The sequence below is a fragment of the Zavarzinia sp. genome, from assembly GCF_041650655.1.
In the GTDB taxonomy this organism is placed as follows: domain Bacteria; phylum Pseudomonadota; class Alphaproteobacteria; order Zavarziniales; family Zavarziniaceae; genus Zavarzinia.
Genome location: NZ_JBAZKR010000029.1, coordinates 1 through 45,656 on the forward strand (window position 1 = coordinate 1; position 45,656 = coordinate 45,656).

Annotated in this window: 47 protein-coding genes and 4 tRNA genes; 22 read left to right on the plus strand and 29 right to left on the minus strand. The window is 67.6% G+C overall.

Going from position 1 to position 45,656, the window contains the following annotated elements:
• Positions 1-655: citrate/2-methylcitrate synthase (locus WC493_RS08595; protein ID WP_373064577.1), on the minus strand; the 655-nt coding region annotated here is incomplete at its 3' end.
• A 75-nt stretch (positions 656-730) separates the two neighbouring features.
• On the opposite strand from WC493_RS08595, the gene WC493_RS08600 reads away from it, so the two are divergent.
• Together WC493_RS08600 and WC493_RS08605 are read left to right on the plus strand one after the other, a co-directional pair.
• Complete coding sequence (locus WC493_RS08600) at positions 731-2,071, plus strand: CoA transferase (protein ID WP_373064579.1); 1,341 nt, start codon at positions 731-733, stop codon at positions 2,069-2,071.
• Positions 2,072-2,145: 74 nt separating this feature from the next.
• Positions 2,146-2,619, plus strand: a complete 474-nt coding sequence (locus tag WC493_RS08605; protein WP_373064581.1) for a DUF4188 domain-containing protein — start codon at positions 2,146-2,148, stop codon at positions 2,617-2,619.
• Between the two features lie 15 nt (positions 2,620-2,634).
• On the opposite strand, the gene trxC is transcribed toward WC493_RS08605, so the two are convergent.
• From trxC to WC493_RS08635, 6 genes are all read right to left on the minus strand, one after another.
• Positions 2,635-3,093, minus strand: coding sequence for a thioredoxin TrxC (gene trxC / locus WC493_RS08610; RefSeq protein ID WP_373064583.1), 459 nt, complete (start codon positions 3,091-3,093; stop codon positions 2,635-2,637).
• Between the two features lie 132 nt (positions 3,094-3,225).
• Positions 3,226-4,125: an acyl-CoA thioesterase gene (locus tag WC493_RS08615; protein ID WP_373064585.1), complete on the minus strand. Its 900-nt coding sequence runs from the start codon at positions 4,123-4,125 to the stop codon at positions 3,226-3,228.
• Positions 4,122-4,775 (minus strand): HAD family hydrolase, encoded by a 654-nt coding sequence (locus WC493_RS08620; RefSeq protein ID WP_373064587.1) that lies wholly within the window; start codon positions 4,773-4,775, stop codon positions 4,122-4,124. The genes WC493_RS08615 and WC493_RS08620 overlap by 4 nt, the downstream gene beginning before the upstream one ends.
• A gap of 29 nt (positions 4,776-4,804) precedes the next feature.
• Positions 4,805-5,923, minus strand: coding sequence for an acyl-CoA dehydrogenase family protein (locus tag WC493_RS08625; RefSeq protein ID WP_373064589.1), 1,119 nt, complete (start codon positions 5,921-5,923; stop codon positions 4,805-4,807).
• 272 nt (positions 5,924-6,195) lie between these two features.
• Positions 6,196-6,690, minus strand: coding sequence for a DUF4411 family protein (locus tag WC493_RS08630; RefSeq protein ID WP_373064591.1), 495 nt, complete (start codon positions 6,688-6,690; stop codon positions 6,196-6,198).
• Positions 6,691-6,700: 10 nt separating this feature from the next.
• On the minus strand, positions 6,701-7,855 hold the full coding sequence (locus tag WC493_RS08635; protein WP_373064593.1) for an ImmA/IrrE family metallo-endopeptidase: 1,155 nt from the start codon (positions 7,853-7,855) through the stop codon (positions 6,701-6,703).
• A 323-nt stretch (positions 7,856-8,178) separates the two neighbouring features.
• Here WC493_RS08635 and WC493_RS08640 point away from each other — a divergent pair, with 323 nt between their 5' ends.
• Positions 8,179-8,790 (plus strand): hypothetical protein, encoded by a 612-nt coding sequence (locus tag WC493_RS08640; RefSeq protein ID WP_373064595.1) that lies wholly within the window; start codon positions 8,179-8,181, stop codon positions 8,788-8,790.
• 56 nt (positions 8,791-8,846) lie between these two features.
• Positions 8,847-9,491, plus strand: coding sequence for a hypothetical protein (locus WC493_RS08645; protein WP_373064597.1), 645 nt, complete (start codon positions 8,847-8,849; stop codon positions 9,489-9,491).
• 3 nt (positions 9,492-9,494) lie between these two features.
• On the opposite strand, the gene WC493_RS08650 is transcribed toward WC493_RS08645, so the two are convergent.
• The 7 genes from WC493_RS08650 to WC493_RS08680 form a co-directional block, all read right to left on the minus strand.
• The gene (locus WC493_RS08650; protein ID WP_373064599.1) at positions 9,495-9,866 is read right to left on the minus strand and encodes a hypothetical protein; all 372 of its coding nucleotides are present in this window, start codon (positions 9,864-9,866) and stop codon (positions 9,495-9,497) included.
• A gap of 8 nt (positions 9,867-9,874) precedes the next feature.
• Complete coding sequence (locus WC493_RS08655) at positions 9,875-10,414, minus strand: spore coat U domain-containing protein (RefSeq protein ID WP_373064601.1); 540 nt, start codon at positions 10,412-10,414, stop codon at positions 9,875-9,877.
• Positions 10,411-12,807, minus strand: a complete 2,397-nt coding sequence (locus tag WC493_RS08660; RefSeq protein WP_373064603.1) for a fimbria/pilus outer membrane usher protein — start codon at positions 12,805-12,807, stop codon at positions 10,411-10,413. The genes WC493_RS08655 and WC493_RS08660 overlap by 4 nt, the downstream gene beginning before the upstream one ends.
• A complete protein-coding gene (locus WC493_RS08665) occupies positions 12,770-13,477 on the minus strand; it encodes a molecular chaperone (protein ID WP_373064605.1) in 708 nt (235 codons plus the stop codon). The genes WC493_RS08660 and WC493_RS08665 overlap by 38 nt, the downstream gene beginning before the upstream one ends.
• A gap of 55 nt (positions 13,478-13,532) precedes the next feature.
• Complete coding sequence (locus WC493_RS08670) at positions 13,533-14,042, minus strand: spore coat U domain-containing protein (RefSeq protein WP_373064607.1); 510 nt, start codon at positions 14,040-14,042, stop codon at positions 13,533-13,535.
• A 95-nt stretch (positions 14,043-14,137) separates the two neighbouring features.
• Positions 14,138-14,635, minus strand: a complete 498-nt coding sequence (locus tag WC493_RS08675) for a spore coat U domain-containing protein (protein WP_373064609.1) — start codon at positions 14,633-14,635, stop codon at positions 14,138-14,140.
• A gap of 18 nt (positions 14,636-14,653) precedes the next feature.
• Positions 14,654-15,490, minus strand: coding sequence for a crotonase/enoyl-CoA hydratase family protein (locus WC493_RS08680; protein WP_373064611.1), 837 nt, complete (start codon positions 15,488-15,490; stop codon positions 14,654-14,656).
• Positions 15,491-15,645: 155 nt separating this feature from the next.
• Between WC493_RS08680 and WC493_RS08685 the strand changes: the two genes are divergently transcribed.
• Genes WC493_RS08685 through WC493_RS08700 form a run of 4 tightly spaced genes read left to right on the plus strand, consistent with a single transcriptional unit; the run spans position 15,646 to position 19,951 of the window.
• A complete protein-coding gene (locus WC493_RS08685) occupies positions 15,646-16,776 on the plus strand; it encodes a succinylglutamate desuccinylase/aspartoacylase family protein (RefSeq protein WP_373064613.1) in 1,131 nt (376 codons plus the stop codon).
• Between the two features lie 13 nt (positions 16,777-16,789).
• Positions 16,790-17,644, plus strand: coding sequence for a MaoC/PaaZ C-terminal domain-containing protein (locus WC493_RS08690; RefSeq protein WP_373064615.1), 855 nt, complete (start codon positions 16,790-16,792; stop codon positions 17,642-17,644).
• Positions 17,645-17,648: 4 nt separating this feature from the next.
• The gene (locus WC493_RS08695; protein WP_373064617.1) at positions 17,649-18,437 is read left to right on the plus strand and encodes an NUDIX domain-containing protein; all 789 of its coding nucleotides are present in this window, start codon (positions 17,649-17,651) and stop codon (positions 18,435-18,437) included.
• A 23-nt stretch (positions 18,438-18,460) separates the two neighbouring features.
• On the plus strand, positions 18,461-19,951 hold the full coding sequence (locus WC493_RS08700) for an acetyl-CoA acetyltransferase (RefSeq protein ID WP_373064619.1): 1,491 nt from the start codon (positions 18,461-18,463) through the stop codon (positions 19,949-19,951).
• A 174-nt stretch (positions 19,952-20,125) separates the two neighbouring features.
• On the opposite strand, the gene WC493_RS08705 is transcribed toward WC493_RS08700, so the two are convergent.
• Positions 20,126-22,567, minus strand: coding sequence for an FAD-dependent oxidoreductase (locus tag WC493_RS08705; protein WP_373064621.1), 2,442 nt, complete (start codon positions 22,565-22,567; stop codon positions 20,126-20,128).
• Positions 22,564-23,448, minus strand: coding sequence for a choline kinase family protein (locus WC493_RS08710; protein ID WP_373064623.1), 885 nt, complete (start codon positions 23,446-23,448; stop codon positions 22,564-22,566). Before WC493_RS08710 ends, WC493_RS08705 begins: the two co-directional genes overlap by 4 nt.
• Before the next feature lie 441 nt (positions 23,449-23,889).
• Here WC493_RS08710 and leuA point away from each other — a divergent pair, with 441 nt between their 5' ends.
• Positions 23,890-25,611, plus strand: coding sequence for a 2-isopropylmalate synthase (gene leuA, locus WC493_RS08715; RefSeq protein ID WP_373064625.1), 1,722 nt, complete (start codon positions 23,890-23,892; stop codon positions 25,609-25,611).
• Between the two features lie 155 nt (positions 25,612-25,766).
• On the opposite strand, the gene WC493_RS08720 is transcribed toward leuA, so the two are convergent.
• Entirely contained in the window at positions 25,767-26,165 is a 399-nt protein-coding gene (locus WC493_RS08720; protein WP_373064627.1) for a rhodanese-like domain-containing protein, read from the minus strand.
• An 83-nt stretch (positions 26,166-26,248) separates the two neighbouring features.
• On the opposite strand from WC493_RS08720, the gene ftrA reads away from it, so the two are divergent.
• Positions 26,249-27,238: a transcriptional regulator FtrA gene (ftrA, locus tag WC493_RS08725; protein WP_373064629.1), complete on the plus strand. Its 990-nt coding sequence runs from the start codon at positions 26,249-26,251 to the stop codon at positions 27,236-27,238.
• 123 nt (positions 27,239-27,361) lie between these two features.
• Positions 27,362-27,691: a hypothetical protein gene (locus WC493_RS08730; RefSeq protein WP_373064631.1), complete on the plus strand. Its 330-nt coding sequence runs from the start codon at positions 27,362-27,364 to the stop codon at positions 27,689-27,691.
• An 18-nt stretch (positions 27,692-27,709) separates the two neighbouring features.
• Here the strand turns inward: WC493_RS08730 and WC493_RS08735 are convergent, their stop codons facing one another.
• From WC493_RS08735 to WC493_RS08790, 12 genes are all read right to left on the minus strand, one after another.
• Positions 27,710-28,480, minus strand: a complete 771-nt coding sequence (locus WC493_RS08735) for a hypothetical protein (RefSeq protein ID WP_373064633.1) — start codon at positions 28,478-28,480, stop codon at positions 27,710-27,712.
• Positions 28,481-28,521: 41 nt separating this feature from the next.
• On the minus strand, positions 28,522-28,938 hold the full coding sequence (locus tag WC493_RS08740; protein WP_373064635.1) for a DUF350 domain-containing protein: 417 nt from the start codon (positions 28,936-28,938) through the stop codon (positions 28,522-28,524).
• A 26-nt stretch (positions 28,939-28,964) separates the two neighbouring features.
• On the minus strand, positions 28,965-30,596 hold the full coding sequence (locus tag WC493_RS08745) for a DUF2491 family protein (protein ID WP_373064637.1): 1,632 nt from the start codon (positions 30,594-30,596) through the stop codon (positions 28,965-28,967).
• A gap of 28 nt (positions 30,597-30,624) precedes the next feature.
• Complete coding sequence (locus WC493_RS08750; RefSeq protein ID WP_373064639.1) at positions 30,625-31,035, minus strand: DUF4332 domain-containing protein; 411 nt, start codon at positions 31,033-31,035, stop codon at positions 30,625-30,627.
• Between the two features lie 128 nt (positions 31,036-31,163).
• Complete coding sequence (locus tag WC493_RS08755; protein ID WP_373064641.1) at positions 31,164-31,757, minus strand: TMEM175 family protein; 594 nt, start codon at positions 31,755-31,757, stop codon at positions 31,164-31,166.
• Positions 31,758-31,815: 58 nt separating this feature from the next.
• Positions 31,816-31,890 (minus strand) — tRNA-Thr (locus WC493_RS08760).
• A 29-nt stretch (positions 31,891-31,919) separates the two neighbouring features.
• Positions 31,920-32,849 carry an oxidoreductase gene (locus tag WC493_RS08765; RefSeq protein WP_373064643.1) on the minus strand — a complete coding sequence of 310 codons (930 nt, stop codon included), beginning with the start codon at positions 32,847-32,849 and terminating at the stop codon, positions 31,920-31,922.
• Positions 32,850-32,880: 31 nt separating this feature from the next.
• Positions 32,881-33,783, minus strand: coding sequence for a 23S rRNA (guanosine(2251)-2'-O)-methyltransferase RlmB (gene rlmB / locus WC493_RS08770; protein WP_373064645.1), 903 nt, complete (start codon positions 33,781-33,783; stop codon positions 32,881-32,883).
• Positions 33,784-33,810: 27 nt separating this feature from the next.
• Positions 33,811-34,959 carry an ABC transporter permease gene (locus WC493_RS08775; protein WP_373064647.1) on the minus strand — a complete coding sequence of 383 codons (1,149 nt, stop codon included), beginning with the start codon at positions 34,957-34,959 and terminating at the stop codon, positions 33,811-33,813.
• Positions 34,956-35,873, minus strand: a complete 918-nt coding sequence (locus WC493_RS08780) for an ABC transporter ATP-binding protein (protein WP_373064649.1) — start codon at positions 35,871-35,873, stop codon at positions 34,956-34,958. Before WC493_RS08780 ends, WC493_RS08775 begins: the two co-directional genes overlap by 4 nt.
• Positions 35,870-36,820, minus strand: a complete 951-nt coding sequence (locus tag WC493_RS08785; RefSeq protein WP_373064651.1) for an HlyD family secretion protein — start codon at positions 36,818-36,820, stop codon at positions 35,870-35,872. The genes WC493_RS08780 and WC493_RS08785 overlap by 4 nt, the downstream gene beginning before the upstream one ends.
• The gene (locus tag WC493_RS08790) at positions 36,817-37,476 is read right to left on the minus strand and encodes a TetR/AcrR family transcriptional regulator (protein WP_373064653.1); all 660 of its coding nucleotides are present in this window, start codon (positions 37,474-37,476) and stop codon (positions 36,817-36,819) included. Before WC493_RS08790 ends, WC493_RS08785 begins: the two co-directional genes overlap by 4 nt.
• Before the next feature lie 293 nt (positions 37,477-37,769).
• Here WC493_RS08790 and WC493_RS08795 point away from each other — a divergent pair.
• The 11 genes from WC493_RS08795 to rpoB form a co-directional block, all read left to right on the plus strand.
• Positions 37,770-37,855, plus strand: a tRNA-Tyr gene (locus tag WC493_RS08795).
• A gap of 82 nt (positions 37,856-37,937) precedes the next feature.
• Positions 37,938-38,011, plus strand: a tRNA-Gly gene (locus tag WC493_RS08800).
• A 94-nt stretch (positions 38,012-38,105) separates the two neighbouring features.
• A complete protein-coding gene (gene tuf, locus WC493_RS08805) occupies positions 38,106-39,296 on the plus strand; it encodes an elongation factor Tu (protein WP_373064655.1) in 1,191 nt (396 codons plus the stop codon).
• A 21-nt stretch (positions 39,297-39,317) separates the two neighbouring features.
• Positions 39,318-39,393: transfer RNA gene (locus tag WC493_RS08810), tRNA-Trp, on the plus strand.
• A gap of 142 nt (positions 39,394-39,535) precedes the next feature.
• On the plus strand, positions 39,536-39,733 hold the full coding sequence (gene secE / locus WC493_RS08815) for a preprotein translocase subunit SecE (protein WP_373064657.1): 198 nt from the start codon (positions 39,536-39,538) through the stop codon (positions 39,731-39,733).
• 3 nt (positions 39,734-39,736) lie between these two features.
• Positions 39,737-40,267: a transcription termination/antitermination protein NusG gene (gene nusG / locus WC493_RS08820; protein WP_373064659.1), complete on the plus strand. Its 531-nt coding sequence runs from the start codon at positions 39,737-39,739 to the stop codon at positions 40,265-40,267.
• A gap of 169 nt (positions 40,268-40,436) precedes the next feature.
• Positions 40,437-40,865, plus strand: a complete 429-nt coding sequence (gene rplK, locus WC493_RS08825; protein ID WP_373064661.1) for a 50S ribosomal protein L11 — start codon at positions 40,437-40,439, stop codon at positions 40,863-40,865.
• Positions 40,866-40,869: 4 nt separating this feature from the next.
• Positions 40,870-41,562 carry a 50S ribosomal protein L1 gene (gene rplA, locus WC493_RS08830; RefSeq protein WP_373064663.1) on the plus strand — a complete coding sequence of 231 codons (693 nt, stop codon included), beginning with the start codon at positions 40,870-40,872 and terminating at the stop codon, positions 41,560-41,562.
• A 323-nt stretch (positions 41,563-41,885) separates the two neighbouring features.
• Complete coding sequence (gene rplJ / locus WC493_RS08835) at positions 41,886-42,410, plus strand: 50S ribosomal protein L10 (RefSeq protein ID WP_373064665.1); 525 nt, start codon at positions 41,886-41,888, stop codon at positions 42,408-42,410.
• A 45-nt stretch (positions 42,411-42,455) separates the two neighbouring features.
• On the plus strand, positions 42,456-42,833 hold the full coding sequence (rplL, locus tag WC493_RS08840) for a 50S ribosomal protein L7/L12 (protein ID WP_373064667.1): 378 nt from the start codon (positions 42,456-42,458) through the stop codon (positions 42,831-42,833).
• Between the two features lie 157 nt (positions 42,834-42,990).
• A partial coding sequence (gene rpoB, locus WC493_RS08845; RefSeq protein ID WP_373064669.1) for a DNA-directed RNA polymerase subunit beta occupies positions 42,991-45,656 on the plus strand: 2,666 nt, incomplete at its 3' end.

Consider the following 45,656-nt stretch of genomic DNA (forward strand, 5'->3'; position numbering starts at 1 on the left):
AGGCCGCCACTCTTGTGGCGAAGGTCGAGGCATTCAACTCGTGATCGGCCATCAGGACGAGGGCAAGGCGCAGCCGCTCGGCGGCCGCCTCGCCGCAGCCCCAACCCCGGGCCAGGCGATGGTGAATGGCGTCCACGCCCGGGCCGGCGCCGCAGAAGCCGGCGATGGCACCGACCAGCGTCTCGCCGTCGCGGAACAGGGCGTCGCCACCTCGGCCCAGCAGCGGCTCGCCCGTCGCGGCCAGATCGGCGACGGTGGTGAAGACATCGCCCGCCGGCGTGGCGCTTTCGGGGAAGCGGATCGGGCGAGGGGCCGACCAGAGGAGCTGCGCGACCTCTACCAGCGTGGCGCTGCGCGCGAGTTCGACCGCGTCGTGACCGCGATAGATCAATCGGCCCCGCTGCACGGTGGAAATCCCGGTCGGCAGGGCGGGCTCGCCCCAGGCCAAGGCGCTGGCCGCGATCGCCGCCGGCTTGCGGCCGCGGGCCCGTCGCCCGGCCAGGCCCGCGATGTCTTCGGCGTGGTAGAGACTGCGGCGTGAATCCGCCGGGTCCGGCTCCATCCGCACCTGGCCGCGGCTGACATAGGCATAGAGCGTCTGCGGCTTCACCCGCAGCAGCGCCAAGGCTTCGTCCCGGTCCAGCCATGTCTTCATATTGATCATATCTATCAAGATTGATCGGCTTTGGGCAGGGGGCTTAAGCAGGTGGGGCGACCGAGGAGACACGCCATGCCCGATCAGACCGCCCCCGCCCTGTTGCAGGAGATCGCCGCCGCCCTGGCGCTGCCGCCGGGTGCCGGGGCACGGGCCGTCTTCGCGGGCGACCAGCATCTGGCTTCCTGCTTCCCGGTCACCGAACTGGCGGCGGCATCGATCGCCGCGGCCGGCCTCGCCCTGTCGGATCTGGCGGGGCTCGGTCCGGTCACGGTCGATCGGCGCCTCGCCTCCTTCTGGTTCGGCTTCTCGCTCCGGCCGGAGGGCTGGGCCCTGCCGTCGCCCTGGGACCCGATCGCCGGCGACTACGAAACCCGGGATGGCTGGATCAAGCTGCACACCAATGCCCGGCATCACCGGGCCGTGGCCCTTGCCGTGCTCCGCTGCGGCGATGGCCGCGCCGCCGTGGCCGAAGCGGTACGGCAGTGGGCGGGCGACGAGCTCGAAGCCGCGGTGGTCGCGGCCGGGGGGTGCGCCGCCCGCCTGCGCAGCAGGGCAGAATGGGCCGCGCATCCCCAGGGCCGGGCGGTGGCGGCGGAACCGCTGATCCTGTGGGACGGGGAGGGGGCCGGTACCACCTGGCGCCCGGCCGGGCCACGGCCCCTGTCCGGGCTTCGGGTGCTGGACCTGACCCGCGTGCTGGCCGGGCCGGTCGCGACCCGTTTCCTGGCCGGCTACGGCGCCGAGGTGCTGCGCCTCGACCCGCCGGGCTGGGACGAGCCCGGGGTGGTGCCGGAGGTCACGGCGGGCAAGCGCTGCGCCCGCCTGGACCTGAAGACGGCGGCGGGGCGCACCGTCTTCAAGCGGTTGCTGGCGGGGGCGGACGTGCTCATCCACGGCTACCGCGCCGATGCCCTGGCGGCGCTCGGCTTCGGGGCTTCGGTCCGGCGGGCGATAGGGCCCGGCCTGGTCGATGTCTCGCTCGACGCCTATGGCCACCAGGGGCCTTGGGCTTGCCGCCGCGGCTTCGACAGCCTGGTGCAATTCTCGACCGGCATCGCCGCGGCGGGGATGGAATGGCGGCGTGCGTCGAAGCCCGTTTCGCTGCCGGTCCAGGCCCTCGACCACGCGACCGGCTATCTGATCGCGGCGGCGGCGCTGCGGGCCTTGCGCCTGGGCGGCGGCCGCGCCCGCTTGTCGCTGGCCCGGACGGCCAAGCTCCTGGCCGACCAGGCCGGCACGCCGAGCGAAGACAATCTGACCCCCGAGAGCGCCGAGGACCTGGCGCCGGGCATCGAGGCCACGGCCTGGGGGCCGGCCCGCCGGCTGCGCCCGCCCCTCACGGTCGAGGGGGCGGCGCTGGGCTTTACGTTGCCGGCCGCCGCCCTCGGCCAGCATCCGCCAGCCTGGGGCTGAGCACCCGTGCCTGTTGCACCGGGCCGGCCGTCGTGGCGACTATCGTCCGTCCTGTCGGGACGGGGGGAACGATAATGGCCGTGATCGAAGCACAGCCGATGACGGTGCGCATGGAAGGCGATTTCGTCGTCTTCCTGATCGGCATGCGCATCAACCGCTTTCGCAGCCTGCGCCGCTGGTGGCCGGTGTTCACGGCGATGCCGCGCATGATCAAGGAGCTGGAGGCCGATCCTTCGCTCGGCCTGCTCCACGCCCGCTTCCACCCGGGCATCCGCAATTTCGTGCTGGTGCAATATTGGCGAAGCCTGGAGCATTTGCAGCGCTTCGCCCATGCCCGCGAGCACGAGCACCAGACGGCCTGGAACGCCTTCTATAAGGCCGGCGGCAACGACGGCGCGGTCGGCATCTGGCACGAGACCTATGTCGTCAGGGCCGGGGATTACGAGTGTATCTATGCCGGGATGCCGGCCTATGGCCTCGGCCTCGCCGGCACGCGGGTGCCGGCGGAAGGCAGGCTGCGCTCGGCCAAGGGCCGGCTCGGCGCCTGAGGGGGGCGTCGGGGATCAGGCGGCGTGGGCGAGCTGCTGGCGCGCCCAGGCGACGATCTGGTCAGCGGTGATGGCGCCCGAATGCTGGGCGATCCGCTTGCCGCCGGCGAACAGCAGCAGGGTCGGGATGCTGCGGATGCCGAGACGGCCGGACAGTTCCGGCTCGGCGTCGCTGTTCAGTTTCAGCAGGCGGAAATCCGGTTCCAGGCGCGCGGCGGCGCTGGCGAAGGCCGGCCCCATGACCCGGCACGGCCCGCACCAGGGCGCCCAGACATCGACCAGCACGGGGGCCGAGCCGCGCGTCACATGGCGCTCGAAACCGGCGGCATCCACTTCGGCCGGGTGGCCGTCGAACAGGGCGCCCTTGCACTGGCCGCAGCGGCCCTCGCTCGCCGGCTTGTCGGCCGGCAGGCGGTTCACGGCGGCGCAATGGGGGCAGACGGTGAAACTGCCGCCGGGTTTTTGACCGGACATCGCTCTTCTCCTTCGGCACGCCGCTGGGGCGGCCCTTTCCGGAGATATGGTGTGGCCCCCCCGTTTCGGCTAGACGGGTGTCTGCGGGAGGGGAAGGGCGCTATGGCGAGCGGTCACCGGGCGGCGCGCCGTTCAGGCCGTGGGGCCGGGCCAGGCCACGGTGCGGCCGTCGAACAGCTTCAGGATCTCGTCCGGTACGGCGATCGCCTTGCGGGCCTTCATGTCGAAATAGACGGCGACGATTTCGACCGTGGCGACCGCCTCGCCGCTCGCCTCGTCCAGCATCCAGTGGAAGAAGCGCAGGGTCCGGCCGACCGTGCCCGAGGCGCCGGAGCGCAGCACGACGACGTCGCCCGCCTCGACCGGGGCCGCCCAGCGGATCTTGTAGTCGAGGGCCGCCGAGCCGATGTGGCGGGCGCGGAGCGCCTCGGACGACAGGCTGTCGGCCGCGATCAGGTGGCCGACAGCCTCCGACAGGCGGCCGATGAAGGCCTTCCGCCCGAGGAAGCCGCCGGGGCGAAGCTCGTCTGCACCGGCCGCGGAAATCCCGGTCTCGACCAGGCCGAGGGTCTTGGCCCGCTCCAGGCTGACGCCGTCGGCCGGTGCCGGCAGTTCCGGCAGGGCGGGGGCGCCGACCGCTTCGGGGTCGAGCAGCAGGGCTTCGCCCGCGGCCAGCACGGCGGGCGGCAGGTGGCCCACGGTGGCATCGACCGTGGCCGCGACATCGCCGCTCGGGGCGTGATGCATGACGTGGCGAAGGCGAAGTGCTGCACCGGCATGGTCGACCCCGATCACCGCACTCTGCACCCAGAGGGCGGCGCCGACGCGGGCTTCCTTGCGGAAGGTGATCTGGTCGGTCAGCGCGCGCCGCGGGTGCGCCACCACGTCGAGCCCCAGGCGGCGCAGCAGCACGGTTTCCGCGGCATCGAACTTGGCGCCGTAGAACTGCACGTTCATGTGACCCATCTGGTCGCATTCCCAGGCGTCGGTGCCGCCGCGCCAGGTGACGGCGAATTCGGGTGTGATGGTCATGGTTCCAGTCCGAACAGGCCGGGCAGGTCGGCCATATGGGAAAAGGTCTCGGCCCCGGTGGCGACCAGCAGGGCGGCGTCGATCTCGCGCGTGAAGCCGAGGGCGCGCATGCCGGCGGCGACCGCGGCAGTGGCGCCGGGCACGCTGTCCTCGACCACGGCGCAAAGCGCCGGATCATGGCCCATGCGCGCCGCGGCATGGAGGAAGAGGTCGGGTGCCGGCTTGCCCCGCGCCACTTCGACGGCGGAGAACACCCGCCCGTCGAACAGGGGCGCGAGGCCGGTGAGGCCGAGCGTCAGCGCCATCTTGTCCGGCGTGCCGGAGGAGGCGACGCAGGTTTCGATGCCGGCCGCCTGGATCGCCTCGACCGCGGCGCGGACCCCGGGTACGGGGCCGAGGCCGGCGCGGAATTCGGCATAGGTCTCGGCCTGCAGATCGGCGAGCCAGGCGGGCGGCAGGGCGCGGCCGAGCGCCTCCTCGATCAGGGCGACGACCGATTTCATCGAGAGGCCGACGAAGCGCCGCCGGCTCTCCCCCTCGTCGATGGCGAGGCCCTGGGCGCGCGCCGCCCGGGCCAGCGTGCGGTTGGCGATGGCTTCGGAATCGACCAATACGCCGTCGCAGTCGAAGATCACCAGGGAAGGTCGCAACAAGTCACCCGTAACGTCTCACGCGGGGATCACAGCCCCAGTTGGCGCGCGGCGAGGTCGCGCATGATTTCTTCCGAGCCGCCGCCGATCGCATTGACGCGGACTTCGCGGTAGATCCGCTCGGTCTTCACGCCGCGCATGTAACCGGCACCGCCCAGGATCTGCATCGCCTCGCGGGCGCAGAATTCCATGGTGGTGGTGGCCTGGTTCTTCAGCATGCAGATTTCGGCGATCGGCGCATCCCCTTGTTCGACGCGCCAGGCCAGATTTTCCAGCATGGCCTGGGTCGCGGTGATGCGTTGCGCCATATCGACGATCTTGTGGCGGATCACCTGGTGGTCGGCCAGGCGCTTGCCGAAAGTCACGCGCTGGCGCGCCCAGGCGATCGCCTCCTCGAGGGCGACGCGGGCGAAGGCGTTGGCGCCGGCCGCCAGCGCGATGCGCTCGCCGTTGAAATTGCGCACGATGCCCAGGAAGCCCGCATTCTCCGGCCCGATCAGGTTTTCGGCCGGCACCTTCACGTCGGCGAAATGGATCGCCGCGGTATCCGACATCCACCAGCCCATTTTCTTCAGGGGCGTGCGGGTGACGCCCTCGCTCGCCATTTCGATCAGCAGGAGGGAGAGGCCGCCGAAGCCCTTGCCCCCGGTGCGCACGGCGGTGGTCAGGTAATCGGCCCGCATGCCGGAGGTGATGAAGACCTTCTCGCCGTTGACCACATAATGCTCGCCCTCGCGCCGCGCCGTGGTCTTCAGGTTGGCGACGTCCGAACCGCCGGAGGGTTCGGTGATGCCGAGGGCCGAAATCTTCTCGCCCGCGAGAATGCCGGGCAGCACCCGGGCCTTCATCTCGTCGGAACCCAGCGCCGCGATCGGCGGCGCGCCGATGCCATGGCTCATCAGGCTGGCGATCAAGCCGCCGGAACCGGCCCGGGCCAATTCCTCGGTCGCCACGATCATATGGAACAGGTCGGTTCCCTCGATGCCGCCGTATTCTTCCGGAAAGCCGAGGCGCAGCAAGCCGATCTCCGACGCCTTGCCATAGAGTTCGCGCGGAAACGCCCCCGCCTCGTCCCATTCATCGACGAAAGGCGCCACCTCGGCCTCGACCCATTGCCGCAACGTGGCCCGAAACGCCCGATGCGCCACCCGTTAATAGGGGCTCGGCACCGGCCGCAACAAGGCATCGAACAAGGGCATATCGGTCATCGCCTCTCCTCCCGCCGGCTTGGCCGACGATTTGTCATTTTGAGGCAGGGTGCATGGAATGGGAGGCGGGGGCAAGGGGAGAGGGAATAACTAGCGTGCACGGCACATCTACGGGAGGGGCTGTCTGAGTCCCAGCTTCCTGTCACATTTGCGTTCGTTCATTTTTCTACGAGTTGCAGTAGATCCAGCGCTGTTATGCCCACATAAATGCGTCAACGGTGCCAATTTGTCGTAAAATCCAAAACTTCGATCATTTCGTAAAGTGAGCAGCACGGTACGCCGAAATCGCGACAGACGTCGGGCACTTTGCGGTTGGCCCCTCGCTTGCCGGGTTTCGAGACCTCAAAGGTAACGACAGTCCGCTCGCCCGGCACAGCTCGTCCGTACGCAATGAGGAACGGGTCGCGTCCGACCTGTTCGACGCCATTCTCGTCAAGGACCCCGTAGCCCGTGAGTGTCGTATCGGCAATCAGAGCTGGATCAAGTTCCTCATTTAATATTAGTGCGGCTCGACTCTCGGCAGAGCATAGCCAATCAACAAGCTCACCGCGGCCAACGACAATTTCTTCAAATTGCTCCAGCGGTATTTTGACATTCCCGATCGTCCCCTGGTGCTGCAACCACTCCCAAAAGACGGGGAAACGGCGCAGTGGGTAGGCCTTGCGGTCTCCGGTGATCAACGTGTCGGCGTCCAGGAGGTACAACAATCCAGAGCCTCTAAGCTGCGCGTTCAGTCATGCGGCTGACCGCGGTCGCCTTAACGCCAAGGACCTTACTTGCCTTTGTGGTTGAGAGTGCCCCTTCGGCAAGCATTCGGTTGACAAGCCGAAGGAGCCCCTGACCAACACGGTGCCGACGCACTACATAGTAATCTGGGGCGCCACCGCTTGTCGCACGTCGAGCAAACTCCAGACGGTCTGCATCAAAGCGAGTAGCGAGGTTCTGATAGAGCGCTATCGATATGAACCCGGCACGCAATAGGTTATAAGCCACCATTTTGCGGCTGACCTTCCGCACACTGGCGAACGTCCCAATTTCGTCGACAAGTGCGTCGACATGCGCTGTACGGGGGATCGTCCGAAGTTCGTCTCGGTCGAGTAAGAGTCGCCCGGCGGCGTCATCGCATAGCCGTTCGATTGTTTGGTCGCTGTCGTAGCCGCTGATCCCGCTCTCGCCCATCAGGATATGCCCGAACTCGTGGAGCAAGGTGAAGGGCCAAGCAGACCGGGAGTCTGTCTCGTTGATTACAATGAAAGGAGCTATCGGATCCGCGATCGCCATTCCTCGGAACACGCCCGGGCTCAGATTAGACGTGTGATGTCCAAGATTGCCTACCAAAAGGACAAAAACGCCTACTGCCTCGACTGCATCTCGCAGCACTTTAAAGGCATCGTCGATTGACCGTGCCCGCCGATAAGAGGTGCGATCAAACGCGAGTACGCCTTGCATCGCGGCCACGAGTGCGTTGACCCCTTGATCGGGTTGCACCGAAGCGACGAATGAGAGTGGTTCGGCTTCGTCCGCATCCTCTAGAGCGCCGCGAACCAATGCTTGGCGTGTTTTGACGTCGCGGATAAGCGCTTCAATGATCGCCTCGGAGCCGGTCTCTTGATCTCCTAAAGTCCGAAAATCGTGTGTGCGTGGCGCCGGCGGTGGGGGCGCCGACAGATAAAAGGCCAGAAGCGGGCGCCTGTAACGTTCAGACATTTTGAGCAATTGTGGACGGCTGGGGCTCCGCTCCCCGGCCTCCATCTCTGCCAGCCGCGCAGATGCGTGCTCTCCGCTGAGGCCAATAGCGCGTGCCGCATCCTCAAGCGTGAAGCCTGCGCTCTCGCGCGCCCATATCAAAATCTTGGGGTTGACCTTAGGCATAGACCTGCACGTACATCCCTAGGCGCTCACCTGGAGCATTCCTCATTTTTGCAGAAGATCATGGCGTTGTCATGTGAGCATGCCGCAGATGACGATCGCGGCGCGGCTAGAGTTGGCGGTCGCTCCTGCGAATTTGCGAGGGATCCTAATGCGTGCGAATAGCCCCTGCGCGGCTGCACCTGCGGTTTCATTTGGATTGAACCATGTGGTCTGGATTGGACCGCTCGTTTCCGATAGGTGCTCCAACCTAGCGTGACCACCGTCACCGCACCTCCGCCGCCTTCCATGCCATCCTCCCGCCAGAATTCGACGTGAGGATGAAGATGCGTTTCTTGGTGAGTCTGATGGCTGCGGTGCTGGCGCTGGGTGTTTCCGGTCTGGGGTCCGTTTCGCCGGCGCTGGCGCGGGAGATGTTGGCGCCGCGGGTGGACTATGTCGCGTCCTACCGGCTCGATCCGGACGGGGAGACCATGCGGATGGCGCATCATGGCGGCAAGATCCGGATGGAGACCACGGCGGAGGGGCAGACGGCGGTGATCTTGATGGATCCGGCGGCGCAGCAGATCCTGATGCTGCTCCAGGGCATGGCGATGCGGATGGACATGCGGCGGCCGATGCCGGGCGGGGCGTCGTTCAAGGATGGTGCGGCGGGGCTCGCCACCGATGTCGCGGTCGAGCCGCAGCCGCTCGGCACCAAGGTGATCGCCGGGCTCACCTGCACCGTCTACGAGGCGGTCTGTGAATCGTCCAGCGGGGCGCCGGTGCATTCCCGCGTGTGCCTGACCGAGGATCGCGTGCTGCTCGAATCGGTGTCGCAGGACCGCGGCAAGCCCTTCGTGCTGACCGCCACCGCGGTCGAGATCGGGCCGCAGGACCCGGCCCTCTTCGCTCTGCCGCCGGGTGTCCAGGTGATGGACATGCCGTCGATGCCGTGACTTTGTCTTCACTGGCCGGCCGTGGCAGGGTCGGCCGCAAATCAGGAGGAAATGACATGGCTCGCGCCGCTTCGATCGCCCTCGCCCTTGCCGGGCTCTGGAGCCTGCCGGCGGCGGCGGACCAGATGCCCCTGCCCAGGGTCGATTACGCCATCACCTACCAGATGCAGCCGGGCGGCCATGTCATGGACATGGCCCATCACGCCGGTTGGACCCGGGTCGACATGCACGAGCAGGGCCAGGCCATGACCGGCATCATGGACCTGCACAGCGACCGCATGATCATGCTGATGGAAACCCCGATGCCCATGGCCTTCGAGGTCGACATGAGCCAGCCCATGCCCGGCCTGCCCGGGGCGCCCGGCGCCGGCATGAGCCCGCAGCAGATGATGACGGAGGCCGACGTGAAGCTGACCGCGATCGGCGCCAAGACGGTGGCCGGGGTCGGCTGCACGCTCTATGACGCGGTCGGCACCATCGGCAAGGATTCGGCCCGTTCCAAGGTCTGCCTCACGGCCGACAACGTGATGCTCTATTCGGAGACGGTCGAACAGGGCGAAACCTATGTCCTGACCGCGACCAAGGTTTCCTTCGCGGCGCAGGACCCGGCCCGCTTCAAGGTGCCGCCGGGTGTCCGGGTGATCCCGATGCAGCAGATGCTCCAGGGCATGGGCGGCCTGCCCGGCATGCCCGTGCAATAGGGTTCAGAATTCGATTTCGACCACCCGGGCGGCCGCATTGGCGGCCATCCGCACGGTCCGGCTGAGGGAACAGCGCCCCTCGCCGGTGGCGGTCAGGTTGCGGCCACCGTCGACCCGCGCCACGGCGACGCAACTCCGCGCCGTCGTGCAGTCGACGCCGATCTGGGCGGCCTGATCCGTGGCGCCCAGCGCCGAGACGCCGCAGCGCGGCTCGACCTGGGCTTCGACGCGCAGGGTGGCGATGCGGAAGCGGCCATTCGGCCCGGGTTCGGCCGTGCCCAACTGGTCCGCCGGGGCGGCGACCGCCGGCAGGCAGAGCAGGGCGGCGAACGCCAGCAGGCGGCGGAACGGGCGCCTGGCCCCAGGGCTCGTCATGTCGTTCCTCAATAGTTGAAACTCCAGACCAGCGTATCGGTGAAGGTGCCGGGGGCCAGGGTCGACTGGCCGAAGGGCACCCTGCCGTAATAGTTGAAATTGGCGACGCAGCCGCCCTGGAGGCCGAGCAGGCCGATCGAACAGGTGTAGGAATAGACGCCGCTCGATCCCGTGCCGTCGCCCATCACGGTCGCGTAGCCGCTGTCTTTGTAGATGTTGTAGGTCGCCTGGCCGCCGCCCGCGGACGGGTTCATCTTGCGCGCCGCGAAACTGCCCGAACTGCCCGCGGTCAGGTGAATCTCGTAGCTGACCCCGCCCGAGATCACGCCGAAGCTGGTGCAGGTGACCGAGACCGTGCCGGAGACCGTGGCATCCGTGCTGCCGAAGGGATCATAGACGCCGAAATTGATCGAACTCGGGGCCGTCATGGTGCAGGTGCAGGTGGCGAGCAGGCCGCAATAGATGGTGGTCGAGGCCCGGGCCGGCGGCGCCTCGCGCAGGAAGAGCCCGCAGGCGAGCAGGAGGGCGAGCAGGACGAGCCGTCTCATGGCGCTTCCTCCCGGCAGGCCACGGGACCGAGGCGGGGCAGGGCTTCGCTGTCCGCCGGCTTGGCCGGGGCTTCGAAGCGGCAGAGGATGCCGTTGAAGGCGATGGTGCCGGTCACCGGCTGCGACAGGTCGGAGACGAAGACCTCGCCGTCATAGCCGGTGAAGGAAGGATCGACGCCGCCCTCGAAAGTCACGGTGGCGCCGGCCGGCGGGTAACTGCCGTCGGCCCTGGTGACCACGACGACGGCGCTCGCCTGGCGCTTCACCGGGAAGCGGGCGACCACGGCACCGCGCGCCCGCGGCACGATCAGCACCCGGTCGGAGGAGACGGTGGCGTCGATCGGCAGGTCGCTCGGCTCCAGGCGGATCTCGTTTTCTTCGTAGGCGCGGACATTGGGGATGAGCAGGCGGCCGTCCTCGCCGGTCTTGCCGACCGGCTGGTTGTCCTTGTAGACGGTGACGCCCGGATAGTCCGGCACGGTGACGACGGCGGCGGCATCATAGATGCGCTCGCTCGGGAACAGCCCGCCGCCGGCCGCGACCAACCCGCCGCTGGCCGAGAGTTGGAGCGCTTCGCGGGTACTGTCGGCACTGCCGATCGCCGCGAAGTCGCCGAAATGGGTGGCGAGGTCGAGCCGGCCGATCGCCCGGTTCAGCGTATCCTCGTCGCCGAAATCGCCGCGCACCGTATAGTCGAAGCCATAGAGGCCGTCGCGCTGCTGATGATAGTCGACCGAGCCCGTGGTGGTGCCGCCGCTCTGCTGGACTTGCAGGTTGGTGCTGCGCCGGGGCGCCAGCACCGTGGTCCAGGTGAGGGCCACGCTGCGCCGGCGCTCGTCGGTGCCGGTGGCGCCGCTGTGGGTTTCGGCGCCGATCAGGTTGATCGTGGTGCGGTCGGTCAGGCGCACCGAATAGGTCGCGGTGGCGACTTCGGGCGTCGTCCCGTCGGAATAGCGGAGCCTGCCGTAGCCGACCGAGAGATTGCCGAGCCGGCCGAAGGTGAGGCCGGCATTGGCCTGGGCGCGGCCGATCAGGCGGGCGTCCTCGGGATCGATCAGGTCGCTGTCGAACTGGCTGAAGCCGTCGCTCGCCCGTTCCCACAGGAGCGAGAGCGAGCCGAGCGAGCCGAGGCGCTGAAAACCGGCGTTCCAGAGCCAGCCCTCGCCCAGTTGCTCGCTGTCGGAGCGCGCGTAAGTGCCGGAGAGCTGGCCGACACGGGGCAGAACGACGACGCCGGTCAGGCCGGCCTGCCAGCGGTCGCTCTCCCATTCGCCGTGCGCTTCGGCGGTCAGCCAGTCGGTCAGGCCGAGGCGGTGGGTGGCGGCGGCGAAGGCGGCGCCGTAATCGTCGCTGGCGCTGCCGTAATTCTTCCGCCGGGCGCCGAATTCGTAGGAGAACTCCCGCTTGCCGGCGGCGAGCGAATCCGCGCTCACGTAATAGGACGAAGTCACCACCTGCTCGCGGCCCAGGAGATCGGTGACGACGAGGCGCGTCTCCCCCGCCCCGGTGGTCACCGGCAGGTCGGCGAAGGAGAAGGGCCCGGCCGGCAGATCGCCGGTATAGCGCAGGACGTTGTCGATATAGAGGGCGACGGTCGAGGCATTGTCGAGATAGCCCGAAAGCCCCGGGGCGGCGAAGGTGAACTGGCCGGGCCGCAGGTCGAAATCCGAGCTGAACTGCACGCCGCCGAAGCGGATCTGCCGCCCGAAGGTGGAATAGCCCGAGATACTGTCGCCCAGGCGGAAGCGGGTCTGCGCGGCCGGGTCGTCGTAGGTGTAGCTGGTCTCGAGGCGGAGGCCGTGGTCCTCGCTCCGGCTGTCGCCGCCGCCGTCGAGGCGGAGTTGGCCGAGGCCGCTGGTCAGGAAGGTGCCATAGGGGCCGGCCAGCGCGGCTTCGACAGCCCCGCTGCCCACCGTGCCGGTGTCGGTCGAGTTCACGGTGGAATCGTAATTCAGGAACAGCGACCAGTCGGACGAGGTCGGCAGGGCGCCCATCCGGCGGCCCAGGTTGACGGCGCTCGCCTGCATGGCGGCGGGCGGCACCTCGAGGATCAGCACCTGGCGCGTCTCGTCCAGCGTCACCTTGGCCGGATGCAGGGCGGAGAGGGGGCGGAAGATGTCGCCGTCGATCTCGATCCCCGGGCCTTCGGGCACGATCAGGCGGAGTGCCGCCAGGTCGGCGTCGCGGATCAGATAGTCGCCGTTCCGCCGATGCACCACGGCGGCGAGATCCGCCGTGCGGCCGTTGACTTCGAAGCTGACGAAAAGAACGTCGTCGCCGGTTCCCTGGGCATGGCCCTGCTGCGGCGCCCCGACGAGGGAGAGCGCCAGGCCCGCCGCCAGGGCGGGCAGCAGGTCACGGGGGCGTGACGGACTGGTCCACCGCACCGGCATCGCTCTCTGCGACGACATGCGCACCGGCCGGCAGGGCGCCGAGACCGGAGAGCTGCCAGTCGTGGCTCTGCCCCGCCAGGACGTAGCCGCCGACATCGATCGTGGCCAGCGTCTTGGCGCCTGAGACCACGCGCATCTTGCCGAGCTGGAGGTGGACATTGCCCGTGTTCTGGTAGCGCAGCACGCCGGGGGCGGGCGACGACCAGGCGCCGGCCGGCTTGGCCCCGCCGGCGGGCGCGATGAAGACGGGGATCGAAATGCGCAGCACGGTCTGCAGCGTGGCGCCGCCGACCGGTGGGGTTTCCGGGATTTCCTGGAGGAAGGCGCGGTAGCTCGCCTCGATGCCGCCGCTGCCGAGCTGGCGGTTGACCAAGCCATAACGGAGGATCTGCTTCTCGCCCGGGGCGAGGCGGAACTGGGGCGGATTGACAAGGACATCGCGCGTGGGCGCATGGCGATCCTCTCCCCCGACCTGTGTCCAACTCTCGACCGAGGCCTGCACCAGCAGGGAGTTCGAGCCGTTGTTGGTGACATAGACCGCCAGCACCGGCTGATCCGCCGAAAGCTCGACCCTGATGGGCGAGACCTGGATCGAACTCGCCGCGGCCGGCACCGTGGTTGCGGCCCCGATCACGGCTGCCAGGGCCAGCGCGGGCCAAAGCCGACTCATGACATCCCCCCTGCAGCGCCTCGTCGCAGTCAGGTTAGAGGATGCGCGGCGCACATCAATACCAGACAGTGACCGTCACCGTGTCCGAATAGGCGCCCGGGGCGACATATTGCCCGGCCGCGATATTGCCGTTGATGGTCACGCTGAGGGCCGAACCGCTGCCGGTGCCATCCACCGTGTCGGAGCCGGCGGCGGTGTCGTTGCCCCAGTTGGAGCCGAGGTGCGTGCCGCCGTTGGTGCCGATGGTGAGCGAATAGCCCAGCAGGTCGGCACCCGTCGCCTTCATCTCGCGGGCCGTGACGGCCGAGCCGTAGGTGCCCTTGTCGGCGCCGATCCGATAGGCCGTGCCGTTGGTGCAGGTGACCGAAAGCGTGGTCGAGCCGGTGCTGGCGGAAGCCGGGTCGTAGGTCCCGAAGGCCAGCGTGCTGATCGAGGTGGCGCAGGAGGCGGTCACCGTCGCCGTCACGTCGAAGGTGCCGCCGCTGTGGTCGCTCGCCGCTTGAGCATTCATCGATGCCAGCAGTGCAAGGCCCACTGCCAGGCCGAGCCGCTTTGCCGCACGCATCTTGGATCTCCACCGTTAGGCGCCCGCCCTGGGCGCTGTTCCAACAATGGAAGCATCTTCAGTCGAATTGGTATAAATATTGGTTAACAATCTCGTCAGTAATTGACAGTCACCGAAATCGTATCCGAATAGCTGCCGGCGGCCGTGAACTGGCCGGTCGGAATGCGGCCATAGACATTCACCGTCTGCCACGATCCGGTGCCCGAGCCGACCGCACTGACCCCGGTCAGCCCGTCGCCCCAGAGCACGATGCGGGCCGCATCGGTATAGAGGGAATAGGTCAGGGTGCCGCTCGGCGGGCTCGCCGTGCGGGTCATGCGGCGCTGGCTGATGGTGGCGCCGCTGCCGGTACCCTGGTTCAACTTGATCGACCAGACGGTCAGATAGGTACAGCGGATCTGCAGCGTGCTGGCGCCGTCGGTCGGCGAGGGCGACAGCGGATTGTAGCTGCCGAAGGCGAGATTGGTGGCACTGACGATGCAATTGGGATTGACCGTCATCGAGACCGTGGCTGCCGTGGTATCGCCCACGGTAGCCGCCGCCGGCCCGGCCGAGGCCAGCAGGAGCAGCAGGGCGGCGGCCGATCTCTTCACCTGTCTCTCCTTCCGTGTTCAGCCGAAGATCTTCCTTGTCGCCGGCTGCAGGTCCTCATAGACGGGGTCGCGCTTCTGGGCGCGGGCCGCCAGGGCTTCGCCCATATCATTGCCGATGAACATGGCGGCATTCCAGGTCGCGATATAGTTGAGCCCGTCGGCCACCGTATGGTCGCGGGTATAGTTCAACATTTCCTTGGTGCCGGCGATGGCGAGGGGGCTGTGCCCGGCGATTTCGCGCGCGACCGCCATCACACCCTCGATCAGGGCTTCGTGGCTCTCGAAGACTTCGTTGACCAGGCCGAGTTCGAGCGCCCGCTTGGCCGTCAGGCGCCGCCCGGTATAGGCCAGCTCGCGCACCATGCCCTGGGGGATCAGATGGGGCAGGCGTTGCAGGGTGCCGACGTCGGCGGTCATGCCGATGTTGATTTCGGCGATCTGGAAGAAGCCGTCGGCCGAGCAGTAGCGGGCGTCGCAGGCGGTCACCATGTCGACGCCGCCGCCGATGCAGCCGCCCTGGATCGCCGCCAGCACCGGGAAACGCGCCTTTTCGATCACGTTGAAGCAATCCTGGATGTTCAGGATCAGGCGGCGGAAATTCTCGCGCAGGCGGCCCTGGTCGCTGGTCTGGGGCACCAAGCTGCCGAAGACGGAAAGATCCATGCCGGCGGTGAAATGCTTGCCGGTCGAGGAGATCACGGCGACGCGGACCGCGGGATCTTCCGCCAGCGTCTCGAAGATCGCTTTGATCTCGGTCCAGAAGGCCGGGATCATCGTATTGAGCTGGTCCGGCCGTTTCAATTGCAGGTGGGCGACGTGATCCTTCACCTCGACCGCGAATGCCTCATATGCCATGGGAGCCTCTCCTCGTTTTGCCTTGGGCTTAGCATGGCGGCCGGCCGTGCTAAAGGGCTTCGCTGGGGCCGAGGCGGACGCGACGTCCGCCCGCCCCGACTTGACAGGCCCTTGCGAGCGTTGCACGAAAGCCTCCGGCGATCTGGGAGGTTGGCGTGCAGAAGCGGCAGACGGAAGCGATCTCGCTGATGGCGTCGAGCCCGGGCACCCGGCGCGAGATCGTCGTGCATCGATACGGCCAGGCGGGCACGGGCCCCAAGGCCTATCTCCAGACCGGGCTCCATGCCGACGAACTGCCGGGCGCCGTCGTCGTGCAGCACCTCCTCGCCCTGCTGGACGAGGCGGCAGCGGCCGGCCGCATCACCGGCGAGATCCTGGTGGTGCCCCAGGCCAATCCGATCGGCCTGTCCCAATATCTGTTCGGCCGCCACGCCGGGCGCTTCGATTTCGACAGTCTCGGCAATTTCAACCGCCATTATCCAGGCCTCGCCCAGGCGATCGGCGACCTGGTGGGCGAGCGCCTGACCGACGATGCCGCCGGCAACGTCGACCTGATCCGCGCCTGCGCCCGCCGCCTGCTCGAGGCGCGGACGCCGAAATCCGAGATCGAGCACCTGCGGCTCTCCCTGATGCGCTTGGCGGTCGATGCCGACATCGCCCTCGACCTCCACTGCGACGATGTCGCGGTGATGCATCTCTATCTCGGCAACGATCTGTGGCCCGGCGCCGCCGACCTCTCGGCCGAGCTCCAGGCCCGTGCCGTGCTGCTGGCCGATGTATCGGGCGGCGAGCCTTTCGACGAGGCGGTGGGCGGGCTCTGGTGGCAGCTCGCGCGCCGCTTCCCCGATTGCCCGATCCCGCCCGCCTGCCTTTCGGCGACGGTCGAACTGCGGGGCGACCTCGACGTGGCCGACAATCTCGCGGCCAAGGATGCCGCCGCCCTGTTCCGCTTCCTCCAGCGCCGCGGCCTGATCGCCGGCAACCCCGGTCCCCTGCCGCCCGCCGCCTGCGAGGGGACCCCCCTCGACGGCACCGACATGATCGAAGCGCCGGTCGGCGGCATCCTGCTGTTCCATGTGAAGGCGGGCGACCGGGTCAGTGCCGGCGACACGGTGGCCGAAGTGCTGGACCCGGTGACCGGCGCCCGCATCCCCCTGGTGGCCCGGACCGGCGGCGTGGTCTTCGCCCGCGCCGGCCACCCCCTGGCCCGACCCGGATTGCCCGTCGTCAAGGTCGCGGGTGCCGTGCCCCTTGCCTATAGAAGCGGTCAACTGCTGACCCAATAACGAGGAGAGAGAAGTGGCGATCGACTACGAGAAGATCATGAAGCTGACGTCCGGCCCCTGGACCGTCAGCTATAGCGACCGCGAGACCATGCTCTATGCCCTGGGCCTCGGCATGGGCCAGGACCCGCTGAATGCCGACGAACTGCCCTTCGTCTACGAGAACGGCCTGAAGGCACTGCCGACCCAGGCGACCGTGGTGGCCTGGGACAATACGCTGCTCGCCAAGTCGGACGTGAATTTCATCATGGTGGTGCACGGCGAGGAACGCCTGACGGTGCACAAGCCGCTGCCCTCCGAAGGCACCATCGAATGCACCGGCAAGATCACCGGGTGCTACGACAAGGGCCCGGGCAAGGGCGCCATCATCCTGGCCGACACCGAGATCCGCGACAAGGCGACGGGCGAGCTGCTGGTGACCCTCGGCATGACCATTTTCGCGCGCGGCGACGGCGGCTTCGGCGGCCCGGCCGGCGGCGGGCCGGAGCCCCACAAGCTGCCCGAGCGGGAGCCGGAAAAGGCGGTCGCCTACAAGACCCTGCCCTCGCAGGCGCTGATCTATCGCCTGTCGGGCGACCGCAACCCGCTGCACGCCGATCCCAATTTCGCCCAGATGGCCGGCTTCCCGCGCCCGATCCTGCACGGGCTGTGCTCCTATGGGAACGCCTGCCGTGCCGTCGTGGAAGCCTATTGCGACTTCGACCCGACGAAGATCGTCGAATTCAACGCCCGTTTCTCGGCCCCGGTGTTCCCGGGCGAGACGCTGGAAACCCAGATGTGGCGCGACGGCGACGTGGTCTCGTTCCGCACCCGTGTGGTGGAACGCGACGTGATCGCGATCAACAACGGCAAAGCCGTTCTGAAGGCCTGATGAGATGACCGAAGCCCGCCTGCGCCCCGCCGCCACCGTGCTCCTGCTCCGCGACGGCGCGGGCGGGCTCGAAGTCTTCATGGTCCAGCGCCACCACCAGATCGATTTCGCCGGTGGCGCCCTGGTGTTTCCCGGCGGCAAGGTGGACGAGCGGGACTCCGCCCCCGGGCTGCTGCCCCGGCTCTCCGCCAATCCGGTGATCGGCGCCGATCTCACCGCCTTCGCCGTGGGGGCCATCCGCGAAGCCTTCGAGGAATGCGGCGTCTTGCTGGCCCGGCCGGCCGGCGGCGGCGAGCTGGTGGACGCCGCGCGTCTCGCCACGATCGAGGCGCGCTGGCGGGCGCCGCTCGCCAAGGGCGAGATCGGCATTCTCGATGTCGTCGAGGGGGAGGACCTGACCCTCGCCCTCGACCGTCTCATCCGCTATTCCCATTGGGTGACGCCGAGTTTCATGCCGAAGCGTTTCGACACCCATTTCTTCCTGGCGACGGCACCGGCCGACCAGCTCGCCCTGCACGACGGCGGCGAGACGGTGGACAGCGTCTGGATCCGGCCCCAGGTGGCACTCGACGATGCGGCCGCCGGGCGCCGCTCGGTGATCTTCCCGACGCGGATGAACCTTTCGGTCCTGACCCGCGACACGACCGTCGAAGGCGCCCTGGCGCGGGCGGTCGCGACGCCGATCATCACGGTGCTGCCCTGGCTCGAGGACCGGGCCGACGGGCAATATCTGATCGTGCCGGCCGAAGCGGGCTACGACCGCACGGCGGCGCCGATCTCCGAACTGCAATAACGAAAAATCGAGGGGAGAGTAACATGTCGGATCATGTGACGCCGATCCTGGTCGGCGTCGGCCAGATCACCCAGAAGGATGTCGACCCGCGCGAGGCCAAGGGGCCGATCGAGATGATGACGGCCGCCGCAAGGCTCGCCGCCGCCGACGCGGGGATTACCGACGCGGCGCTGGCCGGCATCGACCGGCTCGCCGTCGTCCGCTTCATGTCGGGCAATTACCACGATCCCGTGGCCCTGCTGGCCGAGGCGATCGGCGCTCATCCGGCCGACCGCCAGCATACCGCAGTGGGCGGCAATTCGCCCCAGATGCTGGTCAACGAGACGGCGCAGAAGATCGCGGAGGGCAAGTGCAAGCTGGCCCTGCTCGCCGGTGTCGAGGTGCTGTCGACCATCACGCGGGCGCAGAAGATGGGGATCGATCTCCCCTTCGGCCAGATCACCCTGACCGAGGAAGACCGTAACGGCTCGCTTCCCGTCGAGCTGGCCCACGGCATGTTCCCGCCGGTCAATGTCTATCCCCTGTTCGAGAATGCGCTGAGGGCGAAGCGCGGGCGCAGCCTGAAGGCCCATCTGGTGAAGATCGGCGAATTGTTCGAGCCCTTCACCAAGGTCGCGGCCCAGAACCCGCTGGCCTGGTTCCCGATCGAGCGGACGGCGGCGGAACTGACGACGCCCAGCAAGCAGAACCGTTTCGTCGGCTATCCCTATACCAAGCTCGTGAACGCGATCATGGAGGTCGACCAGTCGGCCGCCGTGATCATGACCACGGTGGCGGAGGCGAAGCGCCTCGGCATCCCGCAGGAGAAATGGGTCTATCTGCACGGCTGCGCCGATGCCAAGGACCATTGGTTCGTGCTGGAACGGGTGAATTACCATTCCAGCCCGGCGATCCGCACCGTGGGGCGCGAGGCCTTCGCCATGGCGGGCAAGACGGTCGCCGATATGTCCTTCTTCGACATCTATTCCTGCTTCCCCTCGGCGGTGCAGATCGCCAAGCAGGAACTGGCCCTGCCCGAAGTGGACGAGATCCCGCTCACCGTGACCGGCGGCCTGCCCTATTTCGGCGGCCCGGGAAACAATTACGTGATGCATTCGATCGCCGAGATGGTGCAGGTCCTGCGCCGTAACCCCGGCCGTTACGGACTGGTCACGGCCAACGGCTGGTATGTCACCAAACATTCCGCCGGCATCTACTCGACCGAGCCGATCCCCCGCCATTTCCTGCGCAAGGACCCGGCCCTCTATCAGGCGGAGATCGATGCCGAAGCCCATCCCGGCATCACCGAGGCGCCGGAGGGCGAGGCCAAGATCGAGACCTATACGGTCGTCCACGGCCGCGACGGCGAACCCTATATGGCGATCGTCATTGGCCGCCTGGCCGACGGCACCCGCTTCGTCGCCAACACCCCGACTGAGCGCGACGTCTTCGATCTTCTGCTCGACGGCGAAGCGATCGGCCGCAAAGGCAAGGTCACCAGCAAGGACGGGCAGAACAGCTTCGATCCGCGCTGAACCGATGTGGTAACCGGACGGCTCTCACGGTCGTTCGGGAGGTCCGCGCCTGACTCTCTTTCGTCATGCCCGGGCTCGTCCCGGGCATCCACGTCGGGACGAGCCGCAATCGTCGACGGGAGAGACTGCGTGGATGGCCGGGTCTTCGCCCGGCCATGACGGATAGGGGGAGCGTCAGGCCTTCACGCGCTCGCCCTTCGGGTCGTAGAAGGGCGCCAGGCCGACTTCGGCGGGGAAGCGCTCGCCGGCGATTTCGAGCTCGTAGCGTCCGGTCAGGACATAGTCCGCGTCGACCCCCGCCGGGTTCCGCACGTAACCATAGCCGACCGCCAGGCCCAGCGTATAGCCGTAGCCGCCGGAGGTGAGCCAGCCGACCCGTTCGCCGTTCCGGTAGATCGTCTCGCGGCCCAGCAGCACGGCGGCCGGATCGGCGACGGTGAAGCCGGCGAGCAGGCGGGGCAGGGGCTTCTGCTTCTCGGCCAGGAGCGCATCGCGGCCGAGAAAGGCCTTGCCCGATTTCAGCTTCACCGCCCAGCCGAGGCCTGCCATGGCGGACGAATGGTCGGGCCCGATGTCCGAACCCCAGGCGCGGTAGCCCTTTTCGAGGCGGAGGCTCTCGATCGCGCGGTAGCCGGCATCGGTCAGGCCGAGATCGGCCCCGGCGGCGCTCAGCGCTTCATAGACGGTGACGGCGAATTCGGTCGGGATATGCAGCTCGTAACCGAGTTCGCCGACATAGGTGATGCGGATCGCCCGCACCGGCGCCCCGGCGAGGCGGATCAGTCTGGCGCTGGCGAAGGGCAATGCCGCATTGGAGACGTCGTCGTCGGTCAGGCGTTCGAGGATCGCCCGGCTGTTCGGCCCCATGAGGGAGAGCACGGCGAAGCCGGAGGTCACATCGACCAGATGGGCGTCCAGGCCCGCCGGGATGTTGCGCGTGATCCAATCCATGTCGTGGGTGGCGAAGCCGGTGCCGGTCACGATGTACCAGCGGTCCTCCGCGATCCGGGTCACGGTGAGGTCGCATTCGATGCCGCCCCTGGCGTTCAGCATCTGGGTATAGACCGCCTTGCCCACCGGCTTGTCGACGTCGTTGGCGCAGATCCAGGACAGCGCCGCGGTCGCGTCGCGTCCCACCAGTTCCGCCTTGGCGAAGCTGGTCTGGTCGAACAGCACGGCGGCTTCCCGCGCCGCCTTGTGCTCGCGTCCCACGGCCTCGAACCAGCCGGGCCTTGTGAAGGAATAGCGGTCGACCGCAGCCTCTCCTTCGGCGGCGAACCAGTTCGGCCGCTCGAAGCCCAGCTTCTCGCCGAAACAGGCGCCCTTGCCCTTCAGGATCTCGTAGAGGGGGGAGCGGCGGAGCGGCCGGCAGCTCTGATATTCCTCGGCCGGCCAGGCGATCGTGTAGTGCTTGCCATAGGCTTCCAGCGTGCGCTTCTTCACGAAGCCGGTGTCGCGGTGGTTCTTGCCGAAGCGGCGGATGTCGACCGGCCAGAGGTCGTAGGGCGGCTCGCCGTCCGCCACCCATTCCGCCAGCGCCATGCCCGCCCCGCCGGCCGAGGCGATGCCGAAGGCGTTGAAGCCGGCGCCGACGAAGAGATTCTTCAGCTCCGGCGCTTCGCCGATCATCCAGTTGCCGTCGGGCGTGAAGCTCTCCAGCCCGTTGATCATCTGTTTGACGCCCACGGTGCCGAGCGCCGGCACCCGGCCGAGGGCGAGTTCCATGATCGGCTCGAAATGATCGAAATCATCGGCCAGCAGGCGGAAGGAGAAATCGTCCGGCGCCGTTTCCGCCGTCCAGGGGATCGGGTTCGGTTCGTAACCGCCCATCACGAGGCCGCCGACCTCTTCCTTGTAATAGGTGAGACGGTCGGGATCGCGCAGCGTCGGCAGCGAGGGCGTGACGCCGGGGATCGCCTCGGTCAGCAGATATTGGTGATGCACGGGGTAGAGCGGCACGTTGACGCCCGCCCGCGCCGCCAGTGCCCGGGTCCAGAGCCCGCCGCAGAGCACGATCTTCTCGGCCCGGACCGTGCCCTGGTCGGTGACGATGCCGGCGGCGCGGCCGTTCTCGACCAATATGTCCTGGACCGAGACGCCTTCGGCGATCTTGGCGCCGGCCATACGGGCCCCCTTGGCCAGGGCCTGGGTGATGTCGGAGGGGTTGGCCTGGCCGTCGGTCGGCAGGAAGGCAGCGCCGACCAGGTCGTCGATCGTCATCAGGGGCCAGAGGTCCAGGGCTTCCTTCGGGCTCAGCAGATGCATCTCGAGGCCGAAGCTCCGCGCCGTGGTGGCCTGGCGCCTCACCTCGATCCAGCGGTCCTGGTTGCAGGCGAGGCGAAGGCCGCCGTTCATCTTCCAGCCCGTGGCCTGGCCGGTCTCTTCCTCGAGCTTGCGGTAGAGTTCGACCGAATAGCCGAGCAGCCGGGTGATATTGGCCGAGGTGCGGAGCTGGCCGACGAGACCGGCGGCGTGCCAGGTCGAGCCGGCAGTCAACTGGTGGCGCTCGACCAGCAGCACTTCGAGCCCGCGCTTGCCCAGGTGATAGGCGGTGGAACAGCCGACGATGCCGCCGCCCACGACGACGATCTTGGCACTGGCGGGAAGCGAGGTCATGACGGGTCCATTTCGGAAAAGACGGTGAAGGCGGCCTCGAAGCGGGCCAGGTTTTCCGCCGTATAGGCGACATAGTCGAAAGCGAGGGTGGAATGGAGCTCGGAGACCATGCTCCACATCGCCTCGCGCAGCAGGGAGGCGCATTGCACGGCGCGGAAGCGGTGCCACAGGCTGGGGCCGGGTTCGTGGCCGAAATAGGCGCTCAGCATCGCCGTCTCGTCCGCCAGGTCGAAGCCGTTGTTGGACGACAGGCCGCCCAGGTCGAACAGGGCGGTATTGAAGCCGGCGTAATCCCAGTCGACCAGCCAGAGGCGCTTGCCGTCGTCGATGAAATTGGCCGCCAGCAGGTCGTTGTGGCCGAACACGAGGTCGACCGCGCCCGCCGCCAGTTCGAGTTCCCGCGCCCTTGCGGCGAGATCCGGCAGCATCGGCACCAGCCGGTGCCCGCCCTCGCGCAGCGTATGCGCATAGTCGCGCAGCACGTGGAAGACGTTGAAGGAGAGCAGGGGGCCGCGCAGATGTTCCGCCACCTCGCAGTGGGCGCGGGCGACCAGGGCGACGCAATCGTCTCGCCGCGCCCGCACCGCGGCCGGGTCGAAGGTCCGCCCCTCGACATAGTCGAGCACCAGGAGGCCGGGGGCGGTGGCCAGCACCTTGGGCGAAATCCCGGCCTCGGCCGCGGCGAAGGAGGCGGCGTGTTCGTTGAAGCGCATGATGCCATGGACCGGAATGTCGCCGCCGACGCGGACGACGGCGCGGCGCAGGCTGTCGCGCACCAGGAAGTTCCGGTTGGTGATGCCGCCCGACAGGGGCTCGATGGAAATGGACCCTTGCCACAGGGGCAGTTCGGCGATCCGCGCCTCGACCGTATCGCCCGCCATGAAGTCCCCGCCGCAAGCCCCCGACGGGCGGATTCTGGCGCGGCCGGCTTCCGGAAGCAATGCGCTCCGCACATGACAGCGCGTGGGGTCCGGCCGGGGAATTGGAGTTTTTCCAGGATTCTGGGCTTGACCGCGGCCGGCCCTCGCGTTCATGGTGTGCCCCATGATGACCTACGCGATCGGGACCCTCCTCGGCCGACTTATCTGACCGGCGCCTGCATTCGGCGTCGGGTGGAACACCCTGTTCCTGTCGTCCTGTCCTCCCCATCGGTAAAGTTCACTTCCATGTCGGATCCTGCTCGATCACCGGATTTCGGTCGTCTGCTTCCCAGTCGTCTTCGGCTGCGACTTAGCCGGGCCGTGGCGCATCTCCGTCCTGCCGCCGCGGCCTGACCCGGACCCCGAAACCGACCGAACACATCGCCTTCAAGGAAATCCGCAATGTCCGCCCAGCCCGCCCCCACCGCTGTATCGATGCCGATCGAGAAGTATCGCGCCTTCCCGCCGATCGACCTGCCGAACCGCCAGTGGCCCTCGCGTACGATCGACAAGGCGCCGATCTGGTGCTCCGTCGACCTGCGCGACGGCAATCAGGCCCTGATCGAGCCGATGGGCCATGACCGCAAGCTGCGCATGTTCCGCACCCTGGTCGCCATGGGCTTCAAGGAAATCGAGGTCGGCTTCCCCTCGGCCTCGCAGACCGATTTCGACTTCTGCCGCTTCCTGATCGACAACGGCGAAATCCCGGCCGACGTGACCATCCAGGTCCTGACCCAGGCGCGGGAAGAGCTGATCACCAAGACCTTCGACGCCATCCGCGGCTCGAAGCGGGCGATCGTGCACCTGTATAATTCGACCTCGACCCTGCAGCGCCGCGTCGTCTTCGGCCTGGACCGTGCCGGCATCGTCGACATCGCGGTCAAAGGCACCGCCCTGGTGAAGAGCCTGGTGCATCTGATCCCGGAGACCGAAATCGTCCTGGAATATTCGCCCGAGAGCTTCACCGGGACCGAACTCGACTTCGCCAGGGAGATCTGCGAGGCGGTGATGGACGTCTGGCAGCCGACGCCCGAGCACAAGATCATCTTCAACCTGCCGGCCACGGTCGAAATGGCGACGCCCAACGTCTATGCCGACCAGATCGAATGGTTCGTGCGCAACACCAAATGGCGCGACCGCTATATCCTGTCGCTGCATCCCCATAACGACCGGGGCACCGGCGTCGCCGCGGCCGAAATGGGCCTGCTGGCCGGCGCCGACCGGATCGAGGGCACGCTGTTCGGCAATGGCGAGCGCACCGGCAATGTCGACGTCGTCACCCTGGCGCTGAACATGTTCACCCAGGGCGTCGATCCCAAGCTGGTGGTCAACGATATCGACGAGCTGCGCCGCACGGCCGAATATTGCAACCAGCTGCCGGTTCACCCGCGCCATCCTTACGCCGGCGAGCTGGTCTTCACCGCCTTCTCGGGCAGCCATCAGGATGCCATCAAGAAGGGCCTGAACGCGCGCCGCCAGCAGAACGACATCGTTTGGGAAGTGCCCTATCTGCCGGTCGATCCGGAAGACCTGGGCCGCACCTACGAGGCGGTGATCCGGGTCAATTCCCAGTCCGGCAAGGGCGGCGTCGCCTATCTGCTGGAAATGGAATACGGGTTGCATCTGCCGCGCAAGCTGCAGATCGAATTCAGCCGCGTTGTCCAGCAGCATACCGATGCGACCGGCAAGGAAGTGAGCCCGGCCGAACTCTACGAGATGTTCCGCAAGGAATATCTGGATGCCAAATATCCGCTGGAATTCGTCGACCACCTGACCCTGCCGAACAGCGACACCCATCGCTCGGCCATGACCACCCATGTGAAGCTCTACGGCCAGGTGAAGGAAGCCCATGGCACCGGCACCGGCCCGATCGACGCCTTCTGCGACAGCCTGGCCAAGGAACTGGGCATCGCCCTCGAAGTGGTCGACTACAGCCAGCACGCGGTCGGCAAGGGCGCCGACGCCGAGGCGGTCACCTATGTCGAGATGAAGGGTGAAGGCGGCCGCACCCTGTTCGGCGTCGGCCGCGACCGCAACGTCACCGTGGCTTCCCTGAAGGCCGTGGCCAGCGCCGCCAACCGCCTGCACGCTGCCGCTGCGGCCGCCGGTACTGCGGCGAAGTAAGGCAGCATCATCGTCGGGAAAGACAGTCCTTAATCGTCATCGCCGGGCTTGACCCGGCGATCCACGCCTCCCGGCCCAGCGCGGTGTTCTCGTGGATGGCCGTGTCAAGCACGGCCATGACGGGATTTTCCCCCCTCCCGGTTCGGCATAGCGGCCTATAGCGCTGTCTCGAAGGGAAAGCCCTCGTCGGCCCAGCCGGTCATGCCGCCGATCATCAGTTTGACCTTGCGGCCGAGCGTGGCGAGGCGCAGCGCCGCGCGGTCGGCGCCGTTGCAATGGGGGCCGGCGCAATAGACGACGAAGAGCGTGTCGGCCGGGTAGCCGGCCAGGCGGCGTTCCGACAGGTCGCGGTGTGGCAGGTTGACGGCACCGGGGACATGGGCTTCGGCGAAGGCTTTGCGCCCGCGGACGTCGAGCAGCACGAAATCGGCGGCGCCGCGCGCCATGGTCTCCCGCACGTCCCAGCAATCGGTCTCGAAGCCGAGCTTGCGGCGGAAATGGGCCTGGGCCTCGGCGGGCTTGGCGGCGGGATGTTCGGTCACGGGCGTGGTCATGGCGGCGGTCCTCCTTCCTGCCCAGGCTGCCAGGGTCACTGCTGGGCTGGCAGATGGCACGATTGCCGATTACCATCGAGATCATGACAAAACGCGACGATCCCTCGCCGGACCGGCTCGTCGTGGCGCTCGCCTACGACGGGCTGTGCACCTTCGAATTCGGCCTGGCGGTCGAGGTTTTCGGCCTGAACCGGCCGGAGATGGGGGCGGACTGGTATCGCTTCGCCGTCGCCGCGGTGGACGAGGGGCCGCTCCGGGCGACCGGCGGGGTCCGGATCATGGTCGACGGCGGGCTCGACCTCCTGGAAGTGGCCGGGACCATCGTGGTGCCGGGCTGGCGCGGGGCGGAGGCGCCGTTGCCGGCGGCCCTGGTGGCGGCGTTGCGCAGGGCTCATGCCCGGGGTGCCCGGCTGCTCTCGATCTGTTCCGGCGTCTTCGTGCTGGCCGGCGCCGGGCTTCTGGACGGGCGGCGGGCAACCACCCATTGGCGCCACGCCCCGGTGCTGGCGGCGCGTTTCCCGGCGGTCACGGTCGATCCCGATGTGCTTTATGTCGACGAGGGGCAGGTGCTCACTTCGGCCGGCAGTGCCGCCGGCCTCGACCTCTGCCTCCATCTGGTGCGGCGCGATTTCGGGGCGGCGGCGGCCAACCGGGTGGCGCGGCGCCTGGTGGTGCCGGCCCATCGCGACGGCGGCCAGGCCCAGTTCGTCGAACGCCCGGTGCCCCGCCCGGGGCCGGAGGCGCGCCTGGCGCCGCTGCTGGACCGCCTGCTCGCCAGCCTGGAGCAGCCGCACAGCCTGGCCGGGATGGCGGATGCGGCGGGTCTGGGCCTCCGCAGTTTCATCCGCCACTTCAAGGCGGCGACCGGCATGGCGCCTGGCGAATGGCTGTTGGCGCAGCGGATCGCCCGGGCGCGCGAATTGCTGGAAGAGGGGCGGACGGGGGTCGAGCAGGTGGCGGAGGCCTGTGGTTTCGGCACGGCCGCCACGCTCCGCCATCATTTCAGGCGCCGCCTGGGACTGGCGCCGGCGGCCTACCGCGCCCGTTTCGGTGCGCCCGCCATGCCACAGTGAAGCGGCGACCGGGTCCTTGGCCGGACCATGCCGATTTCGCTCGTGCCGAAATGGCTCTAGTCTCTGGCCACAGTTAACGATTCCGCGGGCGCACCCCCCAGCGTCCGCAAGAGGAGAGTGAAGATGACCTCCGACCATCTCAGAATCGATCGCTTCGGGATCGCCGCGGCCCTGGTTGCGCTGGGCGTGGCGGCTTTCGCTGCGGCACCCGCTCTCGCCCAGGAACAGCCGGACGAGCGGCCGCCCCTGCTGTCGGCCCCGCCGCCGCCGGCCCCGCCCCTGACCGGGGCCGCCGCGGCGGTCAAGAAGGCGCAGGAACAGAACGGTCAGATCCCGTTGCAGGATGACAGCGACCTCGTCACCAAGGCCCTGACCGATTATCCGCCCTCGGTGGTGCCGCCGGGGGCGACCCAGCGCCCGATCACGCTCGAGGGCAGCTCGGCGGTGCGCTGACGCACCGCCGAGACAGGCTCACTTGCCGAGCTTGGCCTTCAGCGCGGCCAGGCGGTCGGTCACCGTGGTCGGCTTGGGGCCGGCCGCTTCCGCCAGGGCGGCGGCGATATTGGCATCCTCTTCCTCGGGCTTGGTCGGCTTCAGCAGCTTCGCCTTGGCATTGGCCGCCTCGGCCGCGATCAGGTCCTTGTCGGCGGCGTCCTGCATCGCCTTCAGGGCGACGTTGAGGCCCGAGGTGGTGCCGACGAGGCCGGCCGCCCGCTTGGCCGCGTCGGCCTGACGCTCCGCCATGTCGCGCTGCTGCTCGGCGCGGCTCATCTGGCGCTGGGCGCGTTCGAGCTCGCTCCGCGCCTGCTTCATCTTGGCACCCGCGCCGGCATAGGCTTCTTCGAGCTGGGCCAGGAATTCCTTGGCGTCCTCGGCATCCTTCGCCTCGCGGTCGATCTCGGGCGCCATTTCTTCCAAGAGCTTGAGGAGCTGGGTCAGGCTCTTTTCGAGGCTGGCCCGGCGCTCGGGGTCGTTCGCCGCGTTCATCTGGTTCTGCAGGCTCTCGGCCGCGGCCAGGCGCTGGTCGGACAGCGTCTTGATGGCGTCCGCCTCCTTCTGTTCCTTGATCAGCGACTGGCGTGCCCGGCCCACTTCGGTGCCGAGCTCGTCGAGATGCTGCTCCATGGTGCGCAGTTCGGCTTCGGTCGCGGCCTTGGGGTCCCAGCGGACCAGGGCTTCGAGGCCGGACTGCACGGCCTGGTCGGTCTTCACGCCGAGAAGGTTCTTGATGAAGGTGAACATGGGCATCCTCTCATGCAGGCGGAATGGGCAGGCGGAACGGATCAGCCGGCGACTGCGCCGGCGTTGAGCAGGGCGACGGCGATCTGGGCCGCCGCCAGGCCGAAGGCGGCGGCGACATTGTCGGCCTCGATCTGGCGTTTCATGCCCCGGAAAACAAGGGAGATCACCACCAGGGTGACGAGCTGCACGACCAATGCGATCACGCCCCAGATGACGATGTCGATCAGCACGGTCGTGGTCGCCAGGGTGGCCGCGAGCGGGATCGCCAGCGCCAGCACGGAAGCGCCGAAGACGATGCCGGCCGCCTTGTTGCCCTGGCCGATCAGGCGGCGTTCGTCGAAGGGTGTGATCGCCTGATAGATCAAGACGCCGAGGCCGAGCAGCAGGGCGGTGACGCCGAGCTGGAGCAGCAGGTTGGGCAAGGCGGTGCCGAGCATGGCGAAGATATGGTCCATCATGGTCTGCCCCTGTGGTCGTTCCGCCGTCAGCTCAGCGAGAGCGCGGCGGGATTGATGTCGATGCCGGCGTGAAGCTCGACGAAGGCCTGGCCGGCGGCGTCAGCCGCCGTGACCAGGAGATATTCGGTTTCGGGCGCCGGGTCGGCGAGGCCGGTCTTCCGTGCATAAAGCATGCAGTGGAGTTTGCGCGCCGTGGTGCCGTCCAGGGTCCGGACCTGTTCGTCGAGGTCGCGGGGCGGCACGCGGCTGCCGCCGGGCGACCAGGCGCGGGCATAGGTCTGGCCGTCCTTGGTCTGGAATTCGGGCCAGCCGATCATGCCGTCCTGCTTGTCGAGCCAGAAACCCCATTCGTCGCGGTCGGCCGGCTGGACCTCGTCGAGCTTCGAGAAATAGCGGCATTCCGAGGGCTGGCCCTGACCGTCCAGAACGAGCTGGAAAAAGGCGCCCTCGTCTTCGAGATAAAGGCGGTGATAGGTACCGGAACGATCCGAGGCGGTGCCGATCGCCTCGACCCCGACCTGGCCGCCGCCCCCGGCCGAGCGCGGCGCCACCACCTTGGTCTTGCCGTCGGCCAGGATGAAGGGCGTCTGGTCGAGCGCGAGCGGCATGCCCGGGCGGAACAGTTCCGGCTTGTAGACCGCGCCGGAGAGCTTGTTGCGCAGGATCGCCGTGGCCGAGCCGAGGACCGAGCCGTCGCCGCCCACTGTCTTGGGCGGGGCACCGCCCGTCTTGCCGCTGCCGCGGGAGGTTCGCCAGATCATGTAGATTATGAACCCGCCGATGAGGATGACGATGAGGATGGTGCCCATGCCGGGCCCGCCGGAAAGATCGCGCGCCCGCCCCACGGTGTCGGGAATGTCGGACGGCAGTTGCCCGGCGCGCGCCGGATCGGCGCTGCCCGAGGCGATCGAGCGGTCCAGTTCGGCCAGCTTGGCGCGCAGATCGGCGTCGCTGGCTGCGCGCTGTTCCGCCTCCTGGCGCCAAGCCTGGTAGCCGGGGTCGTTCTGGTTGTCGCGGAAGAACTGGGCGTGGGACGGCGTCGACAGGCTGTCGAGCAGATACCAGAGCAGCACGGCATCGAAGATGCCGAAGCTGGACCGGCCGCCGAAGGCATAGTCGGGCGGGCGATAGCCGCGGCCGCCGTAATAGCCGTAAGGGTCGTAGGAATCGCTGCTCGGCCGGCGACGGCTGCTACTGGAACTCGAGCTGCCGCTGCCCGCGGAGGGCGTGCGCTCGGCCGGTGCGAAGAAGTCGTCCAAGGCATTGCGCGACTGTCCGCGCGAGGCGTCCCGGTCGGAGCCCGAGCCGGAATAGCCGCCCGAAGACCCCGAGGAATAGCCGGACGACGAACCGGAGCCGGACGGCCGGCCATAGCCGCCGCTGGAGGACGAGCCCGAGGAGCCGCCGAAGGACGGTGTCCGGCTCGATCCGCCGCTGCTCGGCCGGGAATAACCGCCGCTCGACGAGGAACGGCGCGCTTCGGCCGGATCGGCCGGCACCAGCAGGCCGGAGACGACACCGGCCGCGACGCCGGTGCCGAGCAGAAGGCGGAGCGCCGGGGCCGAGAGGCTCCCCGCCGCCGGTCCGAAGCCGAGGCAGGCGGCGAGGGCGAGCGCCAGCCAGCGCCCGGCCCGGTGGCCTGCGTTCCGTCCGGTCATCGCCGTCCTCGTCTGGGAAATCCGCGGATCAATAGGTCAGGGTGGCGGGCAGGCTCTTCGCCTGTTCGATCCAGTCGGCCACCTCGGCCTCGCTGGGCAGGCGGCGCACCAGCGACTTGGCCTCGTTCACCTCGGCCAGCTTCTTGTGCAGGTTGGCGGGAATGCGGTGCTTCAGTTCCTTCACCGTGTCGACTCCGGCGGCTTCCAGCAGGTCGCCATATTCTTCGCCGATACCCTTGATGCGCATCAGGTCCGAGCGATTCGCCCATTCCAGGATCTGGTGGGTGGTGAGCCCGGTCTTCTCGGCCAGTGCTTCGCGGCCCGCGGGCGTGGTCGCCGCGGCCAGCAGCTCGCCCGTGGTGTCGATGCCGGCGGCCTTCAGCTTGGCGCCGTAGACGGGCCCGATGCCTTCGATCTTCTCGATTGGATAAGACGACATTCGCTGACTCCCCTGATCAGTACCGGTTTGCTGCCCCCCCGGCGTCCGGTGCCGCCGAGGGTACAGCCAGATGCCGCCGTGGCAAGCCCCCGGCGGGTCGCATGTCAGCCCTCGTCTTTTTTGTCAGTCTATTCCGCCCGGCCTTCTTCGCGAAGCAGAACCGTCTCGATCCGGCGATCGGGAATGAACCAGGCCGCCGCGATCGCGGCATAGATGGCGATGGCGAGCCATTGACTGACGAAGGCAAGGCCGATGGCGGTCGCATAGGCGACGATCGAGACCCGGGTCTTCCAGTCCGCGCCGACCGCCCGGGCCAGCGCCGCGTCGCGCCCGTTGCAGGCGACGATACAGCGCTCCAGCACCATATAGCCGATCGCCGCCATCACCATGACCACGCCGTAGGCGGCGCAGGAGAGCGGCGAGAAATGCGATTCGTCGACCCAGCGGATGACGAAGGGCACCAGCGAGAGCCAGAACAGCAGGGCATGATTGGCCCACAGCACGCGCCCGTCGATCTTCTTGGTCGCGTGCAGCATGTGATGGTGGTTGTTCCAATAGAGCCCGACGTTGATGAAGGAGAAGGCATAGGCCAGGAACACCGGCGCCGCCTTCAGCAGGTCTTCGAGACTGTCGCTCTCCGGCACCTTCAGTTCGAGCACGATGATGGTGATGATGATGGCGATGACGCCATCGGTGAAGGCTTCCAGCCGCCCCTTGCCCATGAATCCCTCGCCTGGCCCAAGACGCCGGCATGGTGCACGATCGCGCGGGAGAAGGAAATGGTGCCCCCGGCAGGGATTGAACCCGCGACCTTCGGTTTACAAAACCGCTGCTCTACCGCTGAGCTACAAGGGCACGGGCTCTTCTTAGCGACAGCCTTCGTCTCAGTCCAGCCAGGAAACCCCGGTCAGGCGTTCCGAGAGGGTCCAGAGGCCGGCGGCCACCGCCGGGTCTTGCGCCTTGGGCAGGGCGCGGGCCGGGACCGGGGTGCGGCCCCACAGTTCGAAGGGGCCGTTCGGGCCCCAATAGCTGCCGGGGGCGAGGCCGGGGGCGGTCGCTGCGTGGATGATCGGGATGGCGCCGCGGTCGGCGGATTGGGCCAGCACGGCGCCGCTGAAGGCCATGGCGGCCTTGCCCAGGGCGGAATTCTCCATCCGGGGGCCGGTCATGAGCAGGTTGGTCGCGGAAAAGCCGGGATGGGCGGCCAGGCTGACGCTGCGGGCACCGAGCCGGGTCAGGCGGCGCTGCATCTCGATCGCGGTCAGCAGATTGGCCAGCTTGGCCTGGCCGTAAGCCTGCCACTTGTCGTAGGCGCGGCGGTCCCAATTCAGGTCGTCGAGGTCGATCTTGCCGGTGCGATGGGCCAGGCTCGCCACCGTGACGATGCGCGCCGCCGGAGCGTTCTCCAGCAGTGGCAGCAGGTGCCCGGTCAGGGCGAAATGGCCGAGGTGGTTGGTGCCCACCTGCATCTCGAAGCCCTGCGTCGTGCGCGTGAGCGGCAGGGCCATGACGCCGGCATTGTTCACCAGAACGTCGATATGGCCGAAATCGGCCGCCATTGCCGCGGCGAAGCCTGCGACCGAATCGAGGTCGGCGAGGTCGAGCGGGCGGAACTGGACATGGGCGTCCGGCTCGTTGGCGCGGATGGCATCGACCGCGGCTTCCGCCTTGGTGCGGTCGCGGCAGGCCAGCACGACCTGGGCACCGCGGGCTGCCAGCGCGTTGGCGACATGGTAGCCGAGGCCGCTGTTGGCGCCGGTGACCACGGCCAGCCTGCCGGTCTGGTCCGGAATGTCCCGAATGCTCCAGGTCATGACGATTCCCCCCTCCGTCTCGCGCAGAGGATCAGGGCGCCCGCACCACTTCGTAAAGGGCTACTGCTGCCGCATTCGACACATTGAGCGATTCGATCCCGGTGATCGGCAGGCGGGCCACGGTGTCGCAGCGTTCGCGGGTCAGGCGGCGCAGGCCCACACCTTCTGCGCCGAGCACCAGGGCGACGGCGCCCGTCGTGTCGGTCTCGGCCAGGGTTTTTTCGGCGTCGCCGTCGAGGGCGACCCGCCAATAGCCCATCTCGCCCAGTTGATCGAGCGCGCGGGCCAGATTGACGACGCGGACCAGCGGCACGATGTCCAAGGCGCCGGAGGCCGATTTCGCCATCACCGCGGTGGCGCCGGGGGCATGGCGGTCGGTCACCACCACGGCGCGGGCGCCGAAGGCGGCGGCCGAGCGGAGGATGGCGCCGACATTGTGGGGATCGGTCACCTGGTCGAGCACGACGACGACGGCCTTTTCGCCGTCGTCCCGGGCGCAGACCTCGTCGAGGCCCAGCTCTTCCAGCGGCTCGACCTTGAGCGCCAGGCCCTGGTGCACCGAACCCGGGGGCAGCAGGCGTTCCAGCACGTCCTTCGGGGCGGATTCGACCGGAATGTCGCGGGCGCGCACCGCCTTCAGCACGGCCGGCGGCAAATCTTCCAGCGCTTCTGCCGTGGTCACCAGGCGATGGCAGCGCCGCGCCTCGTTTTCGAGCGCGGCGGCGACCGGATGCTGGCCATAGAGCCAGAGGCCGCCTTCGCGCGGCGCCTGGGGCGCGCGGCGTTCGCGTTCGGCCTGTGGGGCCTGGGGCCTGGGCGCGGGCTTGCCCGGCTTGCGGCTCGGGCCGCCCGGCCTGGGGCCGCCACCGGCTTTCGGGGCGCCCTGTTTCTGCTTGTCGAAGGGGCCGCGACCGCCCGGCTTGCGCGTGTTCATGGTGCCTTATAGGCGCGGGGCCGGCGCTCAGTCCAGCGTGCGCTGATAGCGGTTGAGCGCGACCACGGTGACCACCACCAGGATCACCAGCATGGGCCAGGCGTTGGCCGCCACTTCGGCGAAGGAATTGCCCCGCAGCATGACGCCGCGCACGACGCGCAAGAAATGGGTCAGCGGCAGGCATTCGCCGATCCGCTGGGCCCAGACCGGCATGCCCCGGAAGGGAAACATGAAGCCCGACAGCAGGATCGAGGGCAGGAAGAAGAAGAAGGACATCTGCATGGCCTGGAGCTGGTTCTTGGCCACGGTCGAGAAGGTGAAGCCGATGCAGAGGTTGGTCGCGATGAACAGCATCACGGCGATCATCAGGGCCGGGAAGGAGCCGGTCATGGGTACCCCGAACAGGAGCCGGGCGGCGCTCAGCACCACCATGACCTGGATCGCCCCCATGCCGATCGGCGGCACGATCTTGCCCGCCATCACCTCGATCGGATGGACCGGCATGGCGAGCAGGTTTTCCATCGTGCCGCGCTCGCGCTCGCGGGTCATGGCCATCGCCGTGGTGATCACCATGGTCATGGTCAGGATGACGCCGATCAGGCCGGGCACGATATTGTATTGGGTGATGCCGTCCGGGTTGAAGCGGCGGTGCACGACCAGTTCGAAGGGCTGGGCCGGCGCCGGCTTCGCCTCGAGCGGGGTGCCCTGGAAATCGCCCTGGTCGTGGGCCAGCGCATCGGTGGCGACCCGGGCCAGCGCCGCGATCGCATTGCCGGTCGCCGAAGGGTCGCTGGCGTCCGCCTCGATCAGGACCTGGGGCGTCTCGCCCCGCAGCAGGGCGCGCTCGAAGCCGGCCGGAATGGTGACGGCGAATTGCACCCGGCCGAGTTCGAGGGCGCGGTCCACCTCCGCCCGCGTCGCCGCTTCCTCGGTGATGCGGAAATAGCCGGAATTGCGCAAGGCCGAGAGGATCGAGCGGGAATGCGGCCCGGCTTCGGCCTCGTGCACGATGGTGGGCAGGCCCTTCGGGTCGTTGTTGATGGCGAAGCCGAAGAGCATGAGCTGGAGGATCGGAATCCCGATCAGCAGGGCGAAGGTGACGCGGTCGCGCCGCATCTGGATGAATTCCTTCGCCACCATGGCGGCCAGCCGGCCGAGGGAGAGCCCGCCGTTCATTGGAAATTGTCCGCCGAGCGGTTCATCAGCAGGATGAACACGTCTTCCAGTGTCGGCTCGTCCGGGCTGACCCGGTAATCCGCCGCCTCCGCTGCCAGGGTCGCGGCCAGGGCCGCGCGGTCGCGGCCGGAGACATGGAGCACGGTACCGAAGGGCGCCACCAGGTCGACGCCCGGCCGTCCCTGCAGGCGCCGCGCCAGAGCGCCCGGCTCCGCCCCCGAGACGGCGAAGGTGGAAAGCCCGGCGCTCGCTACCACCTGCTCGACCGTGCCTTCGGTCAGCATCTTGCCATAGGCGATATAGGCGATGCGGTGGCAGCGCTCGGCCTCGTCCATATAGTGGGTCGAGACCAGCACGGTCATGCCCTCGGCCGCGAGCAGATGGATTTCGTCCCAGAATTCCCGCCTTGCCTTGGGATCGACGCCCGCCGTGGGCTCGTCGAGCAGGAGGAGCTTCGGCTCGTGCATGATGCAGGCGGCAAGCGCCAGGCGCTGCTTCCAGCCGCCCGAGAGGGAGCCGGCAAGCTGGTTCCGCCGATTGGTCAGGCCGAGCCGTTCCAGCGTCTCCGCGACCCGCTCCTTTCGCCGGTCGAGATCGAAGACGCGGGCGACGAAATTCAGATTCTCGGCGATCGTCAGATCCTCGTAGAAGCTGAATTTCTGCGTCATATAGCCGACCTGGCGCTTGATCTGCCCGCTCTCGCGCAGCACATCGAGGCCGAGGCAGGTGCCCCGCCCCGCGTCCGGCACCAGGAGGCCGCAGAGCATGCGGATCGTCGTGGTCTTGCCGCTGCCGTTGGGGCCGAGGAAGCCCATGATCTCGCCCTGGCGGACCCGGACCGTCAGATGGTCGACCACCACCTTGCCGTCGAAGGATTTTGTGAGGTCGGCGACGTCGATGGCGAGGCCGGTCATGGCGTCACCAGCGTGACGTCGAGGGGTTGGCCGGGGCGCAGCGGGGCGCCCGCCGTCTGCCGCGCCTCGACCAGATAGACGAAGGTCCGGCGGTTCTGCACGGTGTAGACCGTGGGCGGGGTGAATTCCTCCTTGGGCGCGACATAGGTGACCTTGGCCGCGAGGTCGCTGCCGCAGCCGTCGCAGGCGAGGCGCACGGTGGCGCCGATGGCGGCCCGGGGCAGCAGGGGCTCGGGCAGGAAGAAGCGGATCTTGGTGCCGTCGTCGGGCAGCAGGGTCAGCACCGGGCTTCCCGCCGCGATCATCTCGCCCGGATCGCGCAGGGTTTCCGCCACCGTGCCGTCGGCCGGCGCCCGCACCTCGGTTTCCGAGAGTTGGAATTCGGCCGCGGCCAGGGCGGCTTCGGCGGCGCCGACGGCGGCCTTGGCGGCGTCGAGCCGGTCGGCCCGCGCCGGCAGTTCGGCGACCGCGCGCTGGGCGGTCAGGGCATCCAGGCGGGCGCGGGCCTGGTCGCTCGCCGCTTGGGCATTGTCCAGGGCGGCCCGGCTCGCGTTGGCGGCGCTGGCCAGGCTGGCGATCCGGACCAGGTCGCGGCGCGTGTTCTCGACCGCGGCGCGGGCTTCGGCGATCTCCGCGTCGAACACGGCGATGTCTTCCGGCCGGGCGCCGGTCGCGAGATCGGCGAGATTGGCCTTGGCCTGGGCGAGCTGGGCCTGTGCCTGGTCGCGTGCCGCCCGGGCCGCGGTCTGGTCGACGGTGAAGAGCAGGGTGCCGGTGGTGACATGATCACCACGCGCGACCGCGCGCGCGAGCAGCCGGCCTGCGACGGAGGGGGCGAGGGCACGGAATTCACCTTCGGCATAGCCCTGGACGCTGGTCCCGCCGCCATTGTCGCAGGCGGCGAGCAGCAGGGCGGTGGTGACGGCGAGGTGGCGGAACGGGATCATTCCAGGTCCTTCCGGGCAAGGGCGCCGAGGCCGGCGGTCAGTACCCGCGCATGGGCACGGATCAGCTCGATGGGATCGAAGGGGCGGTCGTCGACGGGGGCGAAGGTGGTGCGCCAGATCGCGGCGATCAGCACGGGGGCGATGATCAGCTTGGTCACGATCGGGATCGGCAGGTCGGGGAATTCGCCGCCCGCGACGCCGAGGGCGTAGACCCGGCTCATCAGCGATTCGCCCCGGGCGATCACCTCGCGCCGGTAGAAGCGGGCGATCTCGGGGAAATTGCCCGCCTCGGCGATCACCAGCTTGGCGATATGGGCGAGATCGGTGGTCACCACCCGGCCGCCCAATTCCTCGATCAGGCGGGCCAGCAGGGGGGCGGCCGGGCCCCGGTGGCCGGCGACCAGGGCTTCCGCCATGTCGATCCGGGGCAAGATCGCCTGGCGTACCACCGCCTCGAAGATCGCCTGTTTCGATGGGAAATAGAGATAGACCGTGCCCTTGGTCACCCCGGCGGCGGCCGCGATGTCCTCGATCCGAGCGGCGGCGAAGCCCTTCTTCAGGAAGACCGGCAGGGCCGCTTCCAGCATTTCGGCCGGGCGCGCTTCCTTGCGGCGGCGCCAGCGCGGCCCCTCCGCGGTCGAATCGGGTTCCGTCATGATGGAGCCAATTACTAAATAACCAGTCAGTTATTTATTGTCCGGACCGAGAATCATTGCAAGCGCCGCATGGCGCCTGCGACCATCGGGCACGGCGATTCGCAGGCGCCGGCCTTGTCCCGGGTCTGCGCGACCCCACATAGGACAGGCCGGAATGCGAGGCCTGCCGCGCCCTACCGGGGGTCGGCGAGGCTTCCGCGTGGATGCTCTTCGTTTCCGATTGACAAGGGCTGCCAAATCACCATAGTGCGGCGCTCTGGCGGGCAGGTGCTCCTGCGCGTCACACCCTGAGTGGAGGGGTGGCCGAGCGGTCAATGGCAGCAGACTGTAAATCTGCCGACGAATGTCTACGTTGGTTCGAATCCAACCCCCTCCACCACAGGCCTGCGGGCCGCGGGACCAGGGGCCCGGATCCCGGACGACGGAACGGTCGAGGCGGGAACAGTCAGCCGGATTGGTGCGCGGGTGTAGCTCAATGGTAGAGCCCCAGCCTTCCAAGCTGGTTGTGTGGGTTCGATTCCCATCACCCGCTCCAGGCTCGGCGGAGCTGCTGGCGAGACGAATTTCCGGGCAGCGGCGGGCGCCGTCTGTCCATGCAACTGGGTCGATGTTTTAGACGGACGGCGGAAATGGCCAAGGAAAGTTTCAAGCGGACGAAGCCGCACTGCAACATCGGGACGATCGGTCACGTCGACCATGGCAAGACGTCGCTGACGGCGGCGATCACCAAGGTTCTGGCGGAGACCGGTGGTGCGACGTTCACGGCCTACGACCAGATCGACAAGGCGCCTGAAGAGCGCGCCCGCGGCATCACGATTTCGACGGCGCACGTCGAATACGAGACGGCGAACCGGCACTATGCCCACGTCGACTGCCCCGGCCACGCCGACTATGTGAAGAACATGATCACCGGCGCGGCGCAGATGGACGGCGCGATCCTGGTGGTTTCGGCGGCCGACGGCCCGATGCCGCAGACCCGCGAGCACATCCTGCTGGCGCGCCAGGTCGGCGTGCCGTCGCTGGTGGTGTTCCTGAACAAGTGCGACATGGTCGACGATCCGGAACTTCTGGAGCTGGTCGAGCTCGAAGTTCGCGAGCTGCTGTCGTCCTACCAGTTCCCGGGCGACGACATTCCGGTGATCAAGGGCTCTGCGCTCTGCGCGCTGAACGACTCGGACAAGAAGCTGGGTCATGACGCGATCCTCGAGCTGATGCGGGCTGTGGACGACTACATCCCGCAGCCGGAGCGTCCGATCGACCGTCCGTTCCTGATGCCGATCGAAGACGTGTTCTCGATCTCGGGCCGCGGCACCGTGGTGACCGGCCGTGTCGAGCGCGGCGTGGTGAAGGTCGGTGAGGAAGTCGAGATCGTCGGCCTGAAGGCGACGAAGAAGACGACCGTGACCGGCGTCGAAATGTTCCGCAAGCTGCTGGACCAGGGCCAGGCGGGCGACAACATCGGCGCGCTGCTGCGTGGCGTGGGCCGTGACGACGTGGAGCGTGGCCAGGTTCTGGCCAAGCCGGGTTCGATCACGCCGCACACGAAGTTCAAGGCGGAAGCCTACATCCTGACCAAGGAAGAGGGCGGCCGTCATACGCCGTTCTTCACCAACTACCGTCCGCAGTTCTACTTCCGGACGACCGACGTGACCGGCGTCGTGACCCTGCCGGAAGGCGTCGAGATGGTCATGCCGGGCGACAACGTCGCCATGGAAGTCGAGCTGATCGCGCCGATCGCGATGGACGAGGGTCTGCGTTTCGCGATCCGCGAAGGCGGCCGCACCGTCGGTGCCGGCGTCGTCGCTTCGATCCTGAAATAAGGGGTTACCCGGTCGGGGTACAGGAGTGTAGCTCAATTGGTAGAGCACCGGTCTCCAAAACCGGGGGCTGGGGGTTCGAGCCCCTCCACTCCTGCCAGGTCCCGATGAGGGGCTGGCCGGGCGTAAATGGTCAGAAGAGCAGGGGCCGGGCGCGGGAAATCGCGCCTCGGCCCTCGGCTCGTTGGATTTGGACGAGACGAACCGGGTCTTCCCGGGCAGTCAAGGATGAGTGACAGGGCATGAGCAAGCCGAGTCCGATCGAATTTGCCCGGCAGGTCCGCCAGGAAGTGTCCAAGGTGGCGTGGCCGTCGCGCAAGGAGACGGGCATCACGACCCTGATGGTCTTCATCATGGTCGTCGTCGCCTCGCTGTTCTTCCTGGTCGTCGATGTCGGCCTGGCCAAGGCGGTCGAATTCGTCCTCGGCATGGGAGCTTGAGCCATGGCAGCGCGCTGGTACATCGTCCACGCCTACTCGGGCTTCGAGAAGAAGGTCGCCGGGGCGATCCGCGAACAGGCGGAACAGCACGGCATGCAGGACCAGATCCTCGAAGTGCTGGTGCCGACCGAGGAAGTGGTCGAGGTGCGCCGTGGCCAGAAGGTCTCGGCCGAACGGAAATTCTACCCGGGCTATGTCCTGGTGAAGATGGAAATGAGCGATCAGGGCTACCACCTGATCAAGAACACCGCGAAGGTGACGGGCTTCCTCGGCCCCGCCGGCAAGCCGACGCCGATTTCCGAGCGTGAGGCGCAGCACATCCTGCACCAGGTGCAGGAGGGCATCGAGCGGCCGAAGTCCACGATCTCCTTCGAGATCGGCGAACAGGTCAGGGTGGCCGACGGCCCCTTCACCTCGTTCAACGGCGTGGTGGAAGACGTCGACCTGGAGCGTTCGCGTCTCAAGGTCGCGGTGTCGATCTTCGGCCGGGCGACCCCGGTCGAATTGGAATTCTCCCAGGTCGAGAAGATCTGATCCGGGAGATGTGGGCCCGGCGCAAGCCGGGCATCGAGGGGCCTCGAACCGCCGACGCGGGGACGGGCCGGTCTGGGAGGCCAACCTGGAAAAGTCCACCAGGGGCCGCACCGACGACCTCTCTGTTGAACCGGCCACCTTCGCTTGAGGGTCGGCCAGGAGGGATGACATGGCAAAGAAGATTGATGGTTACATCAAGTTGCAGGTGAAGGCGGGTGCCGCCAACCCCTCGCCGCCGATCGGCCCGGCGCTCGGTCAGCGCGGCGTGAACATCATGGGGTTCTGCAAGGAATTCAACGCGGCGACCGCGAGCCTGGAGAAGGGGATTCCGATCCCGGTGGTGATCACTGTCTATTCGGACAAGTCGTTCACCTTCGTGACCAAGACCCCGCCCGTGACCTTCTACCTGAAGAAGGCCGCCAACCTGAACAAGGGCTCGACCACCCCGGGTCGCGGCACGGTCGGTTCGGTCACGATGGCGCAGATCAACGAGATCGCCGCCATCAAGATCAAGGACTCGAATTCGAACGACGTCGATGCCGTCGCGCGCCAGATCGCCGGCTCTGCCCGGTCGATGGGCCTTTCGGTGAAGGAGTGATCCCATGGCTGTCGGAAAGCGTCTGAAGAAGGCGGCCGAGGGCATCGACCGCACGAAGAACTATCCGCTGACTGAAGCGGTGAAGATGATCAAGGAACGCGCCGTCGCCAAGTTCGACGAGACCATCGAGGTCGCGCTGAACCTGGGCGTCGACCCGCGTCACGCCGACCAGATGGTGCGCGGCGTCGTGACCCTGCCGAACGGCACGGGCAAGACCGTGCGCGTCGCCGTCTTCGCCAAGGGCGACAAGGCCGAAGCCGCGCTGAAGGCCGGTGCCGACGTGGTCGGTTCCGACGATCTGGCGGCCGAAGTGCAGGCCGGCAACATCAACTTCGACCGCTGCATCGCGACCCCCGACATGATGGTCGTGGTCGGCAAGCTCGGTAAGGTGCTGGGCCCGCGCGGCCTGATGCCGAACCCGAAGCTCGGCACCGTGACTGCCAACGTCGTCGAGGCGGTGAAGGCGGCCAAGGGCGGCCAGGTGGAGTTCCGCGTCGAAAAGGCCGGCGTGCTGCAGGCCGGTGTCGGCAAGGCCAGCTTCACCCTGGAAGCGCTGGAAGAGAACATCAAGGCCTTCGTCGATGCGGTCAACCGCGCGAAGCCCACGGGCGCCAAGGGCACCTACCTGAAAAAGGTGGCGTTGTCCTCGACCATGGGCCCCGGCGTGAAGGTCGAAGTGGCTTCGGTCGTCGCCTGACGACCCTGAAGCTGGAAGGTTTGGAAGTCCCCAGGCCCTGGGTCTGGGGACTTTCAGGGTTTCCCGGATCGACAGATCCGGGAAGGGCGGTCCGGCAACGGATCGCCGCCCTGTCCGAGACTGCTGGTGTGCCCTGGGTTCCTGCCCTGGGTGCTTAATATCCGCCAGCATAGACGGGAGTAGCTCGATTTTCGGCCCGGGTCACCGGGCTTCGATCGGGTCTTTCCTGGGACAGGTGTCACGGACCGCGGGGCTGCCCGCGGTTCTGGCAGAAACCGCCCGGGGACGCATGGTGTGTCCTTGGGCAACTCGGGAGTAACAAGGTGGACAGAGCCGCAAAGAAGGAGCTGGTCGAGACCCTCTCGGGCGTCTTTAGCGAGACGTCTCTGGTGGTCGTCGGTCACTACAGCGGGCTGAAGGTCTCGGAGATCACCGATCTCCGTCGCCAGATGCGCGCTGCCGGTGCCAGCTTCAAGGTTTCCAAGAACCGGCTCACCAAGCTTGCGCTCCAGGGCACCAAGTTCGAAGGCATCGCGGACCTGCTGAAAGGCCCGACTGCGATCGCCTATTCGAGCGACCCCGTCGCCGCGGCCAAGGTCGCGGTCGATTACGCCAAGAAGAACGACAAGTTCGTTCTGAAGGGCGCGGTCATGGGCGGGACCCGGCTGGACGTCGAGGGCATCAAGGCCCTGGCGACCCTGCCGTCGCTGGACGAACTCCGTGCCAAGCTCCTGGGCATGATCCAGACCCCGGCCTCGCGTATCGCTTCGGTGCTTCAGGCGCCGGGCGGTCAGCTCGCTCGGGTGCTCTCGGCCTATGCCAAGAAGGACGAGGCGCAGGCGGCGTGAGCCACCTCATCAACCCAATCCAGGAAAGACTAAGGAAGTATCAAAATGGCTGATCTGGCCCGTATCGTCGAAGAACTCTCGGCCCTCACCGTGATCGAGGCCGCCGAGCTCTCCAAGCTGCTCGAAGAGAAGTGGGGCGTCTCCGCCGCCGCTCCGGTCGCCGTCGCGGCGGCTGCCGGCCCGGCCGCTGCCGCCGCCCCGGTCGAAGAGCAGACCGAATTCACCGTCATCCTGCAGGAAGCCGGTGACAAGAAGATCAACGTGATCAAGGAAGTCCGCGCCGTGACCGGCCTCGGCCTCAAGGAAGCCAAGGACCTCGTCGAAGGCGCGCCGAAGGAAGTCAAGGCCGGCGTCTCCAAGGACGAAGCCGAGAAGATCAAGGCGCAGATCGAGTCGGCTGGCGCCAAGGTCGTCGTCAAGTAACTTCGCTGATCGCGTAGTTTCCGGCCGGAGGCGGGTTTCCCGCCTCCGGTCTCCCTCCGAAGAGGGCCGGCCCGGACGGGCGATCGCGGACCGGATGCTGCACCCCGGACCGCGCATCAGCAGGCAGGTGCAGCGATGACGTTGTCGCGAGGGTCCCATGGCGATTTCCTTCACCGGCCGCAAGCGGGTCCGTAAGTCTTTCGGGCGCATCCCCGAAGTGACCACCATGCCGAATCTGATCGAGGTTCAAAAGTCGAGCTACGATCAGTTCCTGCAGATGGACGTGCCTGTCGAGAAGCGCCCCGATACGGGCATCCAAGGGGTCTTCAAGTCGGTCTTCCCGATCAAGGACTTCTCCGAGAACGCGCATCTCGAGTTCGTCAAATACGAGCTCGAACAGCCGAAGTACGACGTCGAGGAATGCCAGCAGCGCGGCATGACCTTCGCCGCACCGCTCAAGGTTACGCTCCGCCTGATCGTCTTCGAAACCGACGAAGACACCGGCGCCAAGTCCGTGCTCGACATCAAGGAGCAGGACGTCTACATGGGCGACATGCCGCTGATGACCGCGAACGGCACCTTCGTCGTGAACGGCACCGAGCGCGTGATCGTCTCCCAGATGCACCGTTCGCCGGGCGTGTTCTTCGACCACGACCGCGGCAAGACCCATTCCAGCGGCAAATATCTCTTCGCCGCCCGCGTCATCCCCTATCGCGGCTCCTGGCTGGACTTCGAGTTCGACGCCAAGGACATCGTGCACGTGCGTATCGACCGCCGCCGCAAGCTGCCGGTGACGACGCTGCTCTTCGCCCTCGGCATGACCGCCGAGGAAATCCTCACCCATTTCTATCGCACGCTGGTGTTCCGCCGGTCGGGCAGCGCCGGCCAGGGCCAGTGGCGCAGCCCCTTCGATCCGGACCGTCTGCGCGGCGTGAAGCCGCTGGTCGACCTGATCGACGCCAAGACCGGCAAGGTCGTGGTGCCGGCCGGCACCAAGGTGACGCCGCGCATGGCCAAGAAGCTGCGCGAGGAAGGCGTCGAGGAACTCTTCGTCGCGTCGAGCGACCTCGTGGGCCGCTATGCCGCGATCGACATGATCAACGAAGAGACCGGCGAGATCCTGATCGAGGCCGGCGAGGAGCTGACCGAGGCCAGCGTGAAGCTGCTCGAGGAATCGGGCGTGCCCGAATTCGAGACCCTCGACATCGATCACGTCACGGTCGGGCCCTATATCCGCAGCACCATGATGGCGGACAAGGCGCAGTCCTATGAGCAGGCGCTGATCGAGATCTATCGCGTCATGCGTCCGGGCGAGCCGCCGACCCTCGAGACCGCGCAGGCGCTGTTCCAGGGCCTGTTCTTCGACGAGGAACGTTACGACCTCTCGGCCGTGGGCCGCGTGAAGATGAACTCGCGCCTCAGCCTGGTCACGCCCGACACCCAGCGCACGCTGCGCAAGGACGACATCCTCGCGGTGATCAAGACCCTGGTCGAGCTGAAGGATGGCCGCGGCGAGATCGACGACATCGATCACCTCGGCAACCGTCGCGTCCGCTCGGTCGGCGAACTGATGGAGAACCAGTATCGCATCGGCTTGCTCCGCATGGAGCGCGCGATCCGCGAGCGCATGTCCTCGGTCGAGATCGAGAACGTGATGCCGCACGACCTGATCAACGCCAAGCCCGCGGCCGCCGCGGTGCGCGAGTTCTTCGGTTCGTCGCAGCTCAGCCAGTTCATGGATCAGACCAACCCGCTGTCGGAAATCACCCACAAGCGGCGTCTCTCGGCCCTCGGGCCGGGCGGTCTGACCCGCGAGCGCGCCGGCTTCGAGGTGCGCGACGTGCACCCGACGCATTACGGCCGCATCTGCCCGATCGAGACGCCGGAAGGCCCGAACATCGGCCTGATCAACTCGCTGGCGACCTATGCCCGCGTGAACCAGTACGGTTTCATCGAGACCCCGTACCGGAAGGTGATCGACAACAAGGTGACCAACGAGGTCGTCTATCTCTCGGCCATGGAAGAGGGCAAATACACGATCGCCCAGGCCAATGCCGAGCTCGACGAAGAGGGCCACTTCACCGCCGACCTCGTGTCCTGCCGTGAGCGGGGCGAGTTCGAAATGCGCCTGCCGTCGTCGATCCAGCTCATGGACGTGTCGCCGAAGCAGCTCGTTTCGGTCGCCGCGGCGCTGATCCCGTTCCTCGAGAACGACGACGCCAACCGCGCCCTCATGGGCTCGAACATGCAGCGCCAGGCCGTGCCCCTGATCAAGGCGGAAGCGCCGCTGGTCGGCACCGGCATGGAAGCCACGGTGGCGCGTGACTCGGGCGTGACCCAGGTCGCGCGGCGCACCGGCGTGGTCGACCAGATCGACGGTACCCGTATCGTCGTGCGGGCGACCGAAGAGCCGGATCCGGCGGCACCGGGCGTCGACATCTACCGGCTGCTCAAGTTCCAACGCTCGAACCAGAACACCTGCATCACCCAGCGTCCGCTAGTGAAGGTGGGTGACCGCGTGAACAAGGGCGACATCATCGCCGACGGTCCCTCGACCGAACTCGGCGAGCTGGCGCTCGGCCGCAACGTGCTCGTCGCCTTCATGCCGTGGAACGGCTACAACTTCGAAGACTCGATCCTGATCTCCGAACGGATCGTGTCGGAAGACGTCTTCACCTCGATCCATATCGAGGAATTCGAAGTGATGGCCCGCGACACCAAGCTCGGGCCCGAGGAAATCACCCGCGACATTCCGAACATCGGTGAAGAAGGCCTGAAGAACCTCGACGAGGCGGGCATCGTCTACATCGGCGCCGAGGTGAA

What these genes read in the sequence shown, in the direction of transcription:
- WC493_RS08600 (WP_373064579.1), top strand. Translation starts at nt 731, where the DNA reads ATGCCCGATCAGACCGCCCCCGCCCTGTTGCAGGAGATCGCCGCCGCC.
- WC493_RS08605 (WP_373064581.1), top strand. Translation starts at nt 2,146, where the DNA reads ATGGCCGTGATCGAAGCACAGCCGATGACGGTGCGCATGGAAGGCGAT.
- trxC (WP_373064583.1), bottom strand. Translation starts at nt 3,093, where the DNA reads ATGTCCGGTCAAAAACCCGGCGGCAGTTTCACCGTCTGCCCCCATTGC.
- WC493_RS08615 (WP_373064585.1), bottom strand. Translation starts at nt 4,125, where the DNA reads ATGACCATCACACCCGAATTCGCCGTCACCTGGCGCGGCGGCACCGAC.
- WC493_RS08635 (WP_373064593.1), bottom strand. Translation starts at nt 7,855, where the DNA reads ATGCCTAAGGTCAACCCCAAGATTTTGATATGGGCGCGCGAGAGCGCA.
- WC493_RS08640 (WP_373064595.1), top strand. Translation starts at nt 8,179, where the DNA reads ATGCGTTTCTTGGTGAGTCTGATGGCTGCGGTGCTGGCGCTGGGTGTT.
- WC493_RS08645 (WP_373064597.1), top strand. Translation starts at nt 8,847, where the DNA reads ATGGCTCGCGCCGCTTCGATCGCCCTCGCCCTTGCCGGGCTCTGGAGC.
- WC493_RS08650 (WP_373064599.1), bottom strand. Translation starts at nt 9,866, where the DNA reads ATGACGAGCCCTGGGGCCAGGCGCCCGTTCCGCCGCCTGCTGGCGTTC.
- WC493_RS08655 (WP_373064601.1), bottom strand. Translation starts at nt 10,414, where the DNA reads ATGAGACGGCTCGTCCTGCTCGCCCTCCTGCTCGCCTGCGGGCTCTTC.
- WC493_RS08660 (WP_373064603.1), bottom strand. Translation starts at nt 12,807, where the DNA reads ATGCCGGTGCGGTGGACCAGTCCGTCACGCCCCCGTGACCTGCTGCCC.
- WC493_RS08665 (WP_373064605.1), bottom strand. Translation starts at nt 13,477, where the DNA reads ATGAGTCGGCTTTGGCCCGCGCTGGCCCTGGCAGCCGTGATCGGGGCC.
- WC493_RS08670 (WP_373064607.1), bottom strand. Translation starts at nt 14,042, where the DNA reads ATGCGTGCGGCAAAGCGGCTCGGCCTGGCAGTGGGCCTTGCACTGCTG.
- WC493_RS08680 (WP_373064611.1), bottom strand. Translation starts at nt 15,490, where the DNA reads ATGGCATATGAGGCATTCGCGGTCGAGGTGAAGGATCACGTCGCCCAC.
- WC493_RS08695 (WP_373064617.1), top strand. Translation starts at nt 17,649, where the DNA reads ATGACCGAAGCCCGCCTGCGCCCCGCCGCCACCGTGCTCCTGCTCCGC.
- WC493_RS08700 (WP_373064619.1), top strand. Translation starts at nt 18,461, where the DNA reads ATGTCGGATCATGTGACGCCGATCCTGGTCGGCGTCGGCCAGATCACC.
- WC493_RS08705 (WP_373064621.1), bottom strand. Translation starts at nt 22,567, where the DNA reads ATGACCTCGCTTCCCGCCAGTGCCAAGATCGTCGTCGTGGGCGGCGGC.
- WC493_RS08710 (WP_373064623.1), bottom strand. Translation starts at nt 23,448, where the DNA reads ATGGCGGGCGATACGGTCGAGGCGCGGATCGCCGAACTGCCCCTGTGG.
- leuA (WP_373064625.1), top strand. Translation starts at nt 23,890, where the DNA reads ATGTCCGCCCAGCCCGCCCCCACCGCTGTATCGATGCCGATCGAGAAG.
- WC493_RS08720 (WP_373064627.1), bottom strand. Translation starts at nt 26,165, where the DNA reads ATGACCACGCCCGTGACCGAACATCCCGCCGCCAAGCCCGCCGAGGCC.
- ftrA (WP_373064629.1), top strand. Translation starts at nt 26,249, where the DNA reads ATGACAAAACGCGACGATCCCTCGCCGGACCGGCTCGTCGTGGCGCTC.
- WC493_RS08730 (WP_373064631.1), top strand. Translation starts at nt 27,362, where the DNA reads ATGACCTCCGACCATCTCAGAATCGATCGCTTCGGGATCGCCGCGGCC.
- WC493_RS08735 (WP_373064633.1), bottom strand. Translation starts at nt 28,480, where the DNA reads ATGTTCACCTTCATCAAGAACCTTCTCGGCGTGAAGACCGACCAGGCC.
- WC493_RS08740 (WP_373064635.1), bottom strand. Translation starts at nt 28,938, where the DNA reads ATGATGGACCATATCTTCGCCATGCTCGGCACCGCCTTGCCCAACCTG.
- WC493_RS08745 (WP_373064637.1), bottom strand. Translation starts at nt 30,596, where the DNA reads ATGACCGGACGGAACGCAGGCCACCGGGCCGGGCGCTGGCTGGCGCTC.
- WC493_RS08750 (WP_373064639.1), bottom strand. Translation starts at nt 31,035, where the DNA reads ATGTCGTCTTATCCAATCGAGAAGATCGAAGGCATCGGGCCCGTCTAC.
- WC493_RS08755 (WP_373064641.1), bottom strand. Translation starts at nt 31,757, where the DNA reads ATGGGCAAGGGGCGGCTGGAAGCCTTCACCGATGGCGTCATCGCCATC.
- WC493_RS08765 (WP_373064643.1), bottom strand. Translation starts at nt 32,849, where the DNA reads ATGACCTGGAGCATTCGGGACATTCCGGACCAGACCGGCAGGCTGGCC.
- rlmB (WP_373064645.1), bottom strand. Translation starts at nt 33,783, where the DNA reads ATGAACACGCGCAAGCCGGGCGGTCGCGGCCCCTTCGACAAGCAGAAA.
- WC493_RS08775 (WP_373064647.1), bottom strand. Translation starts at nt 34,959, where the DNA reads ATGAACGGCGGGCTCTCCCTCGGCCGGCTGGCCGCCATGGTGGCGAAG.
- WC493_RS08780 (WP_373064649.1), bottom strand. Translation starts at nt 35,873, where the DNA reads ATGACCGGCCTCGCCATCGACGTCGCCGACCTCACAAAATCCTTCGAC.
- WC493_RS08785 (WP_373064651.1), bottom strand. Translation starts at nt 36,820, where the DNA reads ATGATCCCGTTCCGCCACCTCGCCGTCACCACCGCCCTGCTGCTCGCC.
- WC493_RS08790 (WP_373064653.1), bottom strand. Translation starts at nt 37,476, where the DNA reads ATGACGGAACCCGATTCGACCGCGGAGGGGCCGCGCTGGCGCCGCCGC.
- tuf (WP_373064655.1), top strand. Translation starts at nt 38,106, where the DNA reads ATGGCCAAGGAAAGTTTCAAGCGGACGAAGCCGCACTGCAACATCGGG.
- secE (WP_373064657.1), top strand. Translation starts at nt 39,536, where the DNA reads ATGAGCAAGCCGAGTCCGATCGAATTTGCCCGGCAGGTCCGCCAGGAA.
- nusG (WP_373064659.1), top strand. Translation starts at nt 39,737, where the DNA reads ATGGCAGCGCGCTGGTACATCGTCCACGCCTACTCGGGCTTCGAGAAG.
- rplK (WP_373064661.1), top strand. Translation starts at nt 40,437, where the DNA reads ATGGCAAAGAAGATTGATGGTTACATCAAGTTGCAGGTGAAGGCGGGT.
- rplA (WP_373064663.1), top strand. Translation starts at nt 40,870, where the DNA reads ATGGCTGTCGGAAAGCGTCTGAAGAAGGCGGCCGAGGGCATCGACCGC.
- rplL (WP_373064667.1), top strand. Translation starts at nt 42,456, where the DNA reads ATGGCTGATCTGGCCCGTATCGTCGAAGAACTCTCGGCCCTCACCGTG.